54 protein-coding genes and 2 pseudogenes (1 of these 56 cut by a window edge) are annotated in these 57,085 nt (G+C 61.4%); 27 read left to right on the top strand and 29 right to left on the bottom strand.

Features of this window, described 5'->3' with window-relative positions:
• Positions 1-956, top strand: partial view of a tyrosine-type recombinase/integrase gene (locus AC0L2L_RS27195; RefSeq protein ID WP_473582810.1) — the 3' portion only. Its footprint begins 115 nt before the window's first position; the window shows 956 of its 1,071 coding nt (coding positions 116-1,071); its start codon lies beyond the left edge, outside the window; its stop codon occupies positions 954-956.
• Between the two features lie 411 nt (positions 957-1,367).
• Here the strand turns inward: AC0L2L_RS27195 and AC0L2L_RS27190 are convergent, their stop codons facing one another.
• The 11 genes from AC0L2L_RS27190 to AC0L2L_RS27140 form a co-directional block, all read right to left on the bottom strand.
• Positions 1,368-2,252 (bottom strand): LysR substrate-binding domain-containing protein, encoded by an 885-nt coding sequence (locus AC0L2L_RS27190; RefSeq protein ID WP_473582808.1) that lies wholly within the window; start codon positions 2,250-2,252, stop codon positions 1,368-1,370.
• A complete protein-coding gene (locus AC0L2L_RS27185; RefSeq protein ID WP_473582807.1) occupies positions 2,239-3,078 on the bottom strand; it encodes an alpha/beta hydrolase in 840 nt (279 codons plus the stop codon). Before AC0L2L_RS27185 ends, AC0L2L_RS27190 begins: the two co-directional genes overlap by 14 nt.
• Positions 3,079-3,083: 5 nt before the next feature.
• Positions 3,084-4,190 (bottom strand): zinc-binding dehydrogenase, encoded by a 1,107-nt coding sequence (locus AC0L2L_RS27180; RefSeq protein WP_473582958.1) that lies wholly within the window; start codon positions 4,188-4,190, stop codon positions 3,084-3,086.
• Positions 4,190-5,440, bottom strand: a complete 1,251-nt coding sequence (locus tag AC0L2L_RS27175; protein WP_473582805.1) for an NAD(P)/FAD-dependent oxidoreductase — start codon at positions 5,438-5,440, stop codon at positions 4,190-4,192. Before AC0L2L_RS27175 ends, AC0L2L_RS27180 begins: the two co-directional genes overlap by 1 nt.
• A gap of 6 nt (positions 5,441-5,446) precedes the next feature.
• On the bottom strand, positions 5,447-6,448 hold the full coding sequence (locus tag AC0L2L_RS27170; protein ID WP_473582803.1) for a fatty acid desaturase: 1,002 nt from the start codon (positions 6,446-6,448) through the stop codon (positions 5,447-5,449).
• A 98-nt stretch (positions 6,449-6,546) separates the two neighbouring features.
• Positions 6,547-8,034, bottom strand: coding sequence for a sugar ABC transporter ATP-binding protein (locus tag AC0L2L_RS27165; RefSeq protein WP_473582801.1), 1,488 nt, complete (start codon positions 8,032-8,034; stop codon positions 6,547-6,549).
• 5 nt (positions 8,035-8,039) lie between these two features.
• Complete coding sequence (locus AC0L2L_RS27160) at positions 8,040-9,590, bottom strand: xylulokinase (protein ID WP_473582799.1); 1,551 nt, start codon at positions 9,588-9,590, stop codon at positions 8,040-8,042.
• 16 nt (positions 9,591-9,606) lie between these two features.
• A complete protein-coding gene (locus AC0L2L_RS27155) occupies positions 9,607-10,635 on the bottom strand; it encodes an ABC transporter permease (RefSeq protein WP_473582797.1) in 1,029 nt (342 codons plus the stop codon).
• Positions 10,632-11,540: an ABC transporter permease gene (locus AC0L2L_RS27150; protein ID WP_473582795.1), complete on the bottom strand. Its 909-nt coding sequence runs from the start codon at positions 11,538-11,540 to the stop codon at positions 10,632-10,634. Before AC0L2L_RS27150 ends, AC0L2L_RS27155 begins: the two co-directional genes overlap by 4 nt.
• 166 nt (positions 11,541-11,706) lie before the next feature.
• The gene (locus AC0L2L_RS27145) at positions 11,707-13,005 is read right to left on the bottom strand and encodes a sugar ABC transporter substrate-binding protein (RefSeq protein ID WP_473582793.1); all 1,299 of its coding nucleotides are present in this window, start codon (positions 13,003-13,005) and stop codon (positions 11,707-11,709) included.
• 57 nt (positions 13,006-13,062) lie between these two features.
• Positions 13,063-13,407, bottom strand: a complete 345-nt coding sequence (locus AC0L2L_RS27140; protein ID WP_473582791.1) for a non-heme iron oxygenase ferredoxin subunit — start codon at positions 13,405-13,407, stop codon at positions 13,063-13,065.
• A gap of 637 nt (positions 13,408-14,044) precedes the next feature.
• On the opposite strand from AC0L2L_RS27140, the pseudogene AC0L2L_RS27135 reads away from it, so the two are divergent.
• Positions 14,045-15,011, top strand: a pseudogene (locus AC0L2L_RS27135) (substrate-binding domain-containing protein); the annotation flags it as partial.
• A gap of 82 nt (positions 15,012-15,093) precedes the next feature.
• On the opposite strand, the gene AC0L2L_RS27130 reads toward AC0L2L_RS27135, so the two are convergent.
• The 11 genes from AC0L2L_RS27130 to AC0L2L_RS27080 form a co-directional block, all read right to left on the bottom strand.
• Positions 15,094-15,378, bottom strand: coding sequence for a muconolactone Delta-isomerase family protein (locus AC0L2L_RS27130; protein WP_473582789.1), 285 nt, complete (start codon positions 15,376-15,378; stop codon positions 15,094-15,096).
• Between the two features lie 13 nt (positions 15,379-15,391).
• Positions 15,392-17,005 (bottom strand): GMC family oxidoreductase, encoded by a 1,614-nt coding sequence (locus AC0L2L_RS27125; RefSeq protein ID WP_473582787.1) that lies wholly within the window; start codon positions 17,003-17,005, stop codon positions 15,392-15,394.
• Between the two features lie 38 nt (positions 17,006-17,043).
• A complete protein-coding gene (locus AC0L2L_RS27120) occupies positions 17,044-17,820 on the bottom strand; it encodes an enoyl-CoA hydratase-related protein (protein WP_473582785.1) in 777 nt (258 codons plus the stop codon).
• Between the two features lie 3 nt (positions 17,821-17,823).
• On the bottom strand, positions 17,824-18,783 hold the full coding sequence (locus AC0L2L_RS27115; protein WP_027167890.1) for a dihydrodipicolinate synthase family protein: 960 nt from the start codon (positions 18,781-18,783) through the stop codon (positions 17,824-17,826).
• A 60-nt stretch (positions 18,784-18,843) separates the two neighbouring features.
• Entirely contained in the window at positions 18,844-19,791 is a 948-nt protein-coding gene (locus AC0L2L_RS27110; protein WP_027167889.1) for a substrate-binding domain-containing protein, read from the bottom strand.
• A gap of 85 nt (positions 19,792-19,876) precedes the next feature.
• Entirely contained in the window at positions 19,877-20,860 is a 984-nt protein-coding gene (locus AC0L2L_RS27105) for an ABC transporter permease (RefSeq protein ID WP_473582782.1), read from the bottom strand.
• Between the two features lie 22 nt (positions 20,861-20,882).
• Positions 20,883-21,707, bottom strand: a complete 825-nt coding sequence (locus AC0L2L_RS27100) for a Cof-type HAD-IIB family hydrolase (RefSeq protein ID WP_473582780.1) — start codon at positions 21,705-21,707, stop codon at positions 20,883-20,885.
• Entirely contained in the window at positions 21,704-23,179 is a 1,476-nt protein-coding gene (locus AC0L2L_RS27095; protein ID WP_473582778.1) for an aldehyde dehydrogenase family protein, read from the bottom strand. The genes AC0L2L_RS27100 and AC0L2L_RS27095 overlap by 4 nt, the downstream gene beginning before the upstream one ends.
• Positions 23,180-23,192: 13 nt before the next feature.
• Complete coding sequence (locus tag AC0L2L_RS27090; protein WP_473582776.1) at positions 23,193-24,686, bottom strand: sugar ABC transporter ATP-binding protein; 1,494 nt, start codon at positions 24,684-24,686, stop codon at positions 23,193-23,195.
• Between the two features lie 43 nt (positions 24,687-24,729).
• On the bottom strand, positions 24,730-25,557 hold the full coding sequence (locus tag AC0L2L_RS27085; RefSeq protein WP_473582774.1) for a 3-ketoacyl-ACP reductase: 828 nt from the start codon (positions 25,555-25,557) through the stop codon (positions 24,730-24,732).
• Positions 25,554-26,771, bottom strand: coding sequence for a CaiB/BaiF CoA transferase family protein (locus AC0L2L_RS27080; RefSeq protein WP_473582772.1), 1,218 nt, complete (start codon positions 26,769-26,771; stop codon positions 25,554-25,556). The genes AC0L2L_RS27085 and AC0L2L_RS27080 overlap by 4 nt, the downstream gene beginning before the upstream one ends.
• A gap of 175 nt (positions 26,772-26,946) precedes the next feature.
• On the opposite strand from AC0L2L_RS27080, the gene AC0L2L_RS27075 reads away from it, so the two are divergent.
• Positions 26,947-27,969: a LacI family DNA-binding transcriptional regulator gene (locus AC0L2L_RS27075; protein ID WP_473582770.1), complete on the top strand. Its 1,023-nt coding sequence runs from the start codon at positions 26,947-26,949 to the stop codon at positions 27,967-27,969.
• 271 nt (positions 27,970-28,240) lie between these two features.
• On the opposite strand, the gene AC0L2L_RS27070 is transcribed toward AC0L2L_RS27075, so the two are convergent.
• Together AC0L2L_RS27070 and AC0L2L_RS27065 are read right to left on the bottom strand one after the other, a co-directional pair.
• Complete coding sequence (locus AC0L2L_RS27070; protein ID WP_473582768.1) at positions 28,241-28,543, bottom strand: GFA family protein; 303 nt, start codon at positions 28,541-28,543, stop codon at positions 28,241-28,243.
• A gap of 96 nt (positions 28,544-28,639) precedes the next feature.
• Positions 28,640-29,248, bottom strand: a complete 609-nt coding sequence (locus AC0L2L_RS27065; protein ID WP_473582766.1) for a CGNR zinc finger domain-containing protein — start codon at positions 29,246-29,248, stop codon at positions 28,640-28,642.
• A gap of 289 nt (positions 29,249-29,537) precedes the next feature.
• On the opposite strand from AC0L2L_RS27065, the gene AC0L2L_RS27060 reads away from it, so the two are divergent.
• From AC0L2L_RS27060 to AC0L2L_RS27030, 7 genes are all read left to right on the top strand, one after another.
• Positions 29,538-30,371 carry an alpha/beta fold hydrolase gene (locus AC0L2L_RS27060; RefSeq protein WP_473582764.1) on the top strand — a complete coding sequence of 278 codons (834 nt, stop codon included), beginning with the start codon at positions 29,538-29,540 and terminating at the stop codon, positions 30,369-30,371.
• A gap of 185 nt (positions 30,372-30,556) precedes the next feature.
• Positions 30,557-32,314 (top strand): cobalamin-dependent protein, encoded by a 1,758-nt coding sequence (locus AC0L2L_RS27055; protein WP_473582762.1) that lies wholly within the window; start codon positions 30,557-30,559, stop codon positions 32,312-32,314.
• 407 nt (positions 32,315-32,721) lie between these two features.
• Entirely contained in the window at positions 32,722-33,369 is a 648-nt protein-coding gene (locus AC0L2L_RS27050; RefSeq protein WP_473582760.1) for a helix-turn-helix domain-containing protein, read from the top strand.
• A 423-nt stretch (positions 33,370-33,792) separates the two neighbouring features.
• Complete coding sequence (locus AC0L2L_RS27045; RefSeq protein WP_473582758.1) at positions 33,793-34,761, top strand: helix-turn-helix domain-containing protein; 969 nt, start codon at positions 33,793-33,795, stop codon at positions 34,759-34,761.
• Between the two features lie 146 nt (positions 34,762-34,907).
• On the top strand, positions 34,908-36,425 hold the full coding sequence (gene adh, locus AC0L2L_RS27040; protein ID WP_473582756.1) for an aldehyde dehydrogenase: 1,518 nt from the start codon (positions 34,908-34,910) through the stop codon (positions 36,423-36,425).
• Between the two features lie 65 nt (positions 36,426-36,490).
• Positions 36,491-36,829 carry a DUF779 domain-containing protein gene (locus AC0L2L_RS27035; protein WP_473582754.1) on the top strand — a complete coding sequence of 113 codons (339 nt, stop codon included), beginning with the start codon at positions 36,491-36,493 and terminating at the stop codon, positions 36,827-36,829.
• Between the two features lie 92 nt (positions 36,830-36,921).
• Complete coding sequence (locus tag AC0L2L_RS27030; protein ID WP_036259795.1) at positions 36,922-37,134, top strand: DUF1858 domain-containing protein; 213 nt, start codon at positions 36,922-36,924, stop codon at positions 37,132-37,134.
• Here the strand turns inward: AC0L2L_RS27030 and AC0L2L_RS27025 are convergent.
• A complete protein-coding gene (locus tag AC0L2L_RS27025) occupies positions 37,131-37,835 on the bottom strand; it encodes a Crp/Fnr family transcriptional regulator (protein ID WP_027169466.1) in 705 nt (234 codons plus the stop codon). The genes AC0L2L_RS27030 and AC0L2L_RS27025 overlap by 4 nt on opposite strands.
• A 204-nt stretch (positions 37,836-38,039) precedes the next feature.
• Between AC0L2L_RS27025 and AC0L2L_RS27020 the strand changes: the two genes are divergently transcribed.
• Together AC0L2L_RS27020 and AC0L2L_RS27015 are read left to right on the top strand one after the other, a co-directional pair.
• On the top strand, positions 38,040-39,239 hold the full coding sequence (locus AC0L2L_RS27020) for an NnrS family protein (RefSeq protein WP_473582752.1): 1,200 nt from the start codon (positions 38,040-38,042) through the stop codon (positions 39,237-39,239).
• A gap of 162 nt (positions 39,240-39,401) precedes the next feature.
• A complete protein-coding gene (locus tag AC0L2L_RS27015) occupies positions 39,402-39,848 on the top strand; it encodes a pseudoazurin (protein ID WP_473582750.1) in 447 nt (148 codons plus the stop codon).
• Positions 39,849-39,855: 7 nt separating this feature from the next.
• On the opposite strand, the gene AC0L2L_RS27010 is transcribed toward AC0L2L_RS27015, so the two are convergent.
• On the bottom strand, positions 39,856-40,059 hold the full coding sequence (locus AC0L2L_RS27010) for a hypothetical protein (RefSeq protein WP_473582748.1): 204 nt from the start codon (positions 40,057-40,059) through the stop codon (positions 39,856-39,858).
• A 47-nt stretch (positions 40,060-40,106) separates the two neighbouring features.
• Here AC0L2L_RS27010 and nirK point away from each other — a divergent pair.
• The 4 genes and pseudogenes from nirK to AC0L2L_RS26990 all read left to right on the top strand — a co-directional run bounded on the left by nirK (position 40,107) and on the right by AC0L2L_RS26990 (position 43,150).
• Positions 40,107-41,209, top strand: a pseudogene (nirK, locus tag AC0L2L_RS27005) (copper-containing nitrite reductase).
• A gap of 69 nt (positions 41,210-41,278) precedes the next feature.
• Positions 41,279-42,151 (top strand): SUMF1/EgtB/PvdO family nonheme iron enzyme, encoded by an 873-nt coding sequence (locus AC0L2L_RS27000; RefSeq protein ID WP_473582746.1) that lies wholly within the window; start codon positions 41,279-41,281, stop codon positions 42,149-42,151.
• A 23-nt stretch (positions 42,152-42,174) separates the two neighbouring features.
• Complete coding sequence (locus AC0L2L_RS26995; RefSeq protein ID WP_473582744.1) at positions 42,175-42,624, top strand: group III truncated hemoglobin; 450 nt, start codon at positions 42,175-42,177, stop codon at positions 42,622-42,624.
• A gap of 94 nt (positions 42,625-42,718) precedes the next feature.
• Positions 42,719-43,150, top strand: coding sequence for an ion channel (locus tag AC0L2L_RS26990; RefSeq protein ID WP_473582742.1), 432 nt, complete (start codon positions 42,719-42,721; stop codon positions 43,148-43,150).
• 20 nt (positions 43,151-43,170) lie between these two features.
• Here AC0L2L_RS26990 and hemN read toward each other — a convergent pair whose 3' ends face one another.
• Entirely contained in the window at positions 43,171-44,547 is a 1,377-nt protein-coding gene (hemN, locus tag AC0L2L_RS26985; protein WP_473582740.1) for an oxygen-independent coproporphyrinogen III oxidase, read from the bottom strand.
• A 254-nt stretch (positions 44,548-44,801) separates the two neighbouring features.
• On the opposite strand from hemN, the gene ccoN reads away from it, so the two are divergent.
• The 9 genes from ccoN (at position 44,802) to AC0L2L_RS26940 (ending at position 53,635) form a co-directional block, all read left to right on the top strand.
• Positions 44,802-46,412 (top strand): cytochrome-c oxidase, cbb3-type subunit I, encoded by a 1,611-nt coding sequence (ccoN, locus tag AC0L2L_RS26980; protein ID WP_473582738.1) that lies wholly within the window; start codon positions 44,802-44,804, stop codon positions 46,410-46,412.
• A gap of 10 nt (positions 46,413-46,422) precedes the next feature.
• A complete protein-coding gene (ccoO, locus tag AC0L2L_RS26975) occupies positions 46,423-47,154 on the top strand; it encodes a cytochrome-c oxidase, cbb3-type subunit II (protein WP_473582736.1) in 732 nt (243 codons plus the stop codon).
• An 11-nt stretch (positions 47,155-47,165) separates the two neighbouring features.
• Positions 47,166-47,315, top strand: a complete 150-nt coding sequence (locus AC0L2L_RS26970; RefSeq protein WP_027169476.1) for a CcoQ/FixQ family Cbb3-type cytochrome c oxidase assembly chaperone — start codon at positions 47,166-47,168, stop codon at positions 47,313-47,315.
• 2 nt (positions 47,316-47,317) lie between these two features.
• Complete coding sequence (gene ccoP / locus AC0L2L_RS26965) at positions 47,318-48,181, top strand: cytochrome-c oxidase, cbb3-type subunit III (protein ID WP_473582734.1); 864 nt, start codon at positions 47,318-47,320, stop codon at positions 48,179-48,181.
• Between the two features lie 171 nt (positions 48,182-48,352).
• Positions 48,353-49,912, top strand: a complete 1,560-nt coding sequence (gene ccoG / locus AC0L2L_RS26960) for a cytochrome c oxidase accessory protein CcoG (RefSeq protein ID WP_473582732.1) — start codon at positions 48,353-48,355, stop codon at positions 49,910-49,912.
• The gene (locus AC0L2L_RS26955) at positions 49,909-50,424 is read left to right on the top strand and encodes a FixH family protein (RefSeq protein ID WP_473582730.1); all 516 of its coding nucleotides are present in this window, start codon (positions 49,909-49,911) and stop codon (positions 50,422-50,424) included. The genes ccoG and AC0L2L_RS26955 overlap by 4 nt, the downstream gene beginning before the upstream one ends.
• Entirely contained in the window at positions 50,421-52,706 is a 2,286-nt protein-coding gene (locus AC0L2L_RS26950) for a cation-translocating P-type ATPase (RefSeq protein WP_473582728.1), read from the top strand. Before AC0L2L_RS26955 ends, AC0L2L_RS26950 begins: the two co-directional genes overlap by 4 nt.
• Positions 52,703-52,873 carry a cbb3-type cytochrome oxidase assembly protein CcoS gene (gene ccoS / locus AC0L2L_RS26945; RefSeq protein WP_027169481.1) on the top strand — a complete coding sequence of 57 codons (171 nt, stop codon included), beginning with the start codon at positions 52,703-52,705 and terminating at the stop codon, positions 52,871-52,873. The genes AC0L2L_RS26950 and ccoS overlap by 4 nt, the downstream gene beginning before the upstream one ends.
• Positions 52,874-52,939: 66 nt before the next feature.
• Complete coding sequence (locus AC0L2L_RS26940; protein ID WP_473582726.1) at positions 52,940-53,635, top strand: CBS domain-containing protein; 696 nt, start codon at positions 52,940-52,942, stop codon at positions 53,633-53,635.
• A gap of 138 nt (positions 53,636-53,773) precedes the next feature.
• Here the strand turns inward: AC0L2L_RS26940 and AC0L2L_RS26935 are convergent, their stop codons facing one another.
• Positions 53,774-54,034 (bottom strand): DUF6455 family protein, encoded by a 261-nt coding sequence (locus AC0L2L_RS26935; protein WP_473582724.1) that lies wholly within the window; start codon positions 54,032-54,034, stop codon positions 53,774-53,776.
• 13 nt (positions 54,035-54,047) lie between these two features.
• On the bottom strand, positions 54,048-54,203 hold the full coding sequence (locus tag AC0L2L_RS26930) for a hypothetical protein (protein ID WP_473582722.1): 156 nt from the start codon (positions 54,201-54,203) through the stop codon (positions 54,048-54,050).
• Between the two features lie 251 nt (positions 54,204-54,454).
• On the opposite strand from AC0L2L_RS26930, the gene AC0L2L_RS26925 reads away from it, so the two are divergent.
• Both AC0L2L_RS26925 and fixJ read left to right on the top strand, forming a co-directional pair.
• Complete coding sequence (locus AC0L2L_RS26925) at positions 54,455-55,942, top strand: PAS domain S-box protein (protein ID WP_473582955.1); 1,488 nt, start codon at positions 54,455-54,457, stop codon at positions 55,940-55,942.
• On the top strand, positions 55,929-56,543 hold the full coding sequence (gene fixJ, locus AC0L2L_RS26920; protein WP_473582952.1) for a response regulator FixJ: 615 nt from the start codon (positions 55,929-55,931) through the stop codon (positions 56,541-56,543). The genes AC0L2L_RS26925 and fixJ overlap by 14 nt, the downstream gene beginning before the upstream one ends.
• Positions 56,544-57,085 lie beyond the last annotated feature (542 nt).

The raw sequence follows: 57,085 nt of genomic DNA, 5'->3' as shown, positions 1-57,085 counted from the left end.
CGAGGACCCCGACAAACGCAAACCGTGTTCTGGCTGCGGTGCGTAAGATGTTCAACATGGCCGAGGTCTGGGGCATGCGGCCCGACGGGTCCAACCCGTGCCGCCACATCCCGAAGTTTCCGGAACGGGGAAAGACCCGGCTGATCACGGATGCAGAGCTGAAGCGCCTCTATCAGTACCTAGACAAGGCCGAAGCCGAGGGCCTGGAGCACCCATTCATTCTCCTCGCCATCCGGCTCCAGTTCGAGTTTGCTGCTCGGATGTCGGATATCCTGCAACTCGAATGGGCTTGGGTTGATCTCGACAGCCGCCGTATCGAATGGCCAGACAGCAAGACCGGCGGCATGTCCAAGCCAATGAGTGCGGAGGCGGCCCGCCTGTTCGAGACGGCCCCTCGGTTCGAGGCCTCGCCTTTCGTCTGCCCGTCAATCTTCGATCCAAACCTCCCGATGTCGAAGCACACCTACTATCACGGCTGGAAGCGCATCCTTGAGCGAGCCGGCCTGCCGCCCATCGGCACGCACGGCATCCGCCTCCGCTCGGCAACCGACATCGCCAATTCCGGCGTGCCGGTGAAGGTCGGTATGGCGCTGACCGCGCATAAGACCGTGACGATGTTCATGCGCTACGTCCACACCGAGGACGACCCGATAAGGGCAGCGGCTGAGGCCGTGGCCAAGCGGCGTCAGGCCCTGATCAGTGGAGCGCCAGCAGTCCCATCCTCGGTACCCATCGCCGAGCCGACCGCCACGCCGCCGACGGTCGCTCCCGAACCTGCCGAAGCGCTGCCCGGGGCAGGCGACCAGAAGCCGCTTGGCCTCGCGGACGGCAAATATTCCTCACGCACCAAGCTCGGAAACTACCGGCCGTTCCGCCACCGAAGGGGTCAAACCCGGGCAGTGCCTCCCGGAACCAGGCGCGCCGGCGGTGAGCAGGAGGCCTCCGATGTCCAATAAGCTGACACAGCAGCGGCGCTGGCCAACGCCGGACAGCCAGACCCGATGGCCGTAGGATGGCGCGATCAAGCTGGCTGGATCTTGTCCGTAGTTGCGCGAACATAGTTTAGGTTCATGGTCCCGACGGCGCCGATGTCGCTCACCTTGAACCCGCTCTCGGTCAACAGCGCGCCATGCACGAGCACGACGGACGTTTTCCGATTTCGTTGCAGAGCAGACGTCGTCTGGACACCTGAAATTGCGAAGCAGTACTTCGGTCCGAGATGACATCGAACGTTGGTCGCCCATCCAGGCCTTCGAGGCGAGCGGCGAGCGCGGAGAACTCTGCACGGGATGGCCGATTTCCGCCTTCGTGGTGGCCGCCGCAAAGGGGCGACAAAGTCAAAAGAGCTAGCGAGAAGTGGCTGCCATCTAATGATCTCTGACCAATTTCATGAACGCCTCTATGGGTCGCAATGTTTGGCGGACCTTCAGGCACGCCGCGAAGGATTGCGTGAACGGCTTGTGATCCGAGATCGGAAGCGCCGTCAAACGGTCATCGGGAAGGTACTCGGTCTTAGAAACAATGCCAGCGCCAAGGCCGGCGGCGACAGCTTCACGAACGCCGTCGCGTGGAATTTCCATCACCACATTGGGCCGTACGCGATGCTTGTCGAGCACCTCTTCCAGTGCGCGCCGGGTCATCGAGCCCGGCTCGCGGAAGATTAGGCGCTGCCCGTCCAGTTCCTCGAGATCGATCTGTTGGCGTCCACCCCATGGGTGGTCGCGATGTACAAAGACGATCACTTCATGGCGGCCAAGCTGGATCAGATCGAGGCGCGGATCGTCATAGTCGCGGCCGATAATGGCGACGTCGACCTCATAGTTCAGCAATTTGTTATAGATGACGTCGGAATTGCCGCTCTCGAGGAAGACCTGCATCAGCGGGTATTTCGCGTGGAAGGCACGGAGCAGTTCCATGACGAAGAACGGGCCGACGGTACCGACGCGCAGCTTTCCCGATATCTGGTTGCCCTCGGCCTGCAGAATACCGACCGCCTGTTCCTCCAGCGAGAAGATCTGGCGGGCGACGACAAGCAGCGCTTCGCCTGCGTCGGTGAGCTTCAGGCCGCGCGGCGAACGCAGGAAAAGCTGAACGTCGTATGTCTCCTCCAGCGCCTTCACCTGCGTCGTTACCGTCGGCTGGCCCACACACAGCAGGTCGGCCGCCTTGGTGAAACTCAGTTCGCGCCCGACCGCATAAAATGAACGTAGCTGGCTGAAATTGACGAAATGCAGCTTGTTAGAGCCACTCAACCCGTTTCTCCTCCCCGCGGAAGGCTTGCGCCGCCCGCGTGATCCCTTCGGCTATTTCCGACCGCTCCTCCAGCAGATCGCATAGGACCGTGTAGTGGTTTTTGTCCCGCAGCGAAACCAGTTCGGCATGCCGCCCGGATGCACGCCAATGCCCGACGAACTGTCGGGACTGCCCCGCAAAGTCCGATGTTTCGTCGGCCCCGACAAAAGCCGTCAACGGACAGGATATCGGCGGGCGGCGTATTGGGCTGAGTTTGGCAGTGCGCTCGTGATCCAGCTCGAGAGCCGCGTTGACCGACGTTTTCACCAGCGGCTCGAGGTCGAAGATGCCGCTGATCGGCGCGCAGGCCGCGAGCGCCACATTACCGGTCCCGCTCGTCATTGCCAGCATCGCAGCGAGATGCCCTCCCGCCGAATGGCCGGTCGCGATCCAGAACGGCGGCGGGGTCCCGAGCGCCTCCAGGACTGCGGGCGGGCAGCCGCAGACGCTTTCGACGATCGCCTCGAGGCTCGCGGCCGGCGCAAGCGGGTAGTTCAGCAGGGCCACCGAGAAACCACGCGGCACGAGCGCCGCGGCGACGAACGAATAGCGATCCTTGTCGAGGCTCTGCCAGTAGCCGCCATGGACAAAGATGACCAGCGGCGCGCTGTCACCTGCTGGAAACAGGTCGAACACCTGGCGGCGATGCGCGCCGTAAGGCACGTTGCGGCGGCATGAAAGCGAAGCGCGCGCTGCGGCGCTCACCTCGTCGAACCGGCGATAGACATGCTCCCGCTCCGGATAACGGTCGCGAAAGACGTAGCCGGCTTCGTTGGCAAGCCCCACGCTGGTCACTCGAAGCGGACGACGCTGCGAACAGACGCTCCCGCCCGCATCAGGTCGAAGCCGTGATTGACCTCATCGAGTGTAAGCGTGTGGGTAATCTGCCGGTCCAGATCCAGCCGACCTGCCATGTAGAAGTCGATCAGCCGGCCGAGCCCGCTGCGGCCCTTGACGCCGCCGAAATAGCCGCCGCGGATGCTCCTGCCGTAGCGGACGCCGACCGGCGGAAAGCCCAGTTCCGCACCGGGAGGCTCGACCCCGAGCAGCACTGCCGTACCCCAGGCCGGCTGGCAGCAGTCGAAAGCCTGGCGCATGACCGAGACAATGCCGGTGCATTCGAAAGCCACATCGACGCCGCCGTCGGTCAAGTCGCGGATCGCTCGGACGAGCTTTTCACCTTCCCGGCCGGCATTGACGAAGTCGGTCATGCCATAGGCTCGGGCAAGCGCATTCTTGCGATCGGTGACATCGATGCCGATGATGGTCTTGGCACCCGCCAACCGCGCACCCTGCACGACATTGATGCCGATGCCGCCGAGGCCGAAAACGGCGACGGTGTCGCCTTCGCGAATCTCGGCCAGCGCGGTGCCCACGCCAGTGGTGACGCCGCAGCCAAACAGGCAGATTTTCTCGAGCGGCGCATCCGGCCGTATCTTGGCCAGCGCGATCTCAGGCACGACCGTGTAGCGAGACAGCGTCGATGTTCCCATGAAATGATGTACGGGCTCGGTTTCGAACGTGAAACGCGACGTGCCGTTCGGCATAACGCCCCTGTCGCGCGTCGGCTTGATCGTCCAGCAGAGATTTGTACGGCCGCTGCGGCACATGCGGCAATGCATGCATTCGGGTCCGTAGAGCGGGATGACATGGTCGCCGGGTTTCAGGTCCAAAACCCCCTCACCCACCTCGATCACGCGGCCCGCGCCCTCATGGCCCGGAATTAATGGATAGACACAGGTCGCATTGACTCCGTCCAGCGCGGTCAGGTCGGTGTGGCAAAGGCCGGAAGCGACAATCTCGACCAGTGCTTCACAATGGCCGGGCGGCGCCACCTGGATCTCTTCGACGACCAATGGCTTGTTCGGCTCGAAACAAATCGCGGCAGGAGAACGTATCACAATACCCGCCTTTCGAGCTGGGCGGGGCCAGATGCCGCAAGCCCCTTCGCGGCGAGTTCGGCAGGGTTCAGTCGGCCGCCGGCCTTGATCGTCTCGCGAGCGATGCGGATGTCACGTCCGCATGCGATGCCGATAGCGCCGACGAGACGCTCCTCATCGGAAAAGTAGGCGAGATAGGCTCGGTCGCCTGGCCTGCCCCGTTCATAGGCCGGCTCCCGCTCGCCGGGAATCCCGGCGACCTGGATGTTCAGGTCGAACTGGTCGGTCCAGAACCACGGCACCTCGTCATACGGCGCCGGGCTGCCGCAGATATGTGCGGCGACGATGCCGCCCTGGTCCTCGGCATTTTTCCAGGATTCAAGCCGCCAACGCCGGCCGAACAGCCGGTTTTCATGCGAAGCGACGTCGCCGGCAGCAAAAATGTCGGGATCGCTGGTCTGGCCGAACTCGTTGACCACGATGCCGTTGTCGACGTTCAGCCCGGCGTCGTGGGCAAGCTGGTCGTTCGGCGTTCCACCGATGCCGACAAGGACGAGATCGGCCTTGATCTGGGTGGCATCGTTCAGGCGGAGCAATGCCGCGCCGCCCGACGGCTCGGAAGCGACGACCTGCCGGCCACAGAGGATCCTGACGCCTGCCTGCCGATGAACGTCCGCGAGCCACCGTGACATGTAAGGCGGGAGCAGCCTGCTCAGGGGGCGATCCGCCGCTTCCAGCACCGTGACAGTCGCACCGCGCTTCACCGCGCTTGCCGCGACTTCCAAACCAATGAGCCCTGCCCCCACCAGCACCACCGAAGAGCCGGGCAGGATGCGGTCGCGCAAGCCAAGCGCGTCCTGAAACGAGCGCAGATAGACGACCCGGTCCGCGACGGGCTCCACGGATTCGATGCGGCGCGGCGAGAGCCCGGTCGCAAGCACAAGCTTGCGGTACGGCAGTCCGCCGCCGTCGGCCAGCATAACCGCCTTGGCACGCCGGTCGATGCTGATCGCCTCGGCGCCAAGGTGAAACCTGACACCGAACTCGTTCCAGCGGGCCGGCGGCAGAAGATAGGCATTCGCCGGAACCTCAGCCGCGGTCAGCACGCTTTTCGACAGCGGCGGGCGCTCATATGGCAGTTCGCGTTCGATCCCGACCACATCGATCGGGCCAACGAAACCACCGTGCCGCAATCGCTCGGCGGTACGGCCCCCGGCATGTCCCGCGCCGACGATCACTACGCCGGCCGTTCTTCCCAAACCAGCCACGGCCGATCAGGCTCCCTGGCCGGCCGGTGCGGCGCCGGGACGATCATTCTTCAGCACTTCGCGGATTATCTCGCGATGCACCTGAATGTATCCCTTGCTGACGCATTGCAGATGCGGCGAAACCTCGCTGTGAAGCTTGCCGAGCGCGTGGAACGGCACAGACGAGGCCAAGTGGTGCTCGGCATGGAACGGCATGTTCCAATAGAGCATCCGCAGGACCGGATTCGCCAGGGTGGTGCGAGTGTTGGCGAGCAGATTAGGGCTTTCTTCCGCACCGGTATGCTCGGCCATGCGGATGGCGCGTAGCACCGGTTCGCCCATGACACGGGGCATCAACCAATAAATCAGCGCGATCGTGCTTTCGTAGTAGATCGAGAAGGCGGCAATGGCGATATAGGCCAAGACCAGTAGCCGGATTTCCAACATCACCTGCTTCCAGACGGATTCCGGCAAGAATCCGCGCTCTTCTTCGGTAAAGCGCCCAGTCGAGCCGCGCCAAAGAGCGCCGACGAGCTTGGGCCAGAAGGATAGGCCGAGTATCTGCCCGAAATAGTCGCGCAGCGAGGTCGGGAACGGCACGATGTCAGGGTCGTGGTCTTCATGCTGGGTGTAGGTGTGGTGCGCGGCATGGCGGTATTTGAAATACAGAAACGGCCGGAAGGTAAACGCGGCGACGGCGAAGCCGATGAGGTGATTGATCCAGCGCGAGTGAAAGGCCGTGCCGTGCGAGCATTCGTGCAGCGGTGCAAACAGCAGCACGATAACAACGCCGTAGACGAACATCGCCGGTATCTGGAGCCACGGCGTCGAGGACGACAGATAGACGGCCAGAGCACCAAGGATCAGTGCGCCGATGTGCACAGCGAGCCGGATCAGGCCCGGCCCGTTGGTGCGCGTGCGAAGCCTCTTCAGCTTGTCACGCGAAATGATCTCGGGGCCTGTCAGCGGCCAAATCTTGCTGCCGATGCCGCCGATACCTGCATAGCTGGCAGAATTATCGCCCTGCATGCCGATCCTCCTTAAAATTGCTCGTTGTCGAAGGACACTTACCGACGCGGACGGGAAATAGAAAATTCATTGTTTCCATACCGTTATCGATCCTGCGTTCAGGCAACGAAGCAATGAGCTATCGCCTCGGCCGAAAAATCCTCGCGTTGGAAATGCCCGGTAATCCGACCGCGGCTCATGACCAGGATACGATCGCAGGCGTCCATCATTTCCTGCAGCTCCGTGGTGAGCAGCAGTACCGCCTTGCCTTCGTCGGCTAGGCCCCGGATTGCACGCCAGATCTCGAATTTCGCGCCGACATCGACGCCGCGGGTCGGATCTTCGGCGATTACGATATCGCCGCCGCGCGCGATCCATTTGCCGATGACGATCTTCTGCTGGTTCCCGCCCGAGAGCTGGGAAGCCAGTTGCGACAGGCTGCTGGCCTTGATGGCAAGCTTGCGCACCAGATCGTTGGCCGATGCATTCTTCTGCCGGCGCTTGAGGAAGCCGAGGCGGCCAAAGCGGCGCAGGATGGTCAGCCCGAGATTGTCGCCGACGCTCATCGGCAGGACCAGCCCCTCGCCCTTGCGGTCGGCCGGCATGAAGGCGATGCCGGAAGCAATTGCATCGCGCGGCGAGCGAAGGGGCGCTTTCTTGCCGTGCACACGAATTTCCCCGCGGTCGATCGATGAGGCGCCGAAGATCGCACGCGCGACGGCTTCGCGCTGGCAGCCAAGCAGGCCGGCGATGCCGACGATCTCGCCGGCACGTACCTCAAGGGATACGTCGTCAAACACCCCGGCCTTACCGATCGCCTTGGCCTCCAGGGCGACGGAACCTTGCCGGCGCTCCTTGTAAGCGGTCTGGCCCGGCTTGTGCTCGCGCCCAACCATCATAGAGACGAGCGCCGTCTCGTCGAGGTCGGCAACGTCGCGCGTACCAACGACACGGCCGTCGCGCAGCACGGTCACCCGATCGGCAATGTCCAGCACCTCGCCGAGCCGATGCGAGACATAGACGATGCCGAGGCCACTTGCCTTCAACTTGCGGATGACGGCGAGCAGGTGACCGACCTGATCGTCGTTCAGCGAGGCGGTCGGCTCGTCGAAAACCAGCACTTTCGGCCGGCTTGCCAGCGCACGGCAGATCTCGACTATCTGCTGCTCATTCAAGCTGAGTTCACAGACCGGACGCGACGGATCGAGGCTGACATGGATTTCATCGAGGAGTTCCCGCGCCATCCGGTTGAGCGCCGCCCGGTTATTGCGGCCGAGGCGGGCCGCGGGCTCGCGACCAAGGAAGATGTTCTGGGCGACGCTGAGGTTCGGGCACAGCACCAGTTCCTGGTGGACCAGAGACAGTCGGTTGGCCAGCGCGACTGTCGGATCACTTAACACGACCGGCTGGCCCTCGATGCGGATCTCGCCGCTGTCCGGCGTGATCAGCCCGTTCATGACCGACAGCAGCGTCGACTTGCCCGCGCCGTTTTCCCCAACCAGCGCATGCACTTCCCCGGCCTTCAGGTCGAAGGTGACGTCGGCCAGCGCAACCACGCCGGGAAACGCCTTGCGGATCGACTGGACCTCAAGCAGCGAGACGTTCATCGCCGTCATCCCGAATGATACCGATTGAGCAGGGCGCGGTGACGATCCATGTCGCCACGCAGATTCTGGTAGATCGAGGACCAGACCTCGAAGAAGTCGTGGTAGCGCTCGTGCAGCTTCGGATCGGGGTCGATTGTCTCCTTGATACGCACGATGCTTTCGAGCGGCTCGATCGGTGACTTGTAGATGCCGGCTGCAACGCCCGCGAGGATGGCGTCGCCGATAGGCGCCGCCTCGCCGATATCCGGCACCTTCAGCGGCAGATTCACGACACTCGCGGTTATCTGGTTCCAGAAGCGGCTCTTGGTCGGGCCGCCGTTCAGGATCAACCCATCAACGTTCACGCCGGCCTGATTGGCGATGCGCACATTCGAATACAGGTCGAATGCAACGCCTTCGATCAGCGAACGGATGAAATGCGCGCGCGTCGTCGTCGGGCGTACGCCGAAGAAGACACCCGCGGCGTTGCTGTTCCAGTTCGGCGACAGCGTATTGCCGAGGTACGGCAAATAGAGCAGGCCGTCGGAACAGGCGGGCACATGCTTGGCCTGCTCGGTGAAAAGGTCGAAGACGTTGTGGCCCATGCGCTCGGCCAGCCGGAACTCGGAATCGCCGAACTGGTCGCGAAACCATTTCAACGATGCGCCGGTGAAGGCCATCGGCCCGTCGAACATGGTCAGGCCGGGCAGTACGTGCGGCCATTTCAGGATGCGATATTCGTGGACGTCCTGCTCGGTCGGGATCATGATGCCGAGGTTCGAGCCAGTGCCCATCGAATAATAGGCTTCGCCGGCCTTGGTCACACCAACGCCCAGTGCCGCCGAGCTGATGTCGGTGCCGCCTGCCGCCACGATGGTGCCGGGACGCAGTCCGGTCTCCTCAGCCGCCTGTCTAGTGACTTCGCCCACCACCTCATGTGACCTGTACAGCCGGGGGAATTTCTCCAGCGGGATGCCGATCGCCGTAGCGATGGATTCGTTCCAACGTTCCTTCTGGTACTCGTAGGCATAGGCCAGGCCGGCGTCACCGGTGTTCATCGTGAAGTTGCCGCACATGCGGTAGGTGCAGTAACCCGACGGCGACAGGAATTTGTGTGTCGCGTTGAAGATGTGGGGCTCGTGTTTCTTGATCCACAACGCCTTGGGGTCGATGAACCAAGGGGCGACGCGGTTGCCGTTGTTCTTGTTGATGGTCGCCTCGCCGACGCTGCGGCGGATATCCTCGCATTCTTCTTCCGAACGGGAATCCATCCATATCATCGCCGGGCGCAGCGGCTTGCCCTGATCGCTGACCGGCAGCGTCACGCCGACCAGGCCGGACAGTGCGATCGCGGCGATGTCGTCGGAAAACCGGCCTTGCTCCAGGCACTGCCTGACAGCCGATACGACCGCCCCCCAATAGTTCGAGGCTTCCTGCTCCGCCCATCCCGGGAACGGATGGAACAAGGGATGCTCCTGCGAGCCGAACGCCACCACCTTTCCGGTATTGGTATCGAGGATCGCCGCCTTGACGTTGGTCGTGCCGATGTCGATGCCGAGCGTTAAATGTCCGCCCATGAAATGCCTCTCCTGATTATGGATGTGTCTTCTGGCGGCTCATCTTCGACAGGCCGACCGATGCGATGAGTGCGATGCCGATCGCCAGGTTCTGATACCAGGTGCCGACGCCCCAGATCGCCAGCAGATTCAAACCCGCGGCAAAGGCGACGCTGCCGAGCAATGTGCGCCATGGCGACCCGACGCCCCCTGAAAGCGCCGTTCCGCCGATGACGGCGATGGCGATGGCCGTCAGTTCGTAACCCGCGGCAAGCGGTGCGTCGACAGACTTCAGCCGCGCCGTAAAGACAATGCCGGCGATGGCGGCGCAGAGGCCGCTGATGACGTAGGCCAGCAGTACGTAGCGCTGCGTCTTGATGCCGGCATAGAGCGCCGCCTTCTCGTTGCCGCCGATGGCGTAGAAGCGAGCGCCGCGCACGGTTCCGTTGACGAAGGCGATGAGCGCCAAGAGCACTGCGAGGAAGATCAGGAAGCTCACCGGCATGCCGAAGATCTTGCTGTCGCCGATCCAGCCATAGAACGGCGCCTTGAGGTAATAGGGATGGCCGTTGGTGAGCACGTAGTTGAAGCCGCGCAGCGCGGTCAACGATACCAGTGTCATGATGAAGGATGTAACCTTGAAGTAGGCAACGCCGATACCGTTGATCGCGCCGGCGACAATGCCGGTCGCGAGCGCGATCAGAATCACCGGCACGATCGGCCCCGCATAGGTGTTACCGCGCACCAGCCAGCGGCTGCCCAGCATCGGGCCGATCTCGGCCATCACGACCACGCCGACAATGATTGAAAAAATCATCAGCGCCGCTACGGAAAGGTCAATTCGGCCGGTGAGCAGCACGACCGTCATTCCGAGCGACAGCAGTCCGATGACGGCGACGTTACGCATCAGGTTTTCGAGATTCAGCGCGGTCAAATAGTATTCGGAGGTGAGCGCGCCGACCACGAAGATAATAGCGATCAGCCATACGATCGGGTCGTAGAGCAAACCCTGCAGAAACGGGGCGACGCGGGACGACGACGGACTGGACAGTTCGACGGCGCTCATTTCGCGATCCCCCGCTGCCGCATGCCGGGCAAGACGACCGCCAGGATGACCGCCGCGGTCACCACCTGCTGCAGGTATATGCTGACGCCGAACTGGTTGAGAAGGTTGTTGACGATACCGATGATGAGGGCGGCAACCAGGGTGCCCGCGATGGACCCTGAACCGCCGGCGAGTGCTGCGCCGCCCAATACCGTCACCGCCAGCACCGACAGCTCCATGCCTTCAAGCCCGGCGGGATTGATGTAGGACAGCCGCGCGCTTTCCAGCATGCCGGCTAGCGAGGCACAGGCCCCGGAGATTATGAAGACAGTGGTGCGTATGCCTACGACATTGATGCCCGACAGCGCGGCGGCCCTGACGTTCCCGCCGGTGGCGTAGAGCTCGCGCCCGAAGATCGAATACTTGGTCAGCACGATCGCGGCGGCGCCTAGAACGACGAGCAGCACGACCGGGACCGGAATGCCGGCAATGTTGCCGCGGCCAAACCACAGGTAAGCAGCAATGGCTTCGGGATAGAGCGCCTGCCCGCCGGACGCTATGTTGGCCAGCGCGCGACTTATCCCCAACATGCCAAGCGTTGCGATCAGCGACGGAATGCCCAAGGTGGCGACAAGCACGCCGTTCACCAACCCGACGACCAACCCGGTGAGAAGCGTGGCGCCGATCACCAGCACCGCCGATCCGGTCGGAATCAGTAGCCCTCCTACGACACAAGAGAGGATGGCGGCGCCAGCGACGGAAAGGTCGATCTCGCCGGTAATGACGACCAGCGTCATGCCATAGGCCATGATGCCGATCGCGGCCACAGCCAGGAGGATGACATGGATGTTGGCAAGGGAAAGAAAGGACGGTGCGATCGCCTGCCCGACAATGACGAGGGCGACCAGCACCGCCACGCGGCTCATAGCTCCGATGCTCAGGTGCCGCCAAGCATCGGAAGGCCGCGCCGGCAAAGCGGGTTCGACCACCTTTGTCTCAAGAGTATTCATCGTCATGACGCACTAGCCTGCCTTGGGTCAACGACAGCCGCCCCTCCCTCGAGAGGGCCGGCTGTCGTCGTCGGAGCGGATATCAGCCCGAGACCTCCGGGCCATATGCATAGGGCCATTCGTCGGGCGTCAGCGTCTCGATGCCTTCGATGTTCATTTTTTCCTTGGTGATCATCGGCAGGTTCGGCGTCATGATAAGCTTCGGCGGCGCTTCGTTAAGGCCTGCCTTGGCGCCGATGTGCATGACGACGGCGCGGATGCCGATGTCGCCGATCAGCGGCGTGTAGGGCGATACCATGTCGATATTGCCGGCCTTGATCTCCTTCAACACCTCGCGGGCGTCGTCGTTGGCGAGAATCACGATCTTCTTGCCGCCCGGCGCGCTGTTCAGCCGGTTGGCTTCACGGATCGCGTCGAGAGCCCCCATGGCCTCCTCGCCGCCGGTGTTGAACGACACTGAGATGTCCTTGAATGCCTGGAGGGCATCCGCCGTCGATTTGAACGCCAGCGTGCGCTGGCTGTTGGTGTGATAGTTGGCCAGCACCTTGTAGCCCGGCGTGTTACCGATCGCTTCGAGGAAGGCACCGGTGCGGATCGAATCCGCGGTGCTGCCGAGATCCTTGCGGTTGAATATGATATTGCCGTCCGGCGCGGCATGCTTGAGGTACAGGCCCTCCTGGAGGCCGTTCGCATAGAAGTTGCCCAGAACCTCCGAGCTGATCTGCTCGGACGAGGTGCGACGGTCGAGGCTGACGACCGGAATGCCGGCGGCGATAGCACGATCGACGGGCGGGCCCATCGGCGCTTCACGGTTCGGCCACAGCACGATGCCGTCATATTGCTTCGCGATCCAGGTATCGATCACCTGGCCCATCTTGTTGTCGTCGAACTCGGCGTCGATCACCTCCAGTTCGATATTGGGATGGCGCTTGGCTTCCCAGGCGGCGGTATCGGCGAGGCTGATCAGCCAAGGATGGTTGAAGCCATGGAAGACGAGGCCGATGCGATATTTCTTGTTGGCGTCGAGCACCGGACCTTCGGGCAGTGGCAGATAGTCAGTGAAAGGCGCCTTGATCTGCAGTTTGCTGTAAGGGCCGACGAAGCTGGCGCCCATGCCAGGCTTCCAGACGAATCCGCCTGCGAGGTCGCCGACCGGATAGACGTCGAGATAGTCCCGGAAACCGTCCTTCTCGAACAGCGCGCCGACGTCGCCGTTCGACATGCCGGCCTTGGCTTCGTCGGAGTATTTCTTGATCAGGCCATTGAGAACGGCGTGGACGGAGTCTTCGGCGAAGGCCGGAACTGTCGTCAGCGGCGCAGCAGCGAGGACGGAAAGTACCGCGGCCGTCTTCAGCAGATGGCGGCGTGATAGTTTTAGCATTTTAGGTCTCCTCCCATATTTTGGTTTAAGCCGGGGATATGTCCCGAATGGTTCAAGTCACTGTCGTCCCTCCACCAGGATGTGGACGTAGCCGTCCGACACCTTGGTTTCGTAGGTTTTCAGCCGCTCGGTGACTGGCGGTGAAAGCGGTGTGCCGGTGGGAATGTGGAAGAGTCCCTGATGCAGAGGACACTCCACCGTCTGGCCGTCGATGTAACCTTCCGAAAGGAAGGCGTGGGCATGCGTGCAAATGCCTGATGTAGCGTAGAACTTACCTGCGAGATTGAAGATGGCGATACACACTCCCTGGTGCTCGATACGCGTCGCATCGTCGACGGGAAGACTGTCGGCACGGATCGCCTTGATCCACTGCTTGCTGTCTGTGTTAGTTCGCGCGTCCATGCGCCTCCCCATATCCGTTTTCTTTCGTTTATTTTCGTTCTCTTTCCTTCGCTCGCAAATTCATTGTGGGAATGGAGATATCGATGAACCCTATGCCGAGCCGGCTCGAACGACGTGCGAGAGCACGCGCCCAGACTTCGGCGCGCCCCCAGCCGGCGCTGTGAGATGCCGGGCACCGAGAACTATCGGAGAGTCGGGCCAAACCGTCGCGCAGCCAGTCGCCGAGCAGGCTGAGCGTCATGATGACAATGACTACGCCGGGAAACGCGGCGATCGACCAAGCGCTGCCGAGGTGGTCGCGGCCCACGCCGACTATGTTGCCAAGCGCATGGGCGGCGGGATGCCGAGACCGAGGACGCTCAAGCCTTTTTCAAGCAGGATGATATTGGGAAAGCAGAGGGTCACGTTCACGACCAGTCCGCTAGCGACGTTCGGCGGGATAGGGATAAGTTGATGCGCCAATACGCCGCCCGCTTCGTGAGTCCACGCTTCACCGCCAGATTGAACTCATGACGTAGCATAGGGTCTGCGTCGATATGGGGCGGCCCCATAGCAGTTCTGCTGCGCCGGCTCGGTTAGCCTCGGAAATTTTGAAGGATGGTGCGGGTGGTCGGGCTCGAACCGACACTCCTTTCGGAACTGGATTTTGAATGGCACCGTTTCCGTACGCCCCAAAACCGTCCAGCGCGTCCAAAGCGCGGCGGAAGAAATAGGGTTCTACGGCATCGGGGCGATTGACGACCGGGCCCGTAAAATATCGCCACATTATCGATTGGGCTTCCTCCTCCAACAGTCGACCCGCGACCTCTATCGGTTGTTCGGGAAGAAGATCGTTGCCGCTTGCCGCGAGCGCCGGGACGAGGTGGTTGAGCCTGTCGTCGATTTTGTGGATCTGCTGACGCCGGAGACGATCTCGAGCCGTCTCATCGCGCTCGGCGACTCCTGCGACGCCGTCGCAGTGGTCGCCGCCGATCACGCGATCATTGGCCAAGCCATCCGTTCGCTGAAAGAGATGGGGAAACCAGTCGTTTCCTACATTACGGACCAATCCGCGCCGGAACGTGCAGCCTATGTGGGCACTGACGCTTGGGCGCACCGCGGCTTTCCTGATTACCCAAACCACTCAAGGTCCCGGTCGAATTGCGGTTTTCATAGGCAATCACCGGTACCAGTGCCAGGACGTCTCAGACGCCAGCTTCCGTTCCTATCTGCGCGAGCACGCTCCACGGCTCACGGTTGAGGAAAGCCACCCCACCCACGAAGAATCGAGCGAAGCCTACCGTATGGTGGCCGAGCTTCTAAGGGCGACCGACGATCTTGTGGGAATTCTGATCGTCGGAGGCGGGATAACCGGCGTGCTTCGTGCGCTTCGGGAGGTTTCTTCCGAGAGGCGGTCGGGGATCAAGGTGGTTTGCCGTGACATTGGCCCCGAGACCCGGAAAGGGTTATCCGAGGGCCTGATCACTGCAGCTCTCTGTCATCCACTTGAGGCAACCTCGGCACTTCTCGTGCAGACAATGATCGATGTTATCGGACCACAAGCGCCCCTAGCCACCCTTCAGCGATCGATACCTTTCGAGATTGTCACGCCGGAGAATATCTGACGCAAATTTCGAGTCGGCACGGCCGAGATCAGGCGCATCGCTGATCGGCAGCATGGGGCCGGAAGCGGAATGTCGGCTCCCATCACGGAATACTGAAACCCGCATAAGGCTTCAGCGGAATGATTTCGAAATCGAGCATGCCCGCCTTCGCCAGCGGAAGCGTCGCCAGCTTATCGTGAACTTCGCTCTCATCCTTTGCCTCAACAATCTGGCAAGCGCCCGGGATGTCGCCGCGATGCCAGATCTGCCTTGTGAAGCCGATGCTGTAGAGATGGCGGGACTGGGCGCCCTCGCTGGGCACCAGTTGTTCGAAGTCGTCGTCGCCGAATTGGTCAGTCCGGCGGCGAGACAGGACGAGGAATTGCATGGAGAGCCCCTGGTCAGGCGACCGCCGCCATTGCGGGATGCATCCGGCCAGATCGGATGCCCTTTATGAGATCCGCGCCCTTTTCCCCGATCATCATCGTCGGCCCGTTCGTGTTCCCGCTGATGAGGACCGGCATGATCGAGGAATCGATCACCCGCAATCCCTCTATCCCGCGCACGCGCAATTCCGGATCGACGACCGACATCTCGTCGACGCCCATCTTGCATGTGCCTACAGGGTGGTAATCGCAGCAGGCATACTGCCTGACATAGGACATGATCTCCTCGTCGGTCCTCGCGGCCGGCCCAGGCAACCGCTCGACCTTGATGAACCTGGCGATCTCACTCTGCGCCAGCACTTCGCGAATGATGCGGACCGATTTCAGCGCCATGGTACGATCGTATGGATCCGAAAGATAATTCGGATCGACCAGCGGCTCGTCCGCGAAGTTGGAAGAGCGAAGTTTGACCGAGCCTATGCTGCGCGGCCGCAGGAATGTCGAGTTGATGGTGAAGCCATGTCCATCAAGCCGCGTCTGACCGCCGCGCACCACCATTGCCGGCGCGATGTGGATCTGCAGGTCGGGCCGTGTCGCACCCTCGGTTTGGAAGAAACCACCGCCTTCAACGATAACCGAAGCGGCAGGGCCGTTGCGATACAGCAACCAACGGATGCCATGCAGCAAAGCCTTGGGATAGCGGTCCTGACCGTCATAGCTGATCGGGTCCTTCAGGGTCAGATGGACGTTAGTGCATAGATGATCCTGCAGATTTCGGCCGACGCCCGGAAGATCGCCCACGGGATCAATCCCAAGCGCTTTCAACTCGTCGGCAGGCCCGATGCCGGACAGCAGCAACAGGCGTGGCGAGTTGATCGCACCCGCCGAGACGATCACTTCCCGGTCGGCCCGTAGAACCTGCCGCGATCGCCCCTCCGCCAGTTCAACGCCAACCGCGCGGCCGTTCTCGACCACCACCCGGGTGACGCGGGCATGAGTCCTCACCGTGAGGTTGGTGCGATTGCTGACCGGATGCAGATAGGAGACGGCTGACGAACGGCGGCGACCATCTCGGCACGTGACCTGATAAAAACCGGCGCCATACATAGTGTCGCCATTGAAATCCGGATTATAGGGCAGGCCATACTGTTGCACCGCGCGCACGAAGGCTCGCGTCAGCGGGTGCGGGCCCACCTGATCGGAAACGCATAGCGGTCCGCCCTGGCCGTGGTAGCGGTTGACCAGGCGGTCATTGTCCTCCGACTTTCGGAAATAGGGCAGGATGTCCTCGTAAGCCCACCCTTCGTTGCCGAGCGCCGCCCAATTGTCGTAGTCCTCCTTCTGACAGCGGATATAGATCATGGCGTTGATCGAGCTCGACCCACCGAGAGTCTTCCCCTGCGGATACCAGATGGAGCGGTTGTCGAGATTCGTCTGAGGGACGGTATGAAAGCGCCAGTTGACGCCGGGGCCGAACAACTTGCCGATGCCGCCGGGAATATGGATCATCGGATTCCAATCGCGACTGCCAGCCTCCACCAGCAGCACCTTGACTTCGGGATCTTCCGACAAGCGATTGGCCAGCACGCAGCCCGCCGAACCGGCGCCGATGATGATATAGTCCCACATAGATCTCTCCACCCTAGTTCGCGCCAGATCGCGAGGGCCTACCTGCCCTTGAACACAGGCGACCGTTTTTCGGCGAAGGCTCGCAGGCCCTCGACGCGGTCCTCCTTCGCGAATGCCTCAACCGTCAGCCGATGCTCGATCTCCAGCCCGGATTTCAGATCGGTGTCGAACGCGGCCAACACCGCCCTCTTGGCATAAGGCGTGATGGCGACCGACTTGGCAGCAATCGAGGCCGCGAGTTCCAGGGCCCTCGGCAGCAACCTGTCAGGCGCGACTGCTTCGCTGACCAGTCCTTTGCGTTCTGCCAGCGCCGCGTCGACCATCTCCCCGGTCAGCACCATCTGCATGGCGAACGATTTACCGACCAGCCGTGGCAGGCGCTGCGTGCCACCATCACCCGGAAACGAGCCTATCTTGATTTCTGGCGTGGCAAATCTCGCATTCTCAGAGGCGAGAATGATGTCGCAGATCAGCGCGAGTTCGAGCCCGCCTCCCAGCGCATAACCGTTGACGGCGGCGATGATCGGCTTGGAAAAGTCCTCGATCGCCCGCCAGCAAGCCAGCCGCTCCGGATCGCTGTAGGAGGCAACACCGCGCTCCAGCATGTCGGAGATGTCCGCCCCCGCCGCAAAGGCACGTCCCGCTCCGGTCAGAACCACGCAGCCAACACCGGCATCAGCCTCGCAGATGGCGAGCAGGTCGCGCAACTCGCCGAGCAACGCCTTTGACAGCGCGTTGAGCTTTTCGGGCCGATTGAGCGTCAGCAGGCGAATGCCGGGAGACGGCTCCTCGGTCCGCACAAGAGCTTCGGTCATCGATCAGGCGACCTTTCTGTAGCCCGCGCCGAGACCAGCCTCGGCCAGCAACCCGCGGATCTTTTCGATTTCAGCAGCACCAGGCTTCATCAGTGGCGGCCTGACATGGGCTTCATCCAATCGGCCGAGGATCACAAGCGCCTCCTTCATGCGATTGTGCATATCGAGAAGCGGCGCATCATAGAAAGCCCTGACTGTCGGATAAATGCGATCGTTGATTGCCCTGGCAGTCTTCAGGTCATTCGCCTGCACGGCGCGGAACAGCGCGACCTGCAGATCGGCGATGACGCTTCCGGCCCCCGACAGAAGCCCGTCACAACCGAGAGCCAGGGACCCAAGCAGCCAGGCGCTGTGGGTGGTCAGCGTATTCACCGGCCGATCGAGCGCCTTCAGTTCCCGGATCTGACGTTCATGCAGGTTGCCGTCACCGCATTGGTCCTTGATCGCGACGATGGACGGGAAGCGGCGGCACAATTCCAGCAACGTTGCCAACGGGTAGGCGAGATTGGAGGCGAGCGGATATTGGAACATTATGATCGGCAAACGCGACGAGCCCGTGATGCGCCGCAGATGCTCGTAGATCATCTCGGGCCTCAGGTGCCCGCCAAGCGTCATGAAGTCGGGCGGGAACACCAGAAGCGCGTCGGCGCCCTCACGCTCTGCATAGGCAGCGATGCGGGCGGCCTCCAGGCTCGAATTGGTGTAGACGCCGACGATTGTCGGGACCCTGTCTTGCAGGACATCCTTGGTCACGACGATCGCGCGGAACTGTTCCTCGATTGTGAGCGCGTGTACTTCGGCAGCATGTCCGTTGATGGTGATGCCCGAGATGCCCTCCACGGAACCGACATCGCCAAGATGCTGGCGATAGGCGGCCTCGTCGACAGCCAGGTCAGCGCTGAACGGCATCAGGCAGGCTGGAATGACGCCTTGGGCAACAAATAGCTTTTTCTCGCTCGTCATTGGATTCCCTTCAAAATCTGCGGGACGCCGCAGGTTGCGGCGTCCCAGTTGATCGTGGCTTCAGAAGCCCTTTCCGATCATCTGCGCGATATTGTCCGCAGTGACGGAAACTGTGGGCAGCGTGATGGTCGGTGGAACCTGCTCGCCCTTGGCGACCTTATAGGCGGTCTCGATTCCCTCCGGCGCCACGAACGGGTAGACGAAGGTCGCCGCGAGCTTGCCCTGCTTGACGGCTTCGAACGCGGTTTCCTGGCCGTCGATGCCGACAACCGCCACTTCTTTAAGCCGCCCGGCAGTCTCGAGGACCTGGATGGCGCCGAGCGCCATTTCGTCATTGTGCGCGTACACTGCCTGAATCTGGCCCGGGCCGAAGCGCTGAACCATATCCTCCATGAACTTGACCGCCTTGTCGCGTGTGTAGTCGCAGTTCTGCGAGGCGACGACCTTCATGTCCGGATATTTCGCGATCGCTTCGGCGAAGCCTTTGTTGCGGTCTATGGTGGCGGAAGCGCCCGCAGTGCCCTGCAACTCGATAATGGCGCCCTTGCCATTCAGTTTCTTGGCGAGGAACTCGCCGGCACCGATGCCGAGCGGCAGATTCTCGCCGCCGACATGCACCGTCACGGGCGTATTGACCTTGCGATCGAGCGTGACGACCTTGATGCCGGCATCCATGGCCTCCTTGACCACGGGCGTCAATGCCTGCTCGGTCAGCGGCGAGATCATCAGCACCTTGATGCCTTGCGCGATCAGGTTTTCGACATCGGCCACCTGCTTGGATGCGTCGTTGTTGCCGTCGGTGACGATGAGGTCGACGTCCGGATAATGCTCGGCAGCATATTTCTTGTTGCCCTCCACCATGGCCACGCGCCATGGGTGATTCATGGTGCCCTGGCTAAAGCCGATCTTGATCTTCTCCTCGGCGAAGGCGGCGCCGGTCAGCATGCCGCCTGCCACCAGCGTGGCGGCCAGCGCGGTCGTGCGTAGGAAATGTCTGCGAGTGGTCATTTTCAAAACTCCTCCTTTGGACTTCAGTTTAGCTTTCCAGCCGCCCCAACCGGCCTGCTGCGGCAGGACCGGACACGCCTGGATGTCAGGACCGCACGCGATGGCGGTAGACCTCGAACATCACCGCAGCGATGATGATGGCGCCCTTGACGATCTGTTGAGTGAAGGGCGAAATGCCGAGCAGGTTCAGAATGTTAGCCATTACAGCAATGATCGCGGCGCCAATGACCGTGCCGATCACGCCGCCCTCGCCGCCGAACAGGCTAGTCCCGCCGATGACGACGATCGAGATTGCCTCAAGCTCGAGGTTGGTTCCCGCGGTCGGCTCGCCGACTGTTAGCCTCGACACGAAAACCAGGGCGGTCAGCGCCGATAGCAGGCCAGAAATCACATAGACCGACATCAGGGTTCGGGGCACGCTTATCCCTGCCAGCCGCGCGGCCTCGGTGTTCGAACCGACGGCATAGACCCGGCGCCCGAACGGCGTGTGACGAAGGACGACGAAGGCTACGGCGGCGATGGCGGCAAAAAGCCAGATCGGAACCGGGATGCCGAGCAGAAATCCGCTGCCCAGATAAGCGAAGGCATCCGCAGCATCGCCAAGCGCCTTCGGTTCGCCATTGGCGATCGTCATGGCTATGCCGCGGCCCATCACCAACGTACCCAAGGTCATGATGAAGGGCGGCATGCCGAAAAAAACGACGCCCGCACCATTCACCGCGCCAAACAAGGCACCGATGGCAAGCGCGGCGATCATGGCCAGTGGTATCGAGACGCCGTTTGAAATCATCAGCGCTGTCGACACCGCTACGACCCCGACAATCGAGCCGACCGAAAGATCGATGCCGCGTGTCAGGATAACGAAGGTCATGCCGACGCTGACGATGCCGAACAGAGCGACCTGACGACCGACGTTCAGCACATTGCCCATGTGAACGAAGCTCGGCGAAAGGTATATGGCGAAGGCACACAGCACGATCAGAACCCAGAGCAGCCCGAGGCTCTGCGCCCAACCGCGTAGGCGTCCGGACCCCGGCTGAAGCACGGCCGATGCTTGTCTTGTCGTCATCTCAACCATCCCTTCCTCCCATTCATTGCGCGGCAGTGGATCTCGGCTCCCGGCTCCGCATCAGCCAGGCTATGGCATCGGCCAGGCCGCCCTCGTCGCAGGACGGTCCAACGAAGTGCGCAAGCTGCATGACCGGCGGCACAGCATTTGCGACGGTCATCGCGGTTCCCGCCCAGGCCAACATTTCGATGTCGTTTTCCGCATCGCCGGCGGCCGCGCATTCATCAGGCGCAAAGCCAAGCCGCGCTGTGACGAGGCCTATTGCAGTCTTCTTCGATACCCCCGGCGGCCCGATCTCGAGCAGGCGCGGATGCGATCCCGACACGGACAGCTGTTCACCAAGCGTTTCGCGGAGCAATGCGAAGGCTTCCCGGTCGGAGGCCCGGCCGGCAACACACATGATCTTGCCGGGTTCGCCCGGTAGCGCTTCAAGCGTTTCGGCTACGAATAAGGGTTCCCTCGTCACCGCGGCTTCGCGTGCGACGAACGGGTCGTCGGTCAATGCAAAAACAGCATCACCGGTGAACCACATCGGCCGGACGCCTGCCGCTTGCGCCGTTGCCATGGCATGCAGGGCGTCGGCGCGCGGTATCCGCTGCTGCGAGATCGTGGACCCGGTTGCAACATTGCCGATCCAGCCGCCGTTGAACGCGACGACGAGATCGGCGATACCCAGCCGGTCCGCAAATGGCTTCACACCGAGCGGAGAACGTGCGGTCGCCAGAACGACGACGGTTCCTTTGTCCTTGGCCGCGCGTATGGCATCGCCGACCCGCTGCGGCAGCACATAGTCGTGGGTGAGCAAGGTCCGGTCGACGTCGGAAACGATGAGGCGGGGGGTGGTCATTGACCGCCTCGGATCGGGAACACCGGGGTACGAGATCCGGTCTGGATTAGAAGCGTCTTGAGCTGCGTGAACTCCTCGAAACCGGCCTGTCCCATTTCGTAACCGAAACCGGAGCCCTTGACGCCGGCGAGCGGAAGCTGCGGCGCACCATCGATAATTGTGTTGGCCTGGACCCAGCCGCTCCTCAGGCGTTTGGCCACGGTGAGGACGGTGTCGATGTTCTTCGACCAGATGTAGTTCGACAGGCCATAGGCGGTATCATTGGCCAGTCGCACCGCGTCGTCTGTTGTGTCGAACCGAGTGATGCTGAGTACAGGGCCGAAGATCTCTTCGCGGAAGATCGCCATGCGCGGCTCGACACGATCGAAGATGGTTGCCTCGTGGAAGTGTCCGGCCATTCCTCCCGCAACGTTGCCGCCTAGAACAAGCTCGGCGCCGTCCTCGATCCCACCCCTGACGAATCCCGCCACCTTTTCCAGATGATTGCTGTCGATCAGCGCCCCAATGTCGGTGTCTTCGTCGAACGGATCGCCGACCTTCATCGCGCGCGCCCGTGCGACCACTCTGGCGATGAACTGATCGGCGATGGACGATTGAACGAACAGCCGCGAGCCTGACACGCAGCATTCGCCGTTGTTGAAGAAAACACCCATCAGCGCGCCATCAATGGCGGCATCGAGGTCGGCATCGGCAAAGACGATGTTGGCCGACTTGCCGCCAAGCTCGACTGAGGACTTGGCCAGGTGGCGCGATGTGTTGGCGACGACGCGGCTGCCGGTGCGGGTCGATCCGGTGAAGGAAACAAAGTCGATGCCGGGATGCGCTGTCAGGTGATCGCCGACCGTCGCGCCATAGCCGCTGACAACATTGAAGGCGCCGGCGGGCAGCCCTGCCTCGCTCGCCAGCGCCGCGATCTCGAAGGCCGAACCGGATGTGAATTCGGACGGCTTCAGCACGACCGAGCAGCCGGCGGCAAGCGCGAACGGCACCTTCTGGGACAGAATGAGGGCCGGGAAGTTCCATGGCGTAATGAGCGCCACAACGCCCACCGGATCGCGCGTGACCAGCGCCGTCTTGCCCTCACCGATGTTGGTATAGGACAGACCCGCCATCTGCATGGCAAGGGAGGCGGCGTAACGCGTCAGGCCGACCGCGCCGTCAATGTCGCCACGGGCAAACCGTATCGGCTTGCCGACTTCTTCCACCTCTATCCTTACCAACCGCTCACGGTTGGCGTGGATGAGATCGGCAAGGCGGTTGAGTACCTCGGCTCGCTCCATGCCGCTCATGCGCGGCCAAGGCCCCTCCTCGAACGCGGTCCGTGCCGACTCGACCGCGAGATCGACGTCCGCGGGCGAGCCATTGGCATAAGTGGCGACCTGCTCGCCACTTGCTGGCGCTCTGCGTTCAATTGATCCCGTGCCCGAACCGGCCACGAACCGCCCGCCAATGAACTGCTGGTAGCTGCGCATGCCCATCTCGCTCCTACTGCCAGACCGCATGGGCCATGATGGTTTCCTCGGTCGCGCCTTCCCCATCCAGGACCGCCGAGATGGTGCCTTCCCGCATCACGACGATGCGGTTGCAAAGGCCTAGAATTTCCGGAAGCTCGGACGAGACCATCACTACGGCCGCACCACGCTTGGAGGTCAACTCGACAAGCAGGTCGTAAATCTCGCGCTTGGCGGCCACGTCGACACCGCGCGTCGGCTCATCCACCAGAAGGATCTTGGTTCCCGCGTGCAACTGCCGGGCTATGCCGCACTTCTGCTGGTTGCCGCCCGAGAGTGTGCGCACCTTGGCATCGGCGCTTGGCGTCTTGATGCGCATCTGCTGAATGAAGCGGGAAACCTGCTCCTGTTCGCGCCTGCGGCTGATCAGGCCGCCTTGGACGATCGCTGCCAGTTCGGAAACGGTGACGTTGAAGGCAACCGACTGTTCTAGGAAAAGACCCTCGGTCTTGCGGTCTTCCGGCAGTAAGCCGATCCCGTGGGCGAGCGCCGCACGCGGCCCATCGACCGCGACCGCCTTGCCGTCGACCCTGATCTCGCCGCTGTCGATCGCATCGGCGCCGGCGATTGCGCGCAGCACCTCCGTCCGACCGGCCCCGGCGAGACCGCAGATGCCGACGATCTCACCTTGCCTGACATCGAAAGAAATATCCTTCAAAACGCCAGCTCGCGAAACGTTGCGCACTTCCAGGCGCACCTCCCGGCCCGGTTTCGGACGGGGCGGGAACACGTCCTTGAGCTCCCGCCCGACCATGTGGCGAATGAGGTCGGCGGTTGTCGTCTGCGTCAGCGGCATGGACGCGACAACCTGGCCATCGCGCAGCACTGTGACGTCGTCGCAGATCTCGTAGAGCTCCTTGAGACGATGCGTGATGTAGATGAAGGACACGCCCTGTTCGGCGCTGAGCCGCCGGATCGTCATGAACATGTGTTCCAACTCGGCGTCGCCCAGGACGGCGGACGGCTCGTCGAGCACCACGATGCGCGCTTCGCGTGCGATCGCCTTGGCAATCTCCACCATTTGGCGCTGGGCTACGCTTATCGCATCAATCCGGGCGGCCGGATCAACCCGGAAACCCAATCTGTCCAACACCTCGCGAGCCGCGGCTTTGGCCTTGCGCCAGTCGACGGTGCCGAGCCCGGTCTTCGGCAATCGGCCAAGAAAAATATTCTCGGCAACCGTCAGGTGGGGCGCCTGGGCCAGTTCCTGGTAAATGACTGCAATGCCAAGCTCGAGCATCCGCTCCGGCGTCGGCGTTGGCACGACAGCGCCGTCGACTACCACCTCGCCTTCATTGGCAAGGAAGGCACCGGAAAGGACGCGCATCAACGTCGACTTGCCAGCGCCGTTTTCGCCGATCACGCCATGGACGCTGCCTCTGCGCACCGCAAAGCTGACGTCATTCAGCGCGTACACACTGGGAAAGCGCTTGTGGATGCCGCGCATCTCGAGAACTGGATCTTTCATCTTGAGCCTCAAGAAATCGTTTTCACGCCTTGCTCAAAAAAGCTCATAAGCGGTGGATCTGCATGCCGCCGCCGATGTGGTAGATGTCTCCCGTGCTGAATGGCAGGCCGCCTGCAGCCAAGGTCGCCACCGCGCGAGCAATGTCTTCCGGCTGGCCCCACCGTCGAATCGCCGACAGCTGGCCCGCCTCGACCTGAGACGAGTACTTCTCGTAGACGTCGGCGGTCATTTCGGTCTGGATCAAGCCGGGGCGAATCTCGTGCACCCGGATGCCGGCGTCCGCCAGTCGGATCGCAAACTGTTGCGAGGCCATCGAGAGCCCGGCCTTCGATATGCAGTAGGGACCCTTTTCCGGTGAGACGAGGCCGGCATTGGCGGAGGTGATCGTCACGACCGATCGCTCCGACGCGGTTTGCGGCCTTGAAAGCATCGCGCGGGCGACTGCCTGGGTGAGGAAAAATGTGCCGCGCAGGTTGACGCCAATCAGCCGGTCGAAGCTTTCCTCGGTGACATCCAGAAGGTCGCCGCGCACGCTCACCTGCACGCCGGCATTGTTGACCAGACAGGTGATCTCGCCCAGGTCGCGTTCGAGGCCTTCGACAAAGGCCGCGTTGCCCGATGTCTCGGAGATGTCCCTGCGGTAGAAAGCGCTGTTGCGCCCGAGCGCGCGCACGAGATCGACCGTCTCGCCGGCTTTCTCGTCGTCGACGATATCGACGATTGCTATGTCGAAGCCCACCCGTGCAAGGTCGCAACAGATGGCGCGGCCAATGCCGCGTCGACCGCCTGTGACAACCGCAAGACCGCGGTCGCCGGAAGGCTGCCGTTCAGTCATGCCCCTGACCGCCGGAGCAGCCTGGTTCAGCATCATGACGCCTTCCTTTCCACGGCAGTGCCGATACCGCTCGCGGCGACCACTGCCTTCGAGGCCAACAGGCTCTGGACCTCGCCTTCGGCATAACCGAGCTCATGCAGGATCTCGCGGGTATGTTCGCCAATCTCGAGCGCCATGCATCGCAGTGCCGGCACCTCGCCGTCATAGCGGTTGGGATGATTGACCAGATAAATGGTGCGGCCGCGCACGGTGACCTGGCGGAACACCTGCGCGTGGCTCAACTGCGGATCAGCCAGCAGGTCATCATAGTGGTTGATCGGCGCCCACCAGATGCCATGGCGATCAAAACGGTCAGCGAGTTCCGCCACAGAAAAGATCGCCGTGGCCTGGGCCAGTCGGCGGGCGTACTCATCCCTATCCGCATATCGGTCAACATCTGCGACTTCGCGCAGACCGTCGCTGTTAAGCGACTCGGCCAGAACCGAGGAGTCGCAGAGCGAGATCACGACATGGCCGTCCGTGGCGGGATAGACGCCATAAGGCGCAGCGTGAAACCAGGTGGCAAGGTTCTTCTCGCGCTTCAGGACTTCGCGGCTCATCCCGCCCGCGAAGTAGTTGACAAGGGGCTCCCCCTGCAAATCGATCGCCGAGTTGATCAGGCTGGCTTCGACGCGCGTGCCTTTGCCGCTGCGAAGTCGGCGCACAAGCGCGCCCAGGATGCCCATCGCCAGCAGCGCGCCGCCATGCTGGTCGACGACCGCCGCTCCGACCGGCGTCGGACCCCGATCGGGGGTGCCGGTGACGCTCATGAGGCCTGACCGCGCCTGAGCGAGAAGGTCCTGGCCCGGCTTCAGCGCCATCGGTCCGGTGGCGCCGAACCCGCTGGCAGAGGCGAAGATCAGTGTGGGATTGATCGCGCGAAGCGCTTCGTCGTCGAAGCCCAGCTTGGCGAACACGCCCGGCCGGAAATTCTCCATGACCACGTCGGCCTCGGCGATCAGCCGGCGCGCTACTTCCTTGCCCTCGCGACTTTTCAGATCAACGCCGATGGATCGCTTGTTACGATTGGCGCACAGATAGAAGCCGCTGACGCCCTCCACATATATGTCGGCGCCCGACCACCGCCGCTCATGAGCACCATCTATCGGCTCGACCTTGATGACATCCGCACCCATGTCAGCCAGATACTGGGCGCCTGCTGGACCCTGCAGGAAATGGCAAAAGCTGACGACCTTGATCCCGCTGAGCATGTCTCTTCCCTTTACGCGGCGCTATGGTTGCGCTCTTGTGAAATCGTTTTCACAACTTTTCTTGCCGCTGTCAACCCAGATTTCTGGACTTTTCGCTGAGAAAGATATCTGGCGACCTGAAAGAAATTGTGCGATCTAGAAAACGGTTTCTCGAAATTGGCAATGGCCATACTCAATGGATCTCGAAGACGGCGGCGCCAAACTGATTGACGTGGCCCGGCTTGCCAACTGCTCGCCGGCCACTGTTTCACGCGTCCTGAATGGCAATCCAAACGTCAATGAGGCCGTCAGGGATCGCGTGGTGCGAGCCGCCCGGGAACTTGGCTACGTACCCAATGGCTCCGCAAGAGCGCTGCGATCCACGCGAACAAGACTGGTCGGTGCCATCATTCCGACTTTGGACCACGCGATCTATGCCACCATGGTTGACGGGCTTCAGGCCCGGCTTTCTGAAAAGGACGTTTCCCTGATCATCAATACTTCTGGCTACGACATCGATCTTGAGTATGAGCAGGCTCGCCTGCTGGTCGAGCGCGGCGTCGAGTCAGTGGTCCTCGTCGGATCAACGCACCTGCCTACCACTCTAGCGATGCTTGAACAGAAGCGTATCGAGTATGTCTATACCTATACGTCGAAAGCGATGGAGTCGGGCGCAGCGGTAGGCTTCGACAACGAGAAGGCCGGGCGCACGGCGGCTCGCTACCTGCTCGACCTCGGCCACTCCCAATTCGGGATGATCGCGGGCATCACACGGGACAATGATCGTGCGGCCGGCCGGCGTGACGGCTTCCTGAATGAGCTCGAACGATCAGGCATCGACCATACGAGGGTTCCGGTTGTCGAAGGAGCCTACAGGCTGGATGACGGGCGGAGATGCATGCAGCGACTGATGGAAGAAGACCGAAGGCCCACCGCGGTGTTTTGCGGCAGCGATATTCTGGCAGCCGGCGCCATCAAACACTGCCACGCAGCCGGGATCGCCGTCCCCCAGGAGGTCTCGATCGTTGGCTTCGACAATCTCGAAATTGCTGAGCTCACCTCACCTGAATTGACCACGCTGGAAGTGCCAGCACGCGACATGGGCCGAATTGCTGCCGACTACATCCTGGCATCCCCATCGCAACGGCTGCATTTGCGGCAACGGGAGCTGGCGATCAGGTTGATCGTCAGAGAAAGCACGGCTCCAGTGAGGCGTTAGGCACTTCGACATCCTGGGACCACGGGTAAGAGCCGTCCATTGCCGAATTTGGTCTAAGTGTCCGCTTCCAAGTGACGAACAGCCTCACTTTAATGGCTGCGATCAGGCGCATTGCTGCCATTTGAATATAAGATAAATGCGGTCAGCGAATGGCTGGATCAGCTTCTTGATCAATTTGGGCGAACCGCTCGTAAGCCGTTGACAAAGGCAAGAGGCGGGAGTGACCCGCCACGGCGAAGGGAATTTCGGATATTCCCAGCGCCTCTTGGACTCAATTGACCAAGGTCGAAACATGCACATAGGCCAATTCATTATCTGAAGGTTCGATTGCATAGATCATCGTGCCGCATAGGGCACAAAACACCTTCTCTACCATGTTGTCGCCGAACTCTCCGCAATAGCGCTGATACGGACCCTCCAGGTGCAATGTGTCCGACCACGCACATACGGACTCTTCGGCAGGATCGGTTCGCGATCGACACTCAAAGCAACCGCACCTGCCGACGGATCGACCATGAAACCTGCACGAGAATTTGGTGCTGCCACACTCACATCTGCCTACGAGGATTTTCATGCCGTCATCCTGAAGGAGACAAGTGGAAATCGGCGACCGCGATCATGCTGATGTGCTCCTGCATCAACCCATCCAACTCTCTGAGCCGCTTTCAGTTCAGGTCGCCCGGCTTCTGTGGTAGTGACGCAACGCTTTCGCCCGGTTACCGCAGACCGCCATGGAGCACCATCTCCTTCTCTTTGTGGCAGACGGGTCAAGGAACAGCCAACTACACGTTTCACATTGCCTCACGTGGCACATGGCTGGGTCGGTTATGAGTGCCGACGTGGCTAGATCCAGTCTGAATTTAACCAGCGACAGCTGCGCGTCCGAAAAATCGATCTGCCACTTTGAATGATGAGCAGGACCGGGCACTAGCCGAGCATGGCTTATGGCCGCGCGAGCGCTGCTTTCAATCCGCAAGAGATCAAGTTCGGCTGTCGGCTTTTGCTCCATCCTTGCCGTTATGAAGTTGTAGAGGCTCTCGCGTTGAATCCTCATCTCCTGCAGGCAATTCAATGCAGGTTGGGGTGACGCATCCGCCTGGCGTGCGAGCGCTACATATTCGGCTGCGTCGATTACATTCGCTGCAGCTGCCCACGTCAAAACATCGCAAAAAGTTTCCAGTCTTTCGACATCGCGGGCCTTCGTGTCACCGCCGGCGGTGTTCAGGAAGTCGAGGACGGGGTGCCCGCCAATAAATGATCTAGGCGACCACAGATGCATTGGCTCGACCAAACAGCATTGCTTTTTGGAACGCCCGTGAGCAGAGGAAGGCCTCTAAGCATGGGCCATTCACCTCTGGACAGGCGACATTGGTGCGCCGGCGACAGCGTGCGCCGGCCAGGTTTCGGGTGGAACGATCAACAGGCCACTGCATGAAGCCGTCGCCTACTACGCAGCGTTGCACTTCGGCGATGGAATTTTTTTGCATCCTTGAACGACTATTTTTGATTTGCGTGAGCCTCGCCCCACACTCATACCTAACCTGAACTTGATATGAAAGAGGTTAGGTATGACAAACGAACACGACACCAGCTTCCAGCCATCCCAGACATTCGATTATCACGGGCAACAGATCCGCTGGGGCGTCGTCGGCGAGGGGCCGCCTCTCGTCATGGTTCATGGCACACCGTTCAGTTCCGCTGTCTGGCGCAAGATCATTCCCTATTTCTGCGACCAACGACGTGTCTACTTTTACGACCTGCTGGGATACGGCCTGTCTGAAATGCGCGACGGCCAGGATGTCTCGCTCGGTGTTCAGAACAAGGTATTGGAAGACTTGCTGGAGCATTGGAAACTGGACAACCCCGATGTCGTAGGGCACGATTTCGGCGGTGCGACCGTTTTACGCGCTCATCTGCTCGGCAAGCGAAACTATCGCTCCATGACATTGATTGACCCGGTGGCGGTGGCGCCGTGGGGAACGCCCTTGATCCGCCATGCGCGCCAGCATGAAGCCGTTTTTGCGGGCCTTCCCGCCTATGTTCATGAGGCTATCGTGCCGGCTTACATCGCGGGCTCCGCTCATCAAACCCTCCCGGCCGAGACAATGGCGCTCTACGCGACGCCCTGGTTCGGCGAACAGGGTCAGGCTGCGTTCTATCGGCAGGTCGCCCAGATGGACGAGCGTTACACCGATGAAGTCGAGCCCAGCTATGCCGAAATCCGCTGCCCTGTCCTTATGCTCTGGGGAGAACAGGACAGGTGGATTTCGGTCGAGCATGGGCGCGGATTGGCCAAGAAAATTCCAGGCTCGACGCTAAAGATCATTCCAGGTGCCGGACATATCGTGCAGGAGGATGCCCCCGAGGCGGTCGTGGCTGCGCTGCTGAAGTTTCTTCCTTAGTTTTCGTGGGCGGAAGCGGCGGCTGGACAAATCGCCGCTCTCCGACCTTCGATACCCTCATCCATTGAGCTAAAACGCGGCGGGGCCGATGGTCATCATGGCCGCGACGGAATCGGTCTCTGCGGGCAATCTGGGCTGCCGACCGAAGCCAAAGTCAAAGGCAACACAAGCGGATGCTTCCTAAAATGCTCGCCCGAGAGACGATCTTTCCGGAAGCAGAACTCCCAGCAGGCAGCGAGTTGCTGCGCGAAGGCGGCGCTCTGGCCAAAATCTGGACGATCGGCCCATCGCCATTCTTAACGGCGATGAGTGTCGGTAGTGAAATGGAATATAAACGGGCGAGGATGGCCGAAGGGACGGTCATGCAACATGCTCAAATCGGCTATCGCGACCATGACAAAAGCCGTCGCGCCTATCGCTCGATTTGGGAGGCATGTGACGCCAAGGGCGTGCGGGTGGATCGCTACGGCCTTTGCCTCGACTGGTCGATGGCACTCCCGCGTGCCATTCGGGCCGGCGCAACGCGTGGAACCGGCATGATCTTACCGGACGTCGAGGACTTCATCGCGTTGACCGAGGGGGCGCCGGTAGCCCCGCACTTTGGCGACTTCGTGCTGGGCTTTCCCGCCGCGCTTGAGAATACCCAGGCAGCGCTTGCTGCAGGCAGCACGACAATCGGCAATCTTGGCCAATACTTTACTTTCCGCATCCCCGGTTGGGACGATGACATTGAGGCCACAGCTGCAACGGTGAAGGCGATTGGGCTAATCGCCAAACAGCCGGCGCCAGTGATCGTGCATTCCAATCTCGACGACGGGTTTGCCGCACAATTTACAGACCTTGCCAGCTGCTTTGGGATGATCCTGCTCGAACGTTCGATCGTCACCGGTTTGGCGGGCGTAACGACGGGCCATTGCTTCGGGCATCATTTCTCCGATCCGCTGGCGCGCTTCGCCTTCCAAAGGGCGATCGCGATGATCGACGCCACGCCTGGAACCGTCATCTACGGTAACACGACAAGCTACCGAGGCGTGGCCGCACAGAATTTTGCGAGCCTTGGAAGCTATCTTCTCGTCGATGCATTGGCCCAGCGGCTTTTCCCGACCGGGCATGCGATCAATCCAGTTCCGGTCACCGAGAACGAGCGGATCCCGGAAATAGAGGAGGTTGTAGATGCGCAGCTATTTGCGAGTAGTTTGGCACAGCATGCAAGGCTGTACGAGCCGCTGATCGACTTTACCGAGATCGATCGGGTCGCTTCGGTTCTCGTCAGCGCAGGCGAGCGCTTTGCGTCAAACGTCCGACAAGGCCTTGCCGCCGCTGGCGTCAACATCGGAGATATCTTTGAAATGCTGCTCGCGCTTCGGCGCCTTGGGGCGCGGCGACTTGAGCAGGAATTCGGCACTGGCCAGCAAGACAGCCGCAGCCAGGCGCGTGTGCCCTTGGTGCCAGCAACAATCCTGACTGAAATCCATGAGATGGCGGAGGCTGCACTCGCATCTGCAACAACCGATCAACGTTTCGCGCTGCGAGAGCGGCGGCATAAAGTCATCGTGGCAACAAGCGACGTTCACGAACACGGCAAGATGTTGATTGAGGAAATTCTAAAGCAGCTGAACGTCGAAAGCATCGATGGCGGAGTCTCTACCGATGCTGCGGCCCTTGCGGCAATCGCAAATGAGATCGGGCCAACGGCTATCGCGATAAGCACATATAACGGGGTCGCCCTCAACTACTATCTCGAACTCCGCCGGGAACTCACGTCTCGAGGCCTGGATATCCCGATCTTGATTGGCGGCCGGCTCAATCAAATTCCTGAAGGATCCAATACCAGCCTTCCAGTGGATGTTGGCGATAAACTGGCAGAGGCGGGAGCCATAGTCTGCCGCGAGGCCTCGCACCTGCTGTCCTCGCTTCTCGCCTTGCAGACGTCACGCTCGTAGGATGATCCGATCAAGCGGCTTTGTGTTGAGCCTGTCGCCGGGATGGGCAGCCGCAACGACTCCGCTCGCCTGAGTGCATACTCATGTCCCGTCCGATGCCGACATCACCCGCGGAAAAGACCGCGTTGAGGCCAGAAGCGGTCAATCCGGAGCGAGTTGTGGGGATGACCGCAATGGGGCCGACAGCGGAATGGCAGTTATTGGCAGCCGCAAGGCAACAAGTAGCCCACTGCCACCAGCACCGCGTCGTGATTGTGCCATAAACTAAACCTGACCGTTGCGTCCCGTCCGGCGGTTAGCTGGCTAGCAGGTCGGCTCTAAGTAGTTTCCCGTAGGGACATAACCGAATTTCGGCTTGGCGCGATTTGCGCGATTGCTGTTGTCACAAATTCATCGGGACCACAGCCATGTACGCTCAAGCTTCCGCCAAGATCGAACTGCCGTCATACCTGCCGCAGCAGAGCCCCTCGCCTGCTTTCGAGGGAGCGACGGTGCAGCCGGTCAGCTTCTTCCCGGCAGGCACAGAAGTCTACGCCCAGGGTGAAAAGGCGAGTGCCCTCTACCAGGTCGAATTTGGCGCAGTCCGCATCTATCGCCTGCTCGCCGACGGGCGCAGGCAGATCAGCGCGTTCCATATGGCAGGGGAGACATTCGGCTTCGAGGCCGACGCCACCCATCACTTCTTCGCCGAAGCGATCAACGCAACCGGCGTGCGGGTATTCCACACCCCCGCGGGCACGGACATGTCCCGCCAGCTTTTGCCGCTCGCTCTCAAGGGACTGACCCGTGCGCAGGAACATCTCCTGGTGCTTGGCCGCCAGAACGCCATCGAGCGCGTCGCGGCATTCCTTGTCGAAATGTCGGAGCGTCAGGACGGCTTGCGGCAGGTGGAACTGCCAATGTCGCGGAACGACATCGGCGACTATCTCGGCCTCACCATCGAAACCGTCTCGCGGGTTTTCACCCGCCTGAAGGACAAGGGAGTTATTCGCCTGCTTAGCCTGCGCAGCGTTGAAATCCTCAAGCGGGATACGCTGCTGGCTATGGGGAAATGAGGCCATCTGAGCCATTCCCGCCCGGATTTTGCTTTGAAGTGCGTCGTGCACGCCTGATGATGAGCCGATCGTTGCCGAGTTCTTCATCCATGTGACGCCGGAGGACCTACGCTTCCGCTTCCTCGGGGCCGTGAAGGAAGTGTCGCCCGCAGCCGCGTTTTGGCGATCGTCTTTGCTCTCAATCAATGAATACCCATTCTCTTGCCGTTAGGCTTGTGGGATGAAGTGATGAATATTTGAGACGATGCACCCGAAAGCGAGGTCTGTCGGTCAATCCAGAAATTGCTGACTAAGGAGCGGATCTGGTTCTTCTGTCGAATTGACGGGTGTGCTGATTGAAAGCAGAAACTGGCGCAGGAACAACACGACCCTGGAGCGGGCCGCTTCAGAAACCGTAAGGCAGACTGGGTTGGGAGGATAAGCATGGGCGAGAATTTGTCCGGCCATCATGCCGACCGCATTCAGGCCGCGATTGCTTCGGATGCGGCGGCAAAGTCCGCGCTCGTTGCCTCCTGGCGGCGATCTTGCAATTTGCACCGGCTCGATCCGGCCGATCGCAGCCCGGCACGGTACCTGACGGAGTTCGAGCTGGAGCAGGCCCGGCAATGCATCGAACCGCTCGTTCGGGCTGCCCAATCGAGTCTCGACCGGCTGTATCTTGCGGTGGGCGGCGTCGGGTGCTGTGTCCTGCTCGCCGATCGTGACGGCGTGCCGGTCGAGCGACGCGGTGCGCCTGTGGATGATGAGACGTTTCACTCCTGGGGACTGTGGACGGGCTCCGTCTGGAATGAAGAAAGCCAGGGTACCAACGGGATCGGCACCTGTCTGGTCGAACAGCGCGCTCTGACGATCCATCGCGATCAGCATTTCCACACACGCAACACAGATTTGAGCTGTACCACCGCACCGATTTACGATCACCAGGGCCATCTTGCGGCTGCGCTTGATGTGTCTTCCTGTCGAGCAGATCTCACGGAAGCCTTCGCCAATCTCATTTCGGTGGCCGTAATCGACGCGGCGCGCCGGATCGAAGCGGAAAATTTCAAGATTGCGTTCCCCAGGGCGCGAATTCTGCTGGCGCCGGTCGCCGACAAAGGTTCCGGCGCGCTGATCGCCGTCGACGCCGACGACCTCGTGGTGGGCGCCACCCGTTCGGCTCGCCTGGCGCTTGGACTTACGCAACAATGTCTCGACAAGCCGATGCCTGCGCGCGATCTGCTCGGCTGGGCGGAGAACCGTCCTGAAGTCCTCGCAGAGGCGGAGCGCGGTGTCCTGCAGCGGGCGCTGGCGCGGGCAGACGGAAATGTCTCGGCCGCGGCTCAGGCGCTGGGCATCAGCCGCGCGACGCTTCATCGTAAGCTGAACCGCCTGGACGTTCACCGGGCTCACTGACCATTCGTGTCCCCGCGTGAGTGTCGCAATTCTGCGACACATTCCGACCAGGCACCGTGTTCGCTGCGGTGACAACAGCGGCGAAAATCGCGAGTCTCCCTTCCGAAACGTCGCATCCCGCGACGTCAGCTTCGGGAGGAAGACACATGAACAAGGTTGAATTCTCACGATCCGTCAAGGCACCCTTCGATAAGCGTTACGGCAATTTCATTGGCGGCAAATGGGCCGAGCCGCGGTCCGGCCGCTACTTCGAGAACTACTCGCCGGTGAACGGCCAACTTTTGTGCGAGGTCGCTCGTTCGGATGCCCAGGACATCGACGCAGCCTTGGATGCAGCGCATGCCGCCAAAGACGCTTGGGCGCGCACCAGCGTGGCTGAGCGCTCGCTCATCCTCAACCGCATCGCCGACCGCATGGAAGAAAACCTCGATCTGCTCGCATGCGCCGAAACCTGGGATAATGGCAAGCCGATCCGCGAAACGACCGCGGCCGACCTGCCTTTGGCCATCGACCATTTCCGCTATTTCGCCGGTGCCGTGCGTGGCCAGGAAGGCAGCCTTTCCCAGATCGACGACGATACCGTCGCCTATCACTTCCATGAGCCGCTCGGCGTGGTCGGCCAGATCATCCCCTGGAACTTCCCCCTACTGATGGCCTGCTGGAAACTTGCTCCCGCGCTCGCGGCCGGAAACTGCGTGGTGCTTAAGCCTGCCGAGCAGACGCCGGCCGCCATTCTGCTCTGGGCCGATCTTATCGGCGATCTGCTGCCGCCAGGCGTGCTCAACATCGTCAACGGCTTTGGCCTTGAGGCCGGCAAGCCGCTCGCATCGTCGCCGCGCATCGCCAAGATTGCCTTTACCGGCGAGACCACGACGGGCCGGCTAATCATGCAATATGCCAGCCACAACCTGATACCCGTTACGCTGGAACTGGGCGGAAAGTCGCCCAACATCTTCTTCAAGGATGTCGTCGCCGAGGACGATGATTTCTTCGATAAGGCGATCGAAGGCTTCGTCATGTTCGCGCTGAACCAGGGCGAGGTCTGCACCTGCCCTAGCCGCGCGCTCATCCATGAATCGATCTATGACAGGTTCATGGAACGCGCCCTCAAGCGCGTCGAGGCGATCGTGCAGGGTGATCCGCTCGATCCGGCGACGATGATCGGTGCTCAGGCCTCGTCGGAGCAGATGGAAAAGATCCTGTCCTATATCGACATCGGCCGCCAGGAAGGAGCCGAGGTGCTGACTGGCGGCGCGCAGAACCATCTGCCGGGCGACCTTGCCGGCGGCTACTACGTCAAGCCGACCGTGTTCAAGGGCCACAATAAGATGCGCATCTTCCAGGAGGAGATTTTTGGCCCGGTGGTGTCGGTGACGACCTTCAAGGACGACGACGAGGCGCTCTCGATCGCCAACGATACCCTCTACGGCCTTGGCGCCGGTGTCTGGAGCCGCGATGCGAACCGCTGCTACCGCTTCGGCCGCGCCATCCAGGCCGGCCGCGTCTGGACCAACTGCTACCACGCCTATCCGGCGCATGCCGCCTTCGGCGGCTACAAGCAGTCGGGCATCGGTCGCGAGACGCACAAGATGATGCTCGATCATTACCAGCAGACCAAGAACATGCTGGTCAGTTATAGCCCCAAGAAGCTTGGCTTCTTCTGATTGCCTCGTTGGCTCACAGGCGCGGTTCCGCAGGAGCCGCGCCTACGAGCAGAAAGGAGGAGCCGATGCAAGCGAAGGTCACTGCAACGCCGTCGGCCCTTGCACTGCTCGCCGAGATTGTTGCCGAACATGGTCCGGTGCTGTTCCACCAATCCGGCGGTTGCTGCGACGGCTCCTCGCCCATGTGCTATCCGCGCACCGGCTTTATCGTGAGCGACCAGGATGTGCTGCTCGGCCATATCGCCGAAGCGCCCTTCTACATTGGCGCATCGCAATTCGAGGCCTGGAAGCATACCGATCTCATTATCGACGTGGTGCCAGGCCGTGGCGGTATGTTTTCGCTCGACAATGGGAGGGAGAAGCGGTTCCTGACACGGTCGACGGTCTGCGCCGTCCAAACGTGAACAGCAGTATCGACCTGCTTCCTCTTTGTCTCAGCGCAACGAGCTTCGTGGGAATTGGATGCAACATGCCCGCCTCCAAGCGGAGAACCGGCATGAAACGCAAACTGAACGACGACGCGACGATGGATGGCATCATGCGCGAGACGCCGGCAGCGATCCGCGTCGTTCTTCAGCACGGCATGCTGTGCGTCGGCTGCCCGATCGCTTCCTTTCACACCGTTTCCGACGCGGCACGCGAGCATGATCTGGACGAGGATCAGCTTCGCCACGATCTGGAGGCGGCCATCGAAAATGACGTGGATTAGCTCTTTGCCGCGCGACCTTCAGCGATGACGAGGAGACGATGCGGCTCGACCACGACCACCCTCTGCCGTCCGCTCTTGACGAGCCCCTGGTCCTCCCAGGCGGAGAGCAGCCGGCTGACCGTATGAAGCGTGGTGCCCGTCATTTCCGCAACGTCCTGGCGTGAAATCGGGAAATCGATCAGAATCCCATCCTCGGTCTTTTTCCCCGACTGCTTGATCAGCTTCAGCAACGCATGCGCAACCCGCTGTTCCACCTGCTCGGTGGACATCTCGATGACGCGCGTGTGGGCGTCCTGCAGCCTGGTACCCACGGCCTTGTAGGTATTGGCGCTGAGGCTTGGAAAATTCGTCGCGAGTGTGGCCCAAAGCTGGCTTGGCCAGGCAAGCACTACGCAATCGACGGCCGCGATGGCATTTGCCGGATAGGTCGTCCGGCCCAGCGCGCTGGCGATCCCCATCAGTTCGCCCGGGCTGATGTATCGCACTGTTACCTCATGCCCATCCGGGGTCGATTTTATCACGCGCACATGGCCGTCGAGCAGCAGGAAAAAGGAGTGAGCTTCCTGCTCCTGCTCGAACACCGGCTGATCCTTGGCAATTCGAATGGACCTTGCCTGTCCGACTATGCGATCGAGGTCCCCGGAACCGATCCCCTCGAAGATGGACAGTCCGGCAATCAATGATCGATCAAGGCTTGCCAACTGCCTACCTCCCAACTTCAACCGTGCAACGCGCTCAGGCCCCTGCCCGACTGTGTCACGGACGGCCGCCCCTCGACAAGTGAGGCCTCCCTTGGCTGCCGCCTACCAGTCACTCGCTTGTTTGCGCTGTGGCAAATTTCATCCTTCGAGACTGGGATAGAAGCGTCCAGCAGGCGCCTTGCCTGGTTTTCAATGAGGCATGTCATGGCAATTCCACGGACGCGGCCGAGCGTCTATCCGGCAATTCTCTCCTACGGGTTCCGGCCCTTCTTTCTGCTAGGCTCCCTGCAAGCCGCTGCTGCAATCGTTTTGTGGCTGCCCCTCTATTACGGTAAGCTCGAAACCTTCAGCGCCTTCCTGCCCGTGGACTGGCATATTCATGAATTGCTTTTCGGCTACCTGCCGGCGGTCGTGACCGGCTTCCTGCTGACTGCAATTCCGAATTGGACCGGACGGCTTCCCGTTCAGGATCTTCGCCTGCTGGTGCTGGTGCTGCTATGGGTCGCTGGTCGGGCGGCCGTGTTCCTTTCTGCGGAAACGGGATGGCTGCTGAGCGCCGTCATTGACTGCTCCTTTCTTTTCGCGGTGGTGGCTGCCGCCGCAACGGAAATCATTGCTGGCCGAAACTGGCGAAACATCAAGGTGCTGCTGCCCGTCACGATCCTTTTTGCGGCAAACGTCATGTTTCATCTGGAGGCGCACTATCAGGGTATCTCCGACATCAGCCGACGTCTCGGTCTTGGAGCGGTTGTCGTCCTCATCATGATTGTCGGTGGGCGGATAATTCCGAGCTTCACCCGTAACTGGCTGGTTCGAGAAAAGCCCGGCCGCCTCCCGGCTTCATTTGGCAAGTTCGATATCGGAACGATCGCACTGTCTGCAGTCGGCCTCGCCGCGTGGACCTTCTTTCCCGACAGCATTGCAACCGGAGCATTGCTGACCACCGGAGCGGTCTTCAACGCAGTTCGGCTTGCCCGCTGGGCGGGCGACCGGACGCCGGCCGACCCTTTGGTTCTGATCCTGCACATCGCGTTCGCCTTTGTGCCTCTGGGCCTAGCGCTTGCTGGACTGGCCGTGTTCGCGCCGGGAACAGTCCCTGCGGTCGCCGGCATTCATGCGTTGGCTGTAGGAGCGGTGGCGTGCATGACGCTTGCCGTCATGACCCGTGCCTCACTCGGCCATACAGGCCGCGAACTGACGGCAAGCGTCGGAACACGTGCAATTTTCGCTGCGATCGTCATTGCCGCGATTCTGCGCGTAGCGGCCGCGATGGCTCCCTCCGCAGCAATTCTCTTGCATATCTCGGCGGCGCTCTGGGTTGCCGCCTTCGCCGGCTACGCCGTGCTCTTTGGCGGAATGCTCATGCGACCACGCCGGCAAGCGCGCAGCAATAGCGCCCCATGAAAGATTGGCGGGCGACGTTCCGCCAACGCCCAGTTTCTTACCGCTTCCGCGCCAATCATTCTCGTCGAAACAATTTGCGCCAGCGCAAATCGCCAGGTCGTCCGACGGTCTACAAGGGCGCAACGGTTGATGCCGTGGTGAAACAAAGAAAGGAACTCTCCAATGAAACTGCCCCTCATTGCCGCGGCGATCGTGTTGCTCTCAATCACCGGTGCCGCAAATGCCGAAGAACATGTCGTCCAGATGCTGAACAAGGGTGACAAGGGTTCGATGGTCTTCCAGCCAGATTTCGTCCGGGCGGCGCCCGGCGACACCGTCAAGTTCGTGCCGACCGACAAGACCCACAATGCCGAGATCATCAAGGGAATGATTCCGGACGGCGCCGAGCCCTTCAAGGGCAAGGCGAGCGAGGAGATCACGGTCACCCTCACCAAAGAAGGCGTCTATGGCGTGAAGTGCGCCCCCCACTATGGCATGGGCATGGTGGCACTGATCGTCGTCGGCAAGCCGGTCAACCTGGACGCGGCGGAAGCCGTCAAGCAGATCGGCAAGGCCAAGCCGGTCTTTGCCGAGCTGTTCGCCGAAGCGACCAAAGCCGCTTCGAACTGATCAGACCTCATATGAGACTGCCTCCGGCGATGGCGAGCCGGAAGCACTGGCCGGGCGGACCTGGGGAGAGGTCTGACCCGGCCAATTTCATTTTGCCGTTTGCCACGCCGCTGTGGACCAGGGTCATTGCAACGATATGCTTTGCAACTCCCTCCAAGTCAAAATCCATTTTGGTGCTGATTTGCGCAAACGCAAAGACGCGCCGCGCCATGACACTATCCTGGCTTCATCGAAACCGTTGAAGTCGAGGAGATGAAAATGCTTACGAGACGCGAAGCTTTGCTGGGTTCTGTTCTTACCGCCGCCGCCGTCGCCACCATAGGCTCGGCGCCGGCGTTGGCGGCCGTGAAGGATGTGGCCGGACTGCCGCGCGAGAAGGTGACCCTTGTCGCGCCGCCTTTCGTGCATGCTCACGACCAGGTGGCCAAGGGCGGCCCCAAGGTTGTCGAGTTCACCATGAAGATCGAGGAGAAGCCGACGATCATCGACGCCGACGGCACACAGCTCAACGCCATGACTTATAACGGCTCCATTCCCGGCCCGCTCATGGTCGTGCACGAAGGCGACTATCTCGAGCTCACGCTGATCAATCCCGACACCAACACGCTCGCCCACAATATCGACTTCCATGCGGCGACCGGCGGGCTCGGCGGCGGTGCGCTGACACTGATCAACCCGGGAGAGCAAGTGACATTGCGCTTCAAGGCGACCCGGTCCGGCACATTCGTCTACCATTGCGCGCCCGGCGGAGCGATGATCCCCTGGCATGTCGTGTCGGGAATGAGCGGAGCGGTGATGGTCCTGCCGCGCGACGGCCTGAAGGACGAAAAAGGCAAGCCCGTCCGCTACGACCATATCTACTATATCGGCGAAAACGACTTCTACATCCCGCGTGACGAGCAGGGAAAATTCAAGAAGTACGACTCGGCCGGCGACAACTACGACGATACCGTGAAGGTGATGCGTGGCCTGATCCCGACGCATGTCGTCTTCAACGGCAAGGCTGGATCGCTGACCGGCGAGAACGCCAGAAGGCCAAGGTCGGCGAAACGGTGCTGATCGTCCATTCTCAGGCCAATCGCGACACTCGTCCGCACCTGATCGGTGGCCATGGTGACTTCGTCTGGGAACAGGGCAAGTTCGCAAACCCACCCGCCAAGGACATGGAAACTTGGTTCATTCGTGGCGGTTCGGCGGGCGCGGCGCTCTACACTTTCCTGCAGCCCGGAGTCTATGCATACGTCAATCACAATCTGATCGAGGCGGTCGAACTCGGCGCGACCGCGCACTTCACGGTCGAGGGAAAATGGGACGACGATCTGATGATGCAGGTCGAACCTCCCAAGGCGATTGCCTCCTAACTCGAAGGCCGATCGCCGTACGATCCGCCGGTAGCGCCGGCGGGTCGCATCCGCAGGCGGAGCTTGAGCATGTCCTTCGATCCTGTCTTCACATTCGGAACAATCGCTGCCGCCGCCCTTATCGGTCTCGGCGTCAGCAATGCGATCGACGGGGCGTCGTCACGATCCGAGATTCCATTTGCGGCGGCAGAACTGGTCACCCTGACGGCCGGGTCATTCGAACACCCGAAGCCTGGCGAATTCCTCAAGGACAACCATCCCGTACCCGCACCCGTGGCGAAGGAAACCATCGACACCCCGTTGGAAATCATGAAGTTCCAGGTAACCGCATCGGATTATGACCGTTGCGTTTCGGATGGGTCCTGCAAACCTGCCGACTCGCGCATTGTCGGCGACGTTCCGGTGACAGGCGTCAGCTTTCTCGATGCGCAGGCTTACGCGAATTGGTTATCGGAAAAAACAGGTGAAACTTGGCGGCTGCCGACCGACGTGGAATGGGCCTATGCCGCGGCCGAACGATTTCGGGCAGACATCGAGGCAGGTGAAGGCGATCCCGCCGATCCGGCCAAGCGATGGCTTGCGCTCTATCGCAATGAGGCAGCGCTCGATCGCAAAGCAGATCCTGAGCCGCGGCCTCTCGGGGCATTTGGAGCCAATACAAAGGGCGTTGCGGACCTTGCCGGCAATGTCTGGGAGTGGACAGCGACCTGCTATGCCCATGCGACGATGTCCAGCGATGGCGCGGGCATCGCCAACTCGCTCAGCAATTGCGGCGTGCATGTTGTGGAGGGTTTCCACCGCGCTTACATGTCGAACTTCATCCGCGACGGCAAAAGCGGCGGTTGCGCGGTCGGCACGCCGCCCGACAATCTCGGTTTCCGCCTTGTCCATGATCCCGGTGGCTTCCTGCAAGCCGCCCGTCGCCAACTGGGCCTCACCTGATTGCCCGACAATAGGGAATGCAGATGACTTCGAAGCCGGTCTTGCTTGACAGGGTTCGCCCTGCCGCCGAACAGCCTTTGGCGCGCCCCGGCGTCGACCGGTCCTCGATAGGAAAACTGGTGCGCAAATTCTATTCCAAGGTGAGAGAAGATGGGCGGCTCGGGCCTATCTTCGCCAGCGAGATCGTCGGCGATTGGGAGCCTCATCTGGAGAAGATGACGGACTTCTGGTGCTCCGTGATCTTGAAGAGCGGCGGGTATAATGGCCGACCGGTGCCCGCTCACCTGAAGCTCAAGGATGTCACCGAAGCCGATTTCGATATCTGGCTGGCCCTCTTTCGCGAAACGGCGGCAGAGCTGTTCGAACCCGAAACCGCGGCGGTGTTTGTCGAGCGGGCGGAGCGGATAGCAGCGAGCCTGAAGCTCGCCATGTTCTTTCGCCCTGGTCCCGCCGCGACCTCGCGCGGCGAGTAGGTTTGCCAAACAGGTCTGCCTTGCCAAACGCCGCCGGCGCGCGGCTTGATCTTACGCAAGGACTGCGACCGATCGCTGCCCCTAGTTTCCCTGGATGGTCCTCAATCTCTGCGTCGGCACGATCGTCATCAGCCTGACGGTCCTGATCCACACTTTCGGCCTTATCGCGATCACTCACGTGATGGCGCGTCTCGTGGCGCTGTTTCGCATGCGCGGGCGGCGCAGCCGGGTCCTGGCCATGATCAGCGTGGTTATGGGGCTTTTCGCTGTCATGACGACGGAAGTTTGGCTATGGGCCGGAATCTATCGGCTGCTCGGGATCCTGGGCGACTTCGAGACGGCGCTGTACTTCTCGACCATCACCTTTTCGACGGTCGGCTATGGAGATGTGGTGCCCGCCCATGGCTGGCGCATCCTGGCGGCCCTTGAGGGCATCAATGGCTTTCTCCTGATTGGCTGGTCGACCGCCTATCTGATCGCGGCCGGAACCCGTGTCGGCCCCTTCAAGGTGGGCGAGCATTTTTGATCCGCTGCCCGAGCCATCGCTCAAACCGCCAACGAGTGCCTGCCGGTTCCGTTGCTAAGATATTTGTCAAATTTCGCCGCCACCGTCCTGACGAGAGGACGGCTTTCCTGCGGCACGACGAAGTTTTCGCCGTCGAGCCGAAGAAGCTGGCCGGCGCCGCTGATGGCCAGCCGGCTCGCCTCGCAAAGCAGCGTCCGGCCGATCGCTCCAAAACGTTCGACAAGGTCTACCGCCGAGAAAGTGAAGTTGCACATCAGACGCTCGATGACCCAGCCCCGCGCCAGATCATCGAGACTGAACTCGATGCCGCGCGCTATCGCCAATTGTCCGGAATTCACGGCCTTTTCGTACTCACCCGTCGCAACGATGTTTTGTGCGTGGCCCTGGCGATACCGGCTGATCGACGAGGGACCGAGACCGATCAGGGTTTCGCACTGGTCCTCGGTGTAGCCCTGGAAATTACGGCGGATCTTGCCCGTACGGGCGGCAACCGCCAGCGTGTCCTCCGGTGTCGCGAAATGGTCCAATCCCAATGCCTCGTAGCCGGCGTCGGCAATCAGTCGCGCGGCAAGCTGCGACTGCGCCAGGCGCGCGGTGGAGTCGGGCAGCCAGGCTTCATCGATCATCGTCTGATGCTTCTTGAACCAAGGAACATGCGCGTAGCCGAACAAGGCAAGCCTGTCCGGCGCCAGCGTCAGCGCCTGGGCGACCGTCGCCGCGACACTCTCGCGGGTCTGATGTGGCAGACCGCAGAGCAGATCCAGGTTGACGGAGGCGACGCCCCGCGCGCGCACTGCATCGACAATGCTTTTGGTCAGCGCGAAGCTCTGTTCGCGATTGATCGCCTTCTGCACCTTGGGATCGAAATCCTGGACGCCGAGGCTCGCTCTTGTCATGCCGATCGCAGCGAAGGCATCGAGCCGACCCTCATCCATGTCGTTCGGGTCGATCTCGACGCTAAGGCTAGCATCGTCGAGGAAGTCGAATTGATCCCGCAACGCTCTTCCGAGCACGAGGATGTCGTCTGGCTTTAGCATCGTCGGGGAACCGCCACCGAAATGGACGGCGCGGACCCTGCCCCGCCCGCTCACAAGGCCGCCGACCGTTTCGATCTCCTTATGAAGTGAGCGCAGGAAGGTAGCCACGGGCGCATAGTGACGCGTCTGCTTCGTATGGCAGGCGCAGAACCAGCACAGCCGGTCGCAATAGGGGATATGCAGATACAGCGATATCTCGTCATCGCCTTCAAGCGCATCCATCCACCCGCGAACCGTGACCGCGTCAACGCCCGGATGGAAATGCGGCGCCGTCGGATAGCTCGTGTAACGCGGTACATTGTCACCAAGGCCCACAGTCGGCGTTGGGTGCGGGGGATGGGTGGTGGCGGGAGGGGTCATGACGGTCATGCTGCCTGAACGACAACGGCAAAACCTTGATTTCGATCAAGGCGGCGCGAAGCAACACGCAAATTGCGGGCCTAGTTCATCACAGGGCGTCACAATGGTCCGTACGCGAGCCCGTGGCGGACGCGGATGACCCCCAAACAAGCACGCGTTTGATCTGAATCAAGGCCGCGGATGGAAAAATCCCGAAAAGGTGCCGCGAGCGGACATTTCCGCCGGAACTTTCGTGACGAGATCGGGGACTTGCGATGAAATTTGGCACGGAGATCGTCCTTCTAAGCCTGTTTGCTTTTGGCGCCCTTGTGGCCGCGGGCTTCGGCGTGGATGAACCTTTTCGCCAGCACATGTGGGTTTTGTTCTTCGCCGTGGCTGGCTTCACTGCGATCCTGCTGCGCAGCACGGATCACAAGCCTGCGGCGCCGATCGATCCCTCCACCTACTTGGATGGTCCGATCCGCTACGGGGCCATCGCAACGGTGTTCTGGGGTGTCGTCGGCATGTTGGTCGGCGTGATCATTGCGCTACAGCTTGCATACCCTCACCTCAACATCGAGCCTTGGTTCAATTTCGGTCGGTTGCGGCCGGTTCACACCTCTGGCGTGGTCTTTGCCTTCGGCGGCAACGCGCTGATTTGCACCTCGCTTTACGTCGTCCAACGCACCTGCCGGGCGCGCCTCTTCGGCGGCAATCTCGCGTGGTTCGTATTCTGGGGATATCAGCTTTTCATCGTCATGGCCGCGACCGGCTATCTGCTGGGCATCACCGAAAGCCGCGAATACGCCGAGCCGGAATGGTATGTCGACATCTGGCTGACGATTGTGTGGGTCGCATATCTGCTCCTGTTCCTTGGCACCATCTTGAAGCGCAAGGAACCGCACATCTACGTCGCCAACTGGTTTTATCTCTCCTTCATCGTCACCATCGCGATGCTCCACGTCGTCAACAATCTGTCGATGCCGGCATCGTTCCTGGGATCGAAGAGCTACTCGGCCTTCTCCGGCGTTCAGGACGCACTTACCCAGTGGTGGTATGGTCATAACGCGGTCGGCTTCTTCCTCACCGCCGGTTTCCTGGGCATGATGTATTATTTCGTGCCCAAGCAGGTTAATCGGCCGGTCTATTCCTACCGCCTTTCGATCATCCACTTCTGGGCGCTGATCTTCCTGTATATCTGGGCTGGTCCGCATCATCTTCATTACACCGCCCTGCCCGATTGGGCGCAAACGCTGGGCATGGTGTTCTCGATCATGCTGTGGATGCCTTCCTGGGGCGGCATGATCAACGGCCTCATGACCCTCTCCGGGGCCTGGGACAAGATTCGTACGGACCCAATTGTCCGCATGATGGTTGCGGCCATCGCCTTCTACGGCATGTCGACCTTCGAAGGTCCGATGATGTCGATCAAGACCGTCAATTCGCTCTCGCACTACACGGATTGGACAATCGGCCACGTCCATTCGGGTGCGCTCGGCTGGGTCGGCCTGATCACCTTCGGCGCGATCTACCACATGGTGCCCAAGCTCTGGAACCGCGAGCGGCTCTATTCGCTGCGGCTTGTCACCTGGCACTTCTGGCTGGCGACGCTCGGCATTGTTGTCTACGCGGCAGTGATGTGGGTCTCGGGCATCATGCAGGGGCTCATGTGGCGCGAGTACGATGAGCAGGGCTTCCTCGTCTACTCCTTCGCCGAGACCGTCGCCGCCATGCATCCCTATTATGTCATGCGCGCCGCGGGCGGCGCGATGTACCTCACAGGCATGCTGATCATGGCCTGGAACGTCACCATGACCATTCGTGGCTACCAGCGCGAAGAACAGTCCTTGCCCGGTTCCGCCCCTGCCCTTCAGCCTGCCGAATAAGGAGCCACACATGGGCTTGATGGACAAACACGCGATCATCGAGAAGAACGCCACTCTCCTTCTCGTCGGATCCCTGCTGGTCGTGACCTTCGGCGGCATCGTCGAGATCGCGCCGCTCTTCTACCTCGACAACACGATCGAGAGGGTCGAGGGCATGCGGCCCTACGCGCCGCTCGAGCTCGCCGGCCGCAACATCTATGTGCGAGAGGGATGCTACCTCTGCCACAGCCAGATGATCAGACCGTTCCGCGACGAGGTGGAACGCTACGGCCATTACAGCCTGGCGGCCGAGTCGATGTACGATCACCCGTTTCAGTGGGGATCCAAGCGGACGGGCCCCGATCTCGCGCGCGTCGGCGACCGGTACTCCAACAGCTGGCACGTCCAGCATCTTACCGACCCGCGCTCCGTCGTGCCGGAATCCATTATGCCGAGCTATGCCTTCCTGAAGGATACACCGATCGAGGTGAAGGACTTCTCGACGCATCTCGTCGCCAACCGGCGTGTCGGCGTCCCCTACTCCGATGACATGGTCGCCAATGCCAATGTCGATCTGATGGCGCAGGCCGATCCCAATGCCGACACGTCTGGCCTGGAAAAGCGCTATCCGAAGGCCAAAGTCGGCGACTTCGACGGCAATCCGCAACAGGTCACCGAGATGGATGCGCTGGTCGCTTATCTGCAGATGCTCGGAACGCTCGTCGATTTCAAGAACTACGACGAAGCCGCCGGCTACCGCTGAGGAGGGCAACGATGGACTACAATTTGATGCGGGAATTTGCGGACAGTTGGGGCCTGCTTGCCATGGCCCTGTTCTTCGTCGGTTGCATTGCCTTCGCTCTCCGTCCGGGCGGCAAACCGCAGGCGGATCAAGCCGCACAGATTCCACTCAAGGACGATTGATCATGAGCAGCGAGCATGTCGACGAAATCTCGGGCGTGACGACGACCGGCCATGAATGGGACGGGATCAGGGAGCTCAACAATCCCCTGCCGCGCTGGTGGGTGATCACCTTCTACGTCACCATCGCCTGGGCGCTGGCCTACACGATCGCCTACCCCGCTTGGCCGATGCTAAGCTCCGCCACCAAGGGTGTCCTGGGCTTTTCAAGCCGCAATGACGTCAAGAACGAAATGGCTGCGGCTGAAATCGGCAAGGCCAAGTACGTCGCGGCAATACAGTCTAAAACTGTTTCGGAAATTGCCACGGACGACGCGTTGCGCGAGTTCGCCGTCGCGGCCGGCGGCGCGGCATTCAAGGTCAACTGCGTGCAGTGCCACGGCTCCGGCGCGCAAGGGTCGACAGGTTTTCCGAACCTCAACGACGACGATTGGCTCTGGGGCGGCAAGACGGAGCAGATCCAGCAGACGATCACACACGGCATCCGCTTCGCCGCGGACGCCGACACCCGTCAGTCGGAGATGCCCGCCTTTGTCGACGTGCTCAAGCCCGAGCAGATCGATCAGGTCGGCGCTTTCGTGGCCAGCCTTTCCGGGCCCGTACGGGACAAAACCCTGATCGAGCCCGGCGCCAAGGTTTTCGCCGACAATTGTGCCGCCTGCCATGGCGAGAACGCAAAGGGCAACCGGGAACTCGGAGCACCCGATCTGACAGATGCGATCTGGCTCCACGGTTCCGGCGAAGCCGCGATTGCTTCTCAGGTGCGAGCCCCGAAGAACGGGGTGATGCCTGCCTGGGTCGGCCGCCTTGGCGAGACGACGGTCAAGGAACTGGCTGTCTATGTCCATTCGCTTGGCGGCGGAGAATAGGAGCGGGGCCTATTCTCGGCCCTCGGCCGTTCAAGCGACGGGGCCCGGCCATGCCGGGCCTCGACTTGCTCTTTTGATGACTCAATTTGACCTGCATCAACGCGACGTGCGCGCACGATTGCAAGACTGCTGGACACGGGCGGCATCATTTCGCCGCGATTGGAGATCGTCGTGCTGGATCAGTCGCAGGTAGAACGGCTCGAGGCCGAAGCGGTCAATTCCGCAAGGACGCGACAGCCACTTTATGCGGCGCGCAAGAAGATCTTTCCGAAGCGCGCCTCCGGCCGCTTCCGCCAGTTCAAATGGCTGGTGATGGCGATCACGCTCGGCATCTACTACCTGACCCCCTGGCTGCGCTGGGATCGGGGCCCCTTCGCTCCGGACCAGGCCGTTCTCATCGACCTGGCGAACCGCCGTTTCTACTTCTTCTTCATCGAGATCTGGCCGCAGGAGTTCTACTACGTCGCCGGCCTCCTCATGATGGCGGGCGTCGGCCTCTTCCTGATCACATCGACGGTCGGCCGAGCCTGGTGCGGGTACACCTGCCCCCAGACCGTCTGGGTGGACCTGTTCCTTGTCGTGGAACGGGCGATCGAAGGCGATCGCAATGCCCGCATCAAGCTCGACGCCGCCCCGTGGACCGCTCGCAAGCTCTTCCTGCGCGTGTCCAAGCACGCCGTCTGGCTCGTCATCGCAGCGGCCACGGGCGGCGCCTGGATCTTCTACTTCGCCGATGCGCCGAAGCTGCTCGCCGAAGTCATCACCGGCATGGCTGCGCCCGCCGCCTACGTCACGATCGCCGTGCTCACCGGCACCACCTATGTGTTCGGCGGGCTGATGCGCGAGCAGGTCTGCACCTATATGTGCCCATGGCCACGCATCCAGGCCGCCATGCTCGACGAAAATTCGCTTACGGTGACGTATAACGACTGGCGCGGCGAGCCGCGTTCAAGGCATGCCAAAAAGGCTTCGGCCGCCGGGCAATCGGTCGGCGACTGCGTCGACTGCAACGCCTGTGTCGCCGTCTGCCCCATAGGCATCGACATCCGCGACGGCCAGCAGTTGGAATGCATCACCTGCGCGCTGTGCATCGACGCCTGCGACAGCATCATGGACAAGCTCGGCCGAGAGCGCGGGCTGATTTCCTATGCAACGCTGGCCGACTACAACGCCAACATGGCAGTGGCCACTTCCGACGGCACCGGCCCGGTCGATCCGACGCTCGTTAGAACCGCGAGCGGCAGCTTCGCCGACGGCTTGGCACATTTCCATCTCGGCAAGATCTTCCGGTTGCGCACCTATATCTATCTCGGGGCATGGTCGGCGATCGGCCTGGTGCTCGTCTATTCGCTGCTGACGCGCGAGCGGCTGGAGCTGAATGTCCTGCATGATCGCAATCCGCAGTTCGTGACGCTGTCGGACGGCTCGATCCGGAACGGCTATACGGTCAAGCTGCTCAACATGATACCCCAGCCGAGAACGATCGAGGTCGCGCTGCAGGGCCTCGACGGCGGCGAGATGAGCATCGTCGGCATCGACCAGCCCGCAAGTCGCTCGTTCTCCGTTCCGGTCGAACCCGACCGGCTGAAGACGCTCAAGATCTTCGTCAGGCAACCGGCGGACCAAATCAAGAAACCGGCGCAGAGTTTCGAATTTCGCATCGACGACAAGGCAAGTTCCGAATCCGCCGAATACACCGCCAGTTTCAACGCGCCGGAGAAAGACAAATGAGCGGCGACACGCAAAAGCCACACGGCTTCACCGGCAAGCACATGTTGATCGTCACCGTCAGCTTCTTCGCTGTGGTGATCGGGGTCAACGTCACCATGGCCACGCTCGCCCAGACGAGCTGGACCGGCCTCGTTGTCGAGAACACCTATGTCGCGAGCCAGCAATTCAACGAAGAAGCGCGGAAAGGAAGGGCGCAGGCGGCGCTAGGCTGGACGGGCAAGCTGACTGTCGCTTCAGGCGAAGTCCGCTATAGCCTTGCCGACAGCAAAGGCAAGCCGGTGCCGTTGCACGGCGTCAAGATTCTGTTCCGCCACCCGGCCTACGAAGCGGAAGATGAAGCCCTGACGCTTGCCGCGGTGCCTGCAGGCACTCCGGGCGATACACAGGGGTTTGCCGCCCTGCACACGCCGAAGGACGGCGTCTGGATCGTGGAGATCGACGCCGACGCCGGACTGGCGTCGCCGTTTCGTGACGTTCGCCGCGTCATGATCTCGCATGGAGCCTTGCAATGAGTTGCTGCGCGCCGGGGGCTGAAATCGCGCTGGAAATCGCCGCCCCGGCGGCCGCATCGCCGTCAAGCGAGGAGATCAAGCTGGCCAGCCGCTCTTTGGGCGGCGACATCCACCAGACCGACCTGTCCGTGCCGACGGTTCATTGCGGGGCGTGCATTCAAACGATCGAGGCTGCGCTCGGCTCGATTGAGAACGTTGAGTCCGCTCGCGTCAACCTGTCGACGAAACGTGTGTCGATCCGCTGGCACGGAGACAGCGTTCCGCCATTCTTTACCGTGCTCGGCCGGCTCGGCTATCAGGCGCAACTGTTCGATCCGGAAAATCACGCGAAGGACAGGACGCTCTCGGAGCTGATCCGCGCTGTCGCCGTGGCGGGCTTTGCCGCCGGCAACATCATGCTGCTCTCGGTATCTGTCTGGTCCGGCGCGGAGGGGCCAACACGCGATCTGTTTCATTGGCTGTCCGCGCTGATCGCCATTCCAGCCCTCGCCTTTGCCGGCGGTATCTACTTCCGCTCCGCGGCGAACGCGCTGCGCCATGGCCGGATGAACATGGACGTGCCGATCGCGGTAGGTGTTTCGCTCGCCTACGCAATGAGCCTCTATGAGACCATCAACCACGGCGAGCACGCCTATTTCGATGCTTCGGTATCGCTGCTTTTCTTCCTGCTGATCGGGCGCACGCTGGACCACGTCATGCGTGAGCGGGCGCGAACCGCGGTCAATGGCCTGTCGCGGCTTGCCGTGCGGGGTTCCATTGTCCTGCGAGACGACGAAACCCGCGAATACGTGCCCGTCGCCGAACTCGCGCCAGGAATGCGTCTGCTCATCGCGGCAGGAGAACGGGTACCGGTCGATGGCGATATCATCAGCGGGAATTCCGACTTGGATTGCTCAATCGTCTCCGGCGAAAGCGCGCCCAAAACCGTGAGTGCCGGCACACATGTCCAGGCTGGCACGCTGAACCTGACGGGTCCTCTGACATTGCAGGCCGCCGCCGCCGCGAAGGATTCCTTCCTGGCGGAAATGGTCCGGCTGATGGAGGCCGCCGAGGGCGGCCGCTCGCGCTACAGGCGGATTGCGGATCGGGTATCGGCACTCTACGCGCCGGTGGTCCATCTGGCGGCCTTTGTCACATTCCTCGGCTGGATGATTGCGTCCGGCGATTGGCACCGGGCCATGACAATCGCCATCGCCGTGCTTATCATTACCTGCCCCTGCGCGCTCGGCCTCGCCGTCCCGATCGTCCAGGTCGTGGCAGCCCGGCGCCTGTTCGAGGCGGGCGTCATGGTCAAGGACGGTTCGGCCATGGAGCGTCTCGCGGCGATCGACGCGGCTGTGTTTGACAAGACCGGGACGCTGACCCTAGGGCAGCCCAGACTCGTCAACGCGCCATCAATCGATCCGGCTATGCTGGCGATCGCGGCCGACATGGCGGCTCATTCCCGGCACCCATTTTCAAAGGCGCTGGTTGCATATGGAAGCGCTCGTAGCCGAACCAAATTCGACCGCGTGCAGGAAGAGCCCGGCTTCGGCATCGAAGCCTTCGCTGGCGGCGATAGCTGGCGCCTTGGCCGGCGCGGCTGGGCCGGATGGAAGGCCCGTACGGGCGGTGAAGGACGATACGGCGGCCTTGGCGGCACGGTTCTTGCGAAGAATGGCAGGATCGCCGCATGCTTCGCCTTCGAGGACGCCACGCGAGCCGATGCGAAGGCGGCAGTGCAAGGATTGAAGGACGCCGGTATCTCGGTCGAGATGCTCTCCGGCGACACCGCGAGGGCCTGTGGCGAGGCGGCGGGAATTGTGGACATAGAGAACTTCGTGCCGGCCTTGCTGCCGTCGGGAAAGGTCGAGAGGATCGCGACGTTGGCCCGCGCCGGTCACAAGGTGCTGATGGTGGGCGATGGCCTCAACGACACGCCGGCGCTTGGCGCCGCGCATGTCTCGATGGCCCCTGCGACCGCGGCCGATATCGGCCGCAAAGCCGCGGATTTCGTCTTCCTGCGCGAGAGCCTGCTGGCGGTGCCGCTCGCCCTGGATATCTCGCGCAGGGCTGGCCGGCTCATCCGCCAGAACATCGCAATCGCGATCATCTACAACGCATTCGCCGTGCCGATCGCCATCCTCGGATATGTGACGCCGCTCATCGCGGCGATCGCGATGAGCGCTTCCTCGCTGATCGTGATCGCCAACGCGTTGCGGCTTCAGGCAACAGCGAAAGCGGCACCTGAAGCGACTCCGGCCAACCGCCGCACCGACGTCATCGAAGCGGCCCATCCATGACCACGCTCGTCTATCTCATTCCGGTAGCCCTGTTCCTGGGAGCGCTCGGTTTGTCCGGCTTCCTGTGGGCCTTGCGCAGCGGCCAGTACGAAGATCTCGATGGCGCTGCCGAGCGGATACTGATCGAGCCCGATGCGCGAGACAATGAAGGCCCACGATCAAACTAATACAGGTCAAAGCGCCGGCGCTCCCGGCGTTCCAGAAAGCCTGACGAAGCGCAGCAGGAGGCAACGATGCAAGCCCAGGACATCATGACGACGCCGGTGATCTCGATCGATGCTTCGGCCTCGATCGCCGACGCTGCCGACCTGATGTTGACCAGGAAGATCAGTTGCCTGCCGGTCACATCCGATGGTGTCGTGGCAGGCATCATCAGCGAAGGCGACTTCCTCCGGCGCAAGGAACTTGGCACCCAGCGTGTCCGCCCTCGCTGGCTCGAATTTCTGACCGGCCCCGGCAAGATCGCCGATGAATATGTGCACACAACCGGCCGCCGGGTTGGTGACGTGATGACGACGGACGTCATCTCGGCGCCGCCTGGCGCGTCGCTAGCCGAGATCGTCGAATTGATGGCGAACCGCGACATCAAGAATGTGCCGATCCTCGATCAGGACAGAATGGTCGGGATCATAACCCGCTCCGATTTGTTGCGCGCCCTGCTCCCGATCCTGCCCAAATCAGGCGCCGCGACTGCCGATGACGAGGTCATACATAGGAACATCATTGCCGAGTTGCAGGGACAGTCCTGGAGCGGCGGCGACCTTATCGGCGTTACCGTCGATAAGGGAGACGTCGAGCTGAGTGGCGCGATTTTCGACGAGCGTCAGCGAAAGGCCGCTGTCGTTGCCGCCGAGAACGTTGCCGGGGTCAAGAAAGTCACGGACAAACTCTTCTGCGCCGGGCCGTTGTCGGTGGTGCTTGTCTCTTGAAGGGCATCGCGCCGAAACGGATTTAACGGATTCAGGCGACGCGCTTTTAATCTTTGTTTTGATGCTTGTCGTTCTCCCAGAACCGCTGCCTGGGCGGCTCACCGCCGCAGCCGATCAGGCTGCGGCCGTGGTGTTCAATCAACGGATAGATTGCAACCGAGCGATCAAGTCGCCATTGCGGCAATAGGCCGGCGGGTGATCCGCATGTTCGGTTTCGTCAAGCCAGGCCGCGCATTCGTCCTGATGGCCGCAGGACCGGCACCGGTCCACGGCACGATTGGTGACAGCGACGTGATCCGCGACGACTTTCAGCTGCCTCTCGATGCCGAGCTTCTGCATCATGCGTCCCATCAAGCCGGTTCGAGCGTCAACTCCAATCAGATATTCGAGAAAATTCATGTCGGCACACTCCTCAGTCGGCAATCATTGCCATGCCGAGCAACGGGCGACGTTGATCTCGATCAACGAGGTGAGCATCGAACCGCTGTGCCAGCTCCGTTGCCAGCTTTACGATCGGCGCAGGGTTTGCATCAACGGCCAGATTGGCGACAATCGTTTTGTAGGACATGCGGGCACCTCAGGGCGACGGGTCACGTCCTGCTTGCTCCCTCGCGAGGCGCGGCGCCTTGATATCGGTCAAACGCAGATGTTTGCGAATGCGGGCACGGGTGCTAAACCAGCGACCGCCAGGTTTCAGAAGCAGGATAGTATGTGAGCAAGCAGCAGCAGCCAGCCTCCCTAGACATCGCCGAGGCGGCAGCCCCGTCGGATCGTGAAGGGAGGCATGACGAGTTGCCGGAACATGAGCTTCTTGCGCTGATGTTCGAACAGGCTCCGGGTTTCATGACCCTGCTCAGCGAACCGGACCACATCTTTCAACTGACCAATGCGGCTTACCAACGCCTGATCGGTCAGCGGCAGGTTATCGGCAAGTCGGTTCGCGAGGCCTTGCCCGAGCTCGAGGGGCAAGGATTCTTCGAATTGCTCGATCGTGTCAGCGAAACCGGAGAGCCTTATGTCGGACGCGGCGTCAAGGTAGTCCTCCGCAATGCCGAGACCGGGCTTGCTGAGGAGCGTATCCTGGACTTCGTCTACCAGCCCATCAGGGCCAGGGACGGCCGGATCACTGCTATCTTCGTTCAGGGCACCGACGTCAGCGACCTGTCGTTCGCCAACGCCGCGCTGCAGCTGCGTGAGGATCACCTGCGTTCGATCCTGGCAACCGTGCCCGATGCGATGGTTGTCATCGACGAAAGCGCCAACATCCAATCCTTCAGCACGGCGGCCGAAACATTGTTTGGCTACAAGGCCGGCGAGGTTATCGGTCAAAACGTCAAGTTGCTGATGCCCTCGCCATACCGGGATGAGCACGACGCGTACATGCAGCGCTACCTGACGACAGGAGAGCGCCGCATTATTGGACTCGGGCGTACGGTAACGGGGATGCGCAAGGACGGATCGACCTTTCCGATGGAGCTCGCGGTCGGCGAAATGCATCCGGGAACGGGCCGCTTCTTCACCGGCTTCTGCCGCGATCTGACGGAACGCCACAAAACGGAAGCCAGGATGCAGGAACAGCAGCAGGAACTGCTTCACATGGCGCGCTTCACCGCGCTTGGCGAAATGGCCTCGACATTGGCGCATGAGATAAACCAGCCACTGACGGCCATCACGAACTACCTCAAGGGCAGCCGTCGTCTCCTGGAGAAAAGCAAGGACGAGAATGCCGCCATGCTGCAGGATGCCGTCGAGAAGGCTGCCGAACAGGCCCTGCGCGCTGGCGACGTGATCCGTCGCCTCAGGGATTTTGTCGCCAGGGGTGAAAGCGAGCGTCAGGTCGAACGTCTGTCAACGCTCATCGAGGACGCCTCGTCGCTTGCTTTGGTCGGCGCCAGGGAAGCAGACGTGCGCGTCAGTTACGATCTCGACCCGGCCGCCGAGTTCGTTTTGACCGATCGAATCCAGATCGAGCAGGTATTGCTGAATCTGATGAGAAACGCCGTGGAGGCCATGCAGGGCGCACCCAGGCGGGAATTGCATGTCGTTACCGTGGCACGGCGAGATGGCATGGCTGAAGTTGGTGTGATCGACACTGGCCCGGGGCTTGCGCCAGAGGTTTCGGCCCAACTCTTTCAACCTTTCGTCACCACCAAAAAACACGGAATGGGTGTCGGCCTGTCCATTTGCCGCACTATCGTCGAGTCGCATGGCGGTCATATTTGGGCGGAAGCAATGTCTGGTGGCGGGACAGCGTTCCGATTCACTTTGCGCGCCGTGGAGAAGGAAGAAGTCGCTGGTGGCCAATGATACCGTTCATGTGGTCGACGACGATGTCGACGTTCGCAAGTCGCTGGGTTTCCTTCTGGCGACAGCCGACTTTGCCGTGCGCCTCTATGAATCGGCGACCGCATTCCTGGCAACGGAACCAAAGGAACTCGACGGCTGCATCGTCAGCGACGTCCGCATGCCCGGCATCGACGGCATCGAGTTCCTGCGGCAACTGAAAGCCCGAGACCTGAGCGTGCCGGTGATCGTGATGACGGGGCACGCCGACGTCGCCCTGGCTGTCCAGGCGATGAAAGAGGGTGCCGCCGATTTCATCGAGAAGCCATTCGACGATCAGGTGCTTATCGATGCCATTCGCTCGGCCCTGGACCACCGAAGCCAGCCGGCCGCAGCGCACCCACAATCGACGGAGATCAGAAAGAATCTCGCCACGCTATCGGAACGGGAGCGCCAGGTGCTGGAAGGGCTTGTTTCCGGGTTACCGAACAAGACAATTGCCTATGATCTGGGGATCAGCCCGCGCACGGTCGAGATTCATCGCGCCAATGTCATGAGCAAGATGGGCGCCGGCAGCCTCTCGCATCTGGTACGCATGGCACTGATCGCCGGCCCTCAACATTAGAGCAATCCCAGACAGACGCGCAGAGGCTTTCCGCTCGAACCGCCGCTCTAAGGCGCGTTTCGAAGTGAAGCCACCCTGCCTTCTCGGAGATGCCAGTCGCGCCAATGGGTCGGCCGAATATCGATGCGGACACCGGTAACGGCATGCCGCCAGCCCTCCCGGCCTTTTTCGCAGGGAAATACAAGCGGGTGCAAGCCTTCCTCATCCAGAACGGCTAGTTCGAGTCTGCGGCCAAACGGAGCGCTTGCTATTGAATTCCACATCCGGCCAGGGTGGGCCGAATAGCAATTCCACGCTTTGATTTGAATCAGTTTTTTGGGCGGCTTGGGTTGAAGAGGCCGGCTTACAATGAAGCATCTGCGTGCCTCATAATTTGACATAGCTCAAAGCGAAGACCGCCCTCAGTCCGTAGGTTGAGTCCGAACCGTCCCAGACTGCGGTCGGCCTCTTGCACAGGACATTTCCACATGAACTACCAGCGGTTCTTCGAGGATGCGATCGACCAGCTCCACGCCGAGCGGCGCTACCGCGTTTTCGCCGAT

The organism is Mesorhizobium sp. WSM4832 (assembly GCF_055811115.1).
The sequence above is the reverse complement of the archived record's forward strand: the minus strand, read 5'-3'. Positions and strand labels throughout refer to the sequence as shown.

Coding starts and splice junctions, on each gene's coding strand:
- AC0L2L_RS27170 (WP_473582803.1), bottom strand. CDS start 6,448: ATGCAGGGCGATAATTCTGCCAGCTATGCAGGTATCGGCGGCATCGGC.
- AC0L2L_RS27165 (WP_473582801.1), bottom strand. CDS start 8,034: ATGAACGTCTCGCTGCTTGAGGTCCAGTCGATCCGCAAGGCGTTTCCC.
- AC0L2L_RS27160 (WP_473582799.1), bottom strand. CDS start 9,590: ATGGGCGGACATTTAACGCTCGGCATCGACATCGGCACGACCAACGTC.
- AC0L2L_RS27155 (WP_473582797.1), bottom strand. CDS start 10,635: ATGAGCGCCGTCGAACTGTCCAGTCCGTCGTCGTCCCGCGTCGCCCCG.
- AC0L2L_RS27150 (WP_473582795.1), bottom strand. CDS start 11,540: ATGAGCCGCGTGGCGGTGCTGGTCGCCCTCGTCATTGTCGGGCAGGCG.
- AC0L2L_RS27145 (WP_473582793.1), bottom strand. CDS start 13,005: ATGCTAAAACTATCACGCCGCCATCTGCTGAAGACGGCCGCGGTACTT.
- AC0L2L_RS27140 (WP_473582791.1), bottom strand. CDS start 13,407: ATGGACGCGCGAACTAACACAGACAGCAAGCAGTGGATCAAGGCGATC.
- AC0L2L_RS27130 (WP_473582789.1), bottom strand. CDS start 15,378: ATGCAATTCCTCGTCCTGTCTCGCCGCCGGACTGACCAATTCGGCGAC.
- AC0L2L_RS27125 (WP_473582787.1), bottom strand. CDS start 17,005: ATGTGGGACTATATCATCATCGGCGCCGGTTCGGCGGGCTGCGTGCTG.
- AC0L2L_RS27120 (WP_473582785.1), bottom strand. CDS start 17,820: ATGACCGAAGCTCTTGTGCGGACCGAGGAGCCGTCTCCCGGCATTCGC.
- AC0L2L_RS27115 (WP_027167890.1), bottom strand. CDS start 18,783: ATGACGAGCGAGAAAAAGCTATTTGTTGCCCAAGGCGTCATTCCAGCC.
- AC0L2L_RS27110 (WP_027167889.1), bottom strand. CDS start 19,791: ATGACCACTCGCAGACATTTCCTACGCACGACCGCGCTGGCCGCCACG.
- AC0L2L_RS27105 (WP_473582782.1), bottom strand. CDS start 20,860: ATGACGACAAGACAAGCATCGGCCGTGCTTCAGCCGGGGTCCGGACGC.
- AC0L2L_RS27100 (WP_473582780.1), bottom strand. CDS start 21,707: ATGACCACCCCCCGCCTCATCGTTTCCGACGTCGACCGGACCTTGCTC.
- AC0L2L_RS27095 (WP_473582778.1), bottom strand. CDS start 23,179: ATGCGCAGCTACCAGCAGTTCATTGGCGGGCGGTTCGTGGCCGGTTCG.
- AC0L2L_RS27090 (WP_473582776.1), bottom strand. CDS start 24,686: ATGAAAGATCCAGTTCTCGAGATGCGCGGCATCCACAAGCGCTTTCCC.
- AC0L2L_RS27085 (WP_473582774.1), bottom strand. CDS start 25,557: ATGATGCTGAACCAGGCTGCTCCGGCGGTCAGGGGCATGACTGAACGG.
- AC0L2L_RS27080 (WP_473582772.1), bottom strand. CDS start 26,771: ATGCTCAGCGGGATCAAGGTCGTCAGCTTTTGCCATTTCCTGCAGGGT.
- AC0L2L_RS27075 (WP_473582770.1), top strand. CDS start 26,947: ATGGATCTCGAAGACGGCGGCGCCAAACTGATTGACGTGGCCCGGCTT.
- AC0L2L_RS27070 (WP_473582768.1), bottom strand. CDS start 28,543: ATGAAAATCCTCGTAGGCAGATGTGAGTGTGGCAGCACCAAATTCTCG.
- AC0L2L_RS27065 (WP_473582766.1), bottom strand. CDS start 29,248: ATGCATCTGTGGTCGCCTAGATCATTTATTGGCGGGCACCCCGTCCTC.
- AC0L2L_RS27060 (WP_473582764.1), top strand. CDS start 29,538: ATGACAAACGAACACGACACCAGCTTCCAGCCATCCCAGACATTCGAT.
- AC0L2L_RS27055 (WP_473582762.1), top strand. CDS start 30,557: ATGCTCGCCCGAGAGACGATCTTTCCGGAAGCAGAACTCCCAGCAGGC.
- AC0L2L_RS27050 (WP_473582760.1), top strand. CDS start 32,722: ATGTACGCTCAAGCTTCCGCCAAGATCGAACTGCCGTCATACCTGCCG.
- AC0L2L_RS27045 (WP_473582758.1), top strand. CDS start 33,793: ATGGGCGAGAATTTGTCCGGCCATCATGCCGACCGCATTCAGGCCGCG.
- adh (WP_473582756.1), top strand. CDS start 34,908: ATGAACAAGGTTGAATTCTCACGATCCGTCAAGGCACCCTTCGATAAG.
- AC0L2L_RS27035 (WP_473582754.1), top strand. CDS start 36,491: ATGCAAGCGAAGGTCACTGCAACGCCGTCGGCCCTTGCACTGCTCGCC.
- AC0L2L_RS27030 (WP_036259795.1), top strand. CDS start 36,922: ATGAAACGCAAACTGAACGACGACGCGACGATGGATGGCATCATGCGC.
- AC0L2L_RS27020 (WP_473582752.1), top strand. CDS start 38,040: ATGGCAATTCCACGGACGCGGCCGAGCGTCTATCCGGCAATTCTCTCC.
- AC0L2L_RS27015 (WP_473582750.1), top strand. CDS start 39,402: ATGAAACTGCCCCTCATTGCCGCGGCGATCGTGTTGCTCTCAATCACC.
- AC0L2L_RS27010 (WP_473582748.1), bottom strand. CDS start 40,059: ATGGCGCGGCGCGTCTTTGCGTTTGCGCAAATCAGCACCAAAATGGAT.
- AC0L2L_RS27000 (WP_473582746.1), top strand. CDS start 41,279: ATGTCCTTCGATCCTGTCTTCACATTCGGAACAATCGCTGCCGCCGCC.
- AC0L2L_RS26995 (WP_473582744.1), top strand. CDS start 42,175: ATGACTTCGAAGCCGGTCTTGCTTGACAGGGTTCGCCCTGCCGCCGAA.
- AC0L2L_RS26990 (WP_473582742.1), top strand. CDS start 42,719: ATGGTCCTCAATCTCTGCGTCGGCACGATCGTCATCAGCCTGACGGTC.
- hemN (WP_473582740.1), bottom strand. CDS start 44,547: ATGACCCCTCCCGCCACCACCCATCCCCCGCACCCAACGCCGACTGTG.
- ccoN (WP_473582738.1), top strand. CDS start 44,802: ATGAAATTTGGCACGGAGATCGTCCTTCTAAGCCTGTTTGCTTTTGGC.
- ccoO (WP_473582736.1), top strand. CDS start 46,423: ATGGGCTTGATGGACAAACACGCGATCATCGAGAAGAACGCCACTCTC.
- AC0L2L_RS26970 (WP_027169476.1), top strand. CDS start 47,166: ATGGACTACAATTTGATGCGGGAATTTGCGGACAGTTGGGGCCTGCTT.
- ccoP (WP_473582734.1), top strand. CDS start 47,318: ATGAGCAGCGAGCATGTCGACGAAATCTCGGGCGTGACGACGACCGGC.
- AC0L2L_RS26955 (WP_473582730.1), top strand. CDS start 49,909: ATGAGCGGCGACACGCAAAAGCCACACGGCTTCACCGGCAAGCACATG.
- AC0L2L_RS26950 (WP_473582728.1), top strand. CDS start 50,421: ATGAGTTGCTGCGCGCCGGGGGCTGAAATCGCGCTGGAAATCGCCGCC.
- ccoS (WP_027169481.1), top strand. CDS start 52,703: ATGACCACGCTCGTCTATCTCATTCCGGTAGCCCTGTTCCTGGGAGCG.
- AC0L2L_RS26940 (WP_473582726.1), top strand. CDS start 52,940: ATGCAAGCCCAGGACATCATGACGACGCCGGTGATCTCGATCGATGCT.
- AC0L2L_RS26935 (WP_473582724.1), bottom strand. CDS start 54,034: ATGAATTTTCTCGAATATCTGATTGGAGTTGACGCTCGAACCGGCTTG.
- AC0L2L_RS26930 (WP_473582722.1), bottom strand. CDS start 54,203: ATGTCCTACAAAACGATTGTCGCCAATCTGGCCGTTGATGCAAACCCT.
- AC0L2L_RS26925 (WP_473582955.1), top strand. CDS start 54,455: ATGTTCGAACAGGCTCCGGGTTTCATGACCCTGCTCAGCGAACCGGAC.